This window comes from Streptomyces sp. CCM_MD2014 (assembly GCF_000772045.1).
In the GTDB taxonomy this organism is placed as follows: domain Bacteria; phylum Actinomycetota; class Actinomycetes; order Streptomycetales; family Streptomycetaceae; genus Streptomyces; species Streptomyces salinarius.
Window position 1 is genome coordinate 7,694,185 of record NZ_CP009754.1, and the last position, 55,478, is coordinate 7,749,662.

General features: G+C 73.4%; 56 protein-coding genes (2 of these 56 only partly in view). 31 read left to right on the top strand and 25 right to left on the bottom strand.

Annotated elements, in window-relative coordinates:
- From NI25_RS34345 to NI25_RS34370, 6 genes are all read left to right on the top strand, one after another.
- Positions 1–50, top strand: partial view of a FadR/GntR family transcriptional regulator gene (locus NI25_RS34345; RefSeq protein WP_061446197.1) — the 3' portion only. It extends 703 nt beyond the left edge of the window; the window shows 50 of its 753 coding nt (coding positions 704–753); its start codon lies beyond the left edge, outside the window; the stop codon is at positions 48–50.
- Positions 51–302: 252 nt separating this feature from the next.
- Positions 303–1,325: an acetylxylan esterase gene (locus NI25_RS34350; RefSeq protein ID WP_061446198.1), complete on the top strand. Its 1,023-nt coding sequence runs from the start codon at positions 303–305 to the stop codon at positions 1,323–1,325.
- Positions 1,326–1,351: 26 nt separating this feature from the next.
- A complete protein-coding gene (locus NI25_RS34355) occupies positions 1,352–2,836 on the top strand; it encodes an exo-alpha-sialidase (protein ID WP_061446199.1) in 1,485 nt (494 codons plus the stop codon).
- A gap of 89 nt (positions 2,837–2,925) precedes the next feature.
- Positions 2,926–3,885, top strand: coding sequence for a dihydrodipicolinate synthase family protein (locus NI25_RS34360; RefSeq protein WP_061446200.1), 960 nt, complete (start codon positions 2,926–2,928; stop codon positions 3,883–3,885).
- Positions 3,882–4,826, top strand: a complete 945-nt coding sequence (locus NI25_RS34365; protein ID WP_061446201.1) for an ROK family protein — start codon at positions 3,882–3,884, stop codon at positions 4,824–4,826. The genes NI25_RS34360 and NI25_RS34365 overlap by 4 nt, the downstream gene beginning before the upstream one ends.
- Positions 4,823–5,515 (top strand): N-acetylmannosamine-6-phosphate 2-epimerase, encoded by a 693-nt coding sequence (locus NI25_RS34370; protein ID WP_061446202.1) that lies wholly within the window; start codon positions 4,823–4,825, stop codon positions 5,513–5,515. The genes NI25_RS34365 and NI25_RS34370 overlap by 4 nt, the downstream gene beginning before the upstream one ends.
- Positions 5,516–5,579: 64 nt before the next feature.
- Here NI25_RS34370 and NI25_RS34375 read toward each other — a convergent pair whose 3' ends face one another.
- Positions 5,580–7,034 carry a glyceraldehyde-3-phosphate dehydrogenase gene (locus NI25_RS34375; protein ID WP_061446203.1) on the bottom strand — a complete coding sequence of 485 codons (1,455 nt, stop codon included), beginning with the start codon at positions 7,032–7,034 and terminating at the stop codon, positions 5,580–5,582.
- A gap of 223 nt (positions 7,035–7,257) precedes the next feature.
- On the opposite strand from NI25_RS34375, the gene NI25_RS34380 reads away from it, so the two are divergent.
- On the top strand, positions 7,258–7,668 hold the full coding sequence (locus tag NI25_RS34380) for an SseB family protein (RefSeq protein WP_061446204.1): 411 nt from the start codon (positions 7,258–7,260) through the stop codon (positions 7,666–7,668).
- A gap of 29 nt (positions 7,669–7,697) precedes the next feature.
- Here the strand turns inward: NI25_RS34380 and NI25_RS34385 are convergent, their stop codons facing one another.
- Positions 7,698–8,108 carry a MarR family winged helix-turn-helix transcriptional regulator gene (locus NI25_RS34385; RefSeq protein ID WP_061446205.1) on the bottom strand — a complete coding sequence of 137 codons (411 nt, stop codon included), beginning with the start codon at positions 8,106–8,108 and terminating at the stop codon, positions 7,698–7,700.
- A 130-nt stretch (positions 8,109–8,238) separates the two neighbouring features.
- Between NI25_RS34385 and NI25_RS34390 the strand changes: the two genes are divergently transcribed.
- The 5 genes from NI25_RS34390 to NI25_RS34410 all read left to right on the top strand — a co-directional run bounded on the left by NI25_RS34390 (position 8,239) and on the right by NI25_RS34410 (position 10,767).
- Positions 8,239–8,550: an ArsR family transcriptional regulator gene (locus tag NI25_RS34390; protein WP_061446206.1), complete on the top strand. Its 312-nt coding sequence runs from the start codon at positions 8,239–8,241 to the stop codon at positions 8,548–8,550.
- A 164-nt stretch (positions 8,551–8,714) separates the two neighbouring features.
- On the top strand, positions 8,715–9,179 hold the full coding sequence (gene crcB / locus NI25_RS34395; RefSeq protein ID WP_061446207.1) for a fluoride efflux transporter CrcB: 465 nt from the start codon (positions 8,715–8,717) through the stop codon (positions 9,177–9,179).
- Positions 9,176–9,520: a DUF190 domain-containing protein gene (locus tag NI25_RS34400; protein WP_061446208.1), complete on the top strand. Its 345-nt coding sequence runs from the start codon at positions 9,176–9,178 to the stop codon at positions 9,518–9,520. Before crcB (NI25_RS34395) ends, NI25_RS34400 begins: the two co-directional genes overlap by 4 nt.
- Positions 9,517–9,891: a fluoride efflux transporter CrcB gene (gene crcB / locus NI25_RS34405; RefSeq protein WP_061446209.1), complete on the top strand. Its 375-nt coding sequence runs from the start codon at positions 9,517–9,519 to the stop codon at positions 9,889–9,891. The genes NI25_RS34400 and crcB (NI25_RS34405) overlap by 4 nt, the downstream gene beginning before the upstream one ends.
- Before the next feature lie 39 nt (positions 9,892–9,930).
- Positions 9,931–10,767 carry an undecaprenyl-diphosphate phosphatase gene (locus NI25_RS34410; protein ID WP_061446210.1) on the top strand — a complete coding sequence of 279 codons (837 nt, stop codon included), beginning with the start codon at positions 9,931–9,933 and terminating at the stop codon, positions 10,765–10,767.
- A gap of 7 nt (positions 10,768–10,774) precedes the next feature.
- Here the strand turns inward: NI25_RS34410 and NI25_RS34415 are convergent, their stop codons facing one another.
- On the bottom strand, positions 10,775–11,833 hold the full coding sequence (locus tag NI25_RS34415; protein WP_061446211.1) for a fatty acid desaturase family protein: 1,059 nt from the start codon (positions 11,831–11,833) through the stop codon (positions 10,775–10,777).
- 135 nt (positions 11,834–11,968) lie between these two features.
- Between NI25_RS34415 and NI25_RS34420 the strand changes: the two genes are divergently transcribed.
- The gene (locus NI25_RS34420) at positions 11,969–12,901 is read left to right on the top strand and encodes a glutaminase (RefSeq protein ID WP_061446212.1); all 933 of its coding nucleotides are present in this window, start codon (positions 11,969–11,971) and stop codon (positions 12,899–12,901) included.
- Between the two features lie 10 nt (positions 12,902–12,911).
- On the opposite strand, the gene NI25_RS34425 is transcribed toward NI25_RS34420, so the two are convergent.
- From NI25_RS34425 to NI25_RS34435, 3 genes are all read right to left on the bottom strand, one after another.
- Complete coding sequence (locus NI25_RS34425) at positions 12,912–14,084, bottom strand: D-alanyl-D-alanine carboxypeptidase family protein (protein WP_061446213.1); 1,173 nt, start codon at positions 14,082–14,084, stop codon at positions 12,912–12,914.
- A 116-nt stretch (positions 14,085–14,200) separates the two neighbouring features.
- Entirely contained in the window at positions 14,201–15,340 is a 1,140-nt protein-coding gene (rho, locus tag NI25_RS34430) for a transcription termination factor Rho (RefSeq protein WP_061446214.1), read from the bottom strand.
- A 294-nt stretch (positions 15,341–15,634) separates the two neighbouring features.
- Positions 15,635–16,045, bottom strand: a complete 411-nt coding sequence (locus tag NI25_RS34435; protein WP_061446215.1) for a nuclear transport factor 2 family protein — start codon at positions 16,043–16,045, stop codon at positions 15,635–15,637.
- A gap of 80 nt (positions 16,046–16,125) precedes the next feature.
- Between NI25_RS34435 and NI25_RS34440 the strand changes: the two genes are divergently transcribed.
- Positions 16,126–16,713 carry a PadR family transcriptional regulator gene (locus tag NI25_RS34440; RefSeq protein WP_061446216.1) on the top strand — a complete coding sequence of 196 codons (588 nt, stop codon included), beginning with the start codon at positions 16,126–16,128 and terminating at the stop codon, positions 16,711–16,713.
- A 4-nt stretch (positions 16,714–16,717) separates the two neighbouring features.
- Positions 16,718–17,443 (top strand): class I SAM-dependent methyltransferase, encoded by a 726-nt coding sequence (locus NI25_RS34445; RefSeq protein ID WP_061446217.1) that lies wholly within the window; start codon positions 16,718–16,720, stop codon positions 17,441–17,443.
- A 9-nt stretch (positions 17,444–17,452) separates the two neighbouring features.
- Here NI25_RS34445 and NI25_RS34450 read toward each other — a convergent pair whose 3' ends face one another.
- The 6 genes from NI25_RS34450 to NI25_RS34475 all read right to left on the bottom strand — a co-directional run bounded on the left by NI25_RS34450 (position 17,453) and on the right by NI25_RS34475 (position 22,130).
- Positions 17,453–18,199, bottom strand: a complete 747-nt coding sequence (locus tag NI25_RS34450; RefSeq protein ID WP_061446218.1) for a GntR family transcriptional regulator — start codon at positions 18,197–18,199, stop codon at positions 17,453–17,455.
- A gap of 144 nt (positions 18,200–18,343) precedes the next feature.
- Positions 18,344–19,312, bottom strand: coding sequence for an acetylxylan esterase (locus NI25_RS34455; RefSeq protein ID WP_061446219.1), 969 nt, complete (start codon positions 19,310–19,312; stop codon positions 18,344–18,346).
- A 117-nt stretch (positions 19,313–19,429) separates the two neighbouring features.
- A complete protein-coding gene (locus tag NI25_RS34460) occupies positions 19,430–20,014 on the bottom strand; it encodes a hypothetical protein (RefSeq protein ID WP_061446220.1) in 585 nt (194 codons plus the stop codon).
- A 154-nt stretch (positions 20,015–20,168) separates the two neighbouring features.
- A complete protein-coding gene (locus NI25_RS34465) occupies positions 20,169–20,945 on the bottom strand; it encodes a ferredoxin reductase (protein WP_199561069.1) in 777 nt (258 codons plus the stop codon).
- A complete protein-coding gene (locus tag NI25_RS34470) occupies positions 20,938–21,543 on the bottom strand; it encodes a sulfite oxidase-like oxidoreductase (protein WP_061446222.1) in 606 nt (201 codons plus the stop codon). Before NI25_RS34470 ends, NI25_RS34465 begins: the two co-directional genes overlap by 8 nt.
- A gap of 65 nt (positions 21,544–21,608) precedes the next feature.
- Entirely contained in the window at positions 21,609–22,130 is a 522-nt protein-coding gene (locus NI25_RS34475) for a MarR family winged helix-turn-helix transcriptional regulator (protein WP_061446223.1), read from the bottom strand.
- A 251-nt stretch (positions 22,131–22,381) separates the two neighbouring features.
- Between NI25_RS34475 and NI25_RS34480 the strand changes: the two genes are divergently transcribed.
- Positions 22,382–23,215 carry a putative protein N(5)-glutamine methyltransferase gene (locus NI25_RS34480; RefSeq protein ID WP_061446224.1) on the top strand — a complete coding sequence of 278 codons (834 nt, stop codon included), beginning with the start codon at positions 22,382–22,384 and terminating at the stop codon, positions 23,213–23,215.
- Between the two features lie 113 nt (positions 23,216–23,328).
- On the opposite strand, the gene NI25_RS34485 is transcribed toward NI25_RS34480, so the two are convergent.
- Positions 23,329–25,410, bottom strand: coding sequence for a SpoIIE family protein phosphatase (locus NI25_RS34485; protein ID WP_061446225.1), 2,082 nt, complete (start codon positions 25,408–25,410; stop codon positions 23,329–23,331).
- A 251-nt stretch (positions 25,411–25,661) separates the two neighbouring features.
- Here NI25_RS34485 and NI25_RS34490 point away from each other — a divergent pair, with 251 nt between their 5' ends.
- From NI25_RS34490 to NI25_RS34505, 4 genes are all read left to right on the top strand, one after another.
- Positions 25,662–26,543 (top strand): hypothetical protein, encoded by an 882-nt coding sequence (locus NI25_RS34490; RefSeq protein WP_061446226.1) that lies wholly within the window; start codon positions 25,662–25,664, stop codon positions 26,541–26,543.
- Between the two features lie 76 nt (positions 26,544–26,619).
- Positions 26,620–26,991, top strand: coding sequence for a hypothetical protein (locus tag NI25_RS34495; RefSeq protein WP_061446227.1), 372 nt, complete (start codon positions 26,620–26,622; stop codon positions 26,989–26,991).
- Positions 26,992–27,103: 112 nt separating this feature from the next.
- Positions 27,104–29,119, top strand: coding sequence for an NADPH-dependent 2,4-dienoyl-CoA reductase (locus tag NI25_RS34500; protein WP_061446228.1), 2,016 nt, complete (start codon positions 27,104–27,106; stop codon positions 29,117–29,119).
- 31 nt (positions 29,120–29,150) lie between these two features.
- Positions 29,151–29,702, top strand: coding sequence for a PadR family transcriptional regulator (locus NI25_RS34505; RefSeq protein WP_061446229.1), 552 nt, complete (start codon positions 29,151–29,153; stop codon positions 29,700–29,702).
- 29 nt (positions 29,703–29,731) lie between these two features.
- Here NI25_RS34505 and NI25_RS34510 read toward each other — a convergent pair whose 3' ends face one another.
- Positions 29,732–30,289 carry a hypothetical protein gene (locus NI25_RS34510; RefSeq protein ID WP_061446230.1) on the bottom strand — a complete coding sequence of 186 codons (558 nt, stop codon included), beginning with the start codon at positions 30,287–30,289 and terminating at the stop codon, positions 29,732–29,734.
- A 171-nt stretch (positions 30,290–30,460) separates the two neighbouring features.
- Positions 30,461–31,450 (bottom strand): fibronectin type III domain-containing protein, encoded by a 990-nt coding sequence (locus NI25_RS34515; RefSeq protein ID WP_061446231.1) that lies wholly within the window; start codon positions 31,448–31,450, stop codon positions 30,461–30,463.
- Between the two features lie 382 nt (positions 31,451–31,832).
- Between NI25_RS34515 and NI25_RS34520 the strand changes: the two genes are divergently transcribed.
- The gene (locus NI25_RS34520) at positions 31,833–32,681 is read left to right on the top strand and encodes a glycoside hydrolase family 75 protein (protein WP_061446232.1); all 849 of its coding nucleotides are present in this window, start codon (positions 31,833–31,835) and stop codon (positions 32,679–32,681) included.
- Positions 32,682–32,729: 48 nt separating this feature from the next.
- On the opposite strand, the gene NI25_RS34525 is transcribed toward NI25_RS34520, so the two are convergent.
- The 3 genes from NI25_RS34525 to dhaK are packed head-to-tail and all read right to left on the bottom strand — an operon-like array spanning position 32,730 to position 34,777.
- A complete protein-coding gene (locus tag NI25_RS34525; protein WP_061446233.1) occupies positions 32,730–33,143 on the bottom strand; it encodes a PTS-dependent dihydroxyacetone kinase phosphotransferase subunit DhaM in 414 nt (137 codons plus the stop codon).
- Complete coding sequence (dhaL, locus tag NI25_RS34530) at positions 33,136–33,735, bottom strand: dihydroxyacetone kinase subunit DhaL (RefSeq protein ID WP_061446234.1); 600 nt, start codon at positions 33,733–33,735, stop codon at positions 33,136–33,138. The genes NI25_RS34525 and dhaL overlap by 8 nt, the downstream gene beginning before the upstream one ends.
- A gap of 49 nt (positions 33,736–33,784) precedes the next feature.
- Entirely contained in the window at positions 33,785–34,777 is a 993-nt protein-coding gene (dhaK, locus tag NI25_RS34535; RefSeq protein WP_061446235.1) for a dihydroxyacetone kinase subunit DhaK, read from the bottom strand.
- Positions 34,778–35,960: 1,183 nt separating this feature from the next.
- Here dhaK and NI25_RS34540 point away from each other — a divergent pair.
- From NI25_RS34540 to NI25_RS34550, 3 genes are all read left to right on the top strand, one after another.
- Positions 35,961–37,046 (top strand): NAD(+)/NADH kinase, encoded by a 1,086-nt coding sequence (locus tag NI25_RS34540; protein WP_061446236.1) that lies wholly within the window; start codon positions 35,961–35,963, stop codon positions 37,044–37,046.
- 84 nt (positions 37,047–37,130) lie between these two features.
- Positions 37,131–37,832 carry a YoaK family protein gene (locus NI25_RS34545; RefSeq protein ID WP_078884800.1) on the top strand — a complete coding sequence of 234 codons (702 nt, stop codon included), beginning with the start codon at positions 37,131–37,133 and terminating at the stop codon, positions 37,830–37,832.
- Positions 37,833–38,348: 516 nt separating this feature from the next.
- Positions 38,349–40,727: an Orn/Lys/Arg decarboxylase N-terminal domain-containing protein gene (locus tag NI25_RS34550; RefSeq protein ID WP_061446237.1), complete on the top strand. Its 2,379-nt coding sequence runs from the start codon at positions 38,349–38,351 to the stop codon at positions 40,725–40,727.
- Between the two features lie 196 nt (positions 40,728–40,923).
- Here the strand turns inward: NI25_RS34550 and NI25_RS34555 are convergent, their stop codons facing one another.
- A complete protein-coding gene (locus NI25_RS34555; protein WP_061446238.1) occupies positions 40,924–41,949 on the bottom strand; it encodes a LacI family DNA-binding transcriptional regulator in 1,026 nt (341 codons plus the stop codon).
- 121 nt (positions 41,950–42,070) lie between these two features.
- On the opposite strand from NI25_RS34555, the gene NI25_RS34560 reads away from it, so the two are divergent.
- Entirely contained in the window at positions 42,071–42,922 is an 852-nt protein-coding gene (locus NI25_RS34560; RefSeq protein WP_061446239.1) for a phytanoyl-CoA dioxygenase family protein, read from the top strand.
- Positions 42,915–44,336 carry a sugar porter family MFS transporter gene (locus NI25_RS34565; RefSeq protein WP_061446240.1) on the top strand — a complete coding sequence of 474 codons (1,422 nt, stop codon included), beginning with the start codon at positions 42,915–42,917 and terminating at the stop codon, positions 44,334–44,336. The genes NI25_RS34560 and NI25_RS34565 overlap by 8 nt, the downstream gene beginning before the upstream one ends.
- A gap of 374 nt (positions 44,337–44,710) precedes the next feature.
- Here NI25_RS34565 and NI25_RS34570 read toward each other — a convergent pair whose 3' ends face one another.
- Positions 44,711–45,844, bottom strand: coding sequence for an FAD-dependent oxidoreductase (locus NI25_RS34570; protein WP_061446241.1), 1,134 nt, complete (start codon positions 45,842–45,844; stop codon positions 44,711–44,713).
- A 204-nt stretch (positions 45,845–46,048) separates the two neighbouring features.
- Between NI25_RS34570 and NI25_RS34575 the strand changes: the two genes are divergently transcribed.
- Entirely contained in the window at positions 46,049–46,681 is a 633-nt protein-coding gene (locus NI25_RS34575; RefSeq protein ID WP_061446242.1) for a TetR/AcrR family transcriptional regulator, read from the top strand.
- A gap of 111 nt (positions 46,682–46,792) precedes the next feature.
- Positions 46,793–47,326, top strand: coding sequence for a 2'-5' RNA ligase family protein (locus NI25_RS34580; protein WP_061446243.1), 534 nt, complete (start codon positions 46,793–46,795; stop codon positions 47,324–47,326).
- A 55-nt stretch (positions 47,327–47,381) separates the two neighbouring features.
- On the opposite strand, the gene NI25_RS34585 is transcribed toward NI25_RS34580, so the two are convergent.
- From NI25_RS34585 to NI25_RS34605, 5 genes are all read right to left on the bottom strand, one after another.
- On the bottom strand, positions 47,382–48,182 hold the full coding sequence (locus NI25_RS34585; RefSeq protein ID WP_061446244.1) for an SDR family NAD(P)-dependent oxidoreductase: 801 nt from the start codon (positions 48,180–48,182) through the stop codon (positions 47,382–47,384).
- 347 nt (positions 48,183–48,529) lie between these two features.
- On the bottom strand, positions 48,530–49,156 hold the full coding sequence (locus NI25_RS34590; protein ID WP_061446245.1) for a histidine phosphatase family protein: 627 nt from the start codon (positions 49,154–49,156) through the stop codon (positions 48,530–48,532).
- A gap of 101 nt (positions 49,157–49,257) precedes the next feature.
- Positions 49,258–51,417: a SpoIIE family protein phosphatase gene (locus NI25_RS34595; protein ID WP_061446246.1), complete on the bottom strand. Its 2,160-nt coding sequence runs from the start codon at positions 51,415–51,417 to the stop codon at positions 49,258–49,260.
- Between the two features lie 198 nt (positions 51,418–51,615).
- Positions 51,616–52,794, bottom strand: coding sequence for a polyketide synthase (locus tag NI25_RS34600; protein WP_107071952.1), 1,179 nt, complete (start codon positions 52,792–52,794; stop codon positions 51,616–51,618).
- Positions 52,795–53,168: 374 nt separating this feature from the next.
- A complete protein-coding gene (locus NI25_RS34605; RefSeq protein WP_061446247.1) occupies positions 53,169–53,618 on the bottom strand; it encodes a DoxX family protein in 450 nt (149 codons plus the stop codon).
- A 310-nt stretch (positions 53,619–53,928) separates the two neighbouring features.
- Here NI25_RS34605 and NI25_RS34610 point away from each other — a divergent pair, with 310 nt between their 5' ends.
- The 3 genes from NI25_RS34610 to NI25_RS34620 form a co-directional block, all read left to right on the top strand.
- The gene (locus NI25_RS34610; RefSeq protein ID WP_061446248.1) at positions 53,929–54,651 is read left to right on the top strand and encodes a lytic polysaccharide monooxygenase; all 723 of its coding nucleotides are present in this window, start codon (positions 53,929–53,931) and stop codon (positions 54,649–54,651) included.
- A 150-nt stretch (positions 54,652–54,801) separates the two neighbouring features.
- On the top strand, positions 54,802–55,233 hold the full coding sequence (locus NI25_RS34615) for an NfeD family protein (protein WP_061446249.1): 432 nt from the start codon (positions 54,802–54,804) through the stop codon (positions 55,231–55,233).
- 2 nt (positions 55,234–55,235) lie between these two features.
- Positions 55,236–55,478 carry the beginning of an SPFH domain-containing protein gene (locus tag NI25_RS34620; protein ID WP_030398960.1) on the top strand. Its footprint extends 783 nt past the window's final position, so 243 of the gene's 1,026 nt are visible here — the first part of the coding sequence; it begins with the start codon at positions 55,236–55,238; the stop codon falls past the right edge of the window.

Here is a 55,478-nt window from a genome sequence, read left to right on the forward strand (position 1 = left end):
ACTACGCGCCGGTGCGCCGGCGGATCGAAGAGGCCCGCGCCCGGCGCTGACCGGCTCGTGCGGACGACAGGGCGCCCCCCGCCGGGGGCGCCTTCTTCATGCCCGGCGCCGGCCGGGTCCGCCGCACGGCCGGGGAGCGGGGGCACTTGACGGTCGTCGCGGGGATCTCTAGTGTCCTCGATCAGCAGACATCAGACGTCTGCTGATCGGGAGCGATCGCTCCGCACCCGGATCCGGCACCGCCGGCCCGCCCGTTCCTTTGCGCTGCGCCGCGCGCACGCCTCACCCACCGGGGCCCCTCCATGCCACTGACGGACCTCACCCTCGCCCAGTGCCTGGCACTGCGGCCCGACCTCGAAGAACCCGCCGACCTCGACGCCTTCTGGGAGCAGACCCTCCGCGAAGCCCGTCAGGCCGGCGACGTGCCCGGCTTCACGCCGGTGGACACCGGCCTGACGGAGGTGTCCACCTACGACGTCACGGTGCCCGGCTTCGCCGGCGAGCCCGTCCGCGGCTGGCTGCACCTGCCCGCCCGGGCGAGCGGGCCGCTCGGCTGCGTGGTGGAGTTCCTCGGCTACGGCCGCGGCCGCGGTCTGCCGCACGAGCAGGTGCTCTGGGCCAACGCCGGCCACGCGCACCTCGTCATGGACACCCGCGGCCAGGGCTGGTCCACCGCGGGCGGCGACACCCCCGACACCGCCGCCCTGAACGGCACCGTTCCCGGCTTCCTCACCCGCGGCGTCGAGAGCCCCCACGACCACTACTACCGCAGGGTGTTCACGGACGCCGTGCGCTTCGTCGACGCCGCCCGCGCGCACCCGGCCGTGGACCCGGACCGGGTCGTCGTGACCGGCGTCAGCCAGGGCGGCGGCATCGCCCTCGCGGTGGCCGGGCTGGTCCCGGGCCTGGCCGGGGTGATGCCCGACGTCCCCTTCCTCTGCGACATCCGGCGCGGTGCCACGATCGCGGCCCGGCCGCCCTACACCGAGATAGCCGAGTACCTGCGCCTGCACCGCGAGCGCACCGCGACCGTCTTCGCCACCCTGTCCTACGTCGACGCCGCCCTGCTGGCCGCGCGCGCCACCGCCCCCTCGCTCTTCTCCATCGCGATGATGGACGAGATCTGCCCGCCCTCGACGAGCTTCGCGGCCTTCCACCGCTACGGCGGCCCCAAGGACCTGCGCGTCTACGAGTTCAACGGCCACGAAGGCGGCGGTGGCCACCACCGCCGCGTCCAACTCGACTGGGTGCGCGAACTGCTCACCGCACCCCGCCCCCAGACCCCCACCACCGTCTCCGTCCTGCACGACCCCCAACTCGCCTGACCCCTCACCCGAGAAGAGGCCTGTTCATGCAGCGAAGAGTCACTCTGGCCGTCGGCACCGCCGCCCTGGCCGTCCTGGGCGCCACCGTCCCCGCCGCCCACGGCGCCGACTCCCCCCGCAAGGCCGCCGCGGCCGCCGGAACCCTCACCTCGCAGGACCTCGCCACCGCCGGCACCGGCTCCCCCTACTACCGCATCCCCGCCCTGACCCGGACCACCAAGGGCACCCTCATCGCCGCCTACGACGCGCGCCCCACCCTCGGCGACCTGCCGAGCAACATCGGCGTCGTCCTCAGGCGCAGCACCGACGGCGGCACCACCTGGCAGGCCCAGCAGGTCGTCCGCAAGGACGCCGCCCCCAAGGGCTACGGCGACCCCAGCCTCCTCGTCGACCGCGAGACCGGCCGCATCTTCCTCTTCTACGCGGCCTCCGTGAACCAGGGCTTCTTCGGCTCGGCCACCGGAAACGACGAGAGCGACCCCAACGTCCTCCAGGCCGACTACAGCTACTCCGACGACGACGGGCTCACCTGGAAGCACGAGCGGATCACCGCCGACATCAAGGACCCCTCCTGGGCCGGCATGTTCGCCTCCTCCGGCGAGGGCATCCAGCTGCGCCACGGCAGGTACAAGGGCCGGCTCGTCCAGCAGTACGCCATCCGCAAGGACGGCGCCAACTACGCGGTGAGCGCCTACAGCGACGACCACGGCGCCACCTGGAGGATGGGCACCCCCGTCGGCCCCGGCGGAGACGAGAACAAGACCGTCGAGCTGTCCGACGGCCGCATCATGCTCAACAACCGCTCCAAGCCGTACCGCACGGTCGCCTACTCCACCGACGGCGGCGTCACCTACACCCCCTTCCAGCAGGACACCGAGCTGCCGGACCCGGCCAACAACGGCTCCGTCACCCGCTTCGCGCCGGACGTGGACGCCTCGCACCCCCGCGCCTCGTGGCTCGTGTTCAGCAACACCGCGACGACCGACAGCCGCAGCAACCTCACCGTCCGCCTGTCCTGCGACAACGGACAGACCTGGCCGGTGCGCAAGACCGTCGAGTCCGGCGCCGCCGCCTACTCGACCCTCACCCCGCTCGGCGACGGCACGGGACCCAACCCGGGCATGGGCCTGCTGTGGGAGCGGGGCAACGTCGACCACATCACCTACTCCTCCTTCGACCTCCAGTGGCTCGGCGGGGTCTGCGCGCCGGTCACCGTCACCCCGCCCGCCTCCCTGCCCGCGGGACGGACCACCAGCGTCACCGTCCGCGTCGTCAGCCAGAACGACGTCCGGCTCCCCGCCGGCCGGGTCTGGCTCGACCTGCCGGACGGCTGGAGCGCCCCGGCGGTCGACGTGCCCGCGCTCGACCCCGGCCAGGGCGCCGACATGAAGATCCCCGTCACGGTCCCCGCGAACGCCACCGCGGGCGACGTGCGGACGACCGCGACCTACGAGGTCCGCGGTCGCCAGCACTCCTACGGCGACACGACGTTCACCGTCACCCAGCCGTAGCCGGCCACGGGCCGCCCGGCGCCGGCATCCCGGCGCCCGGCGGCCCGTTCCACCCCGTACCACCACTCGCACAGCCCAGGAGAAACACCATGTCCTCGTCCCAGCCCCTGAGCGGCGTCGTGCCGCCCGTCTGCACTCCGCTGGACGCGTCGGGCGAAGTCGACACCGCCTCGCTCGCCCGGCTCATCGAGCACCTCGTCGGCGGGGGAGTGCACGGGCTGTTCGCCCTGGGCTCCAGCAGCGAGGTCGCCTTCCTCACCGACCGGCAGCGGGCCGCCGCCCTCGACACGGTCGTCGAGACGGTCGCCGGCCGCGTCCCGGTCCTCGCCGGAGTCATCGACATGACCACCCCCCGGGTGCTCGTCCACGCCGAGGCCGCCCGCATGGCCGGCGCCGACGCCCTGGTGGCCACCGCCCCCTTCTACGCCCGCACCCACCCGCGCGAGATCGCCGCCCACTTCCGCGCCATCCGCTCCGCCGTCGACCTGCCCCTGTACGCCTACGACCTCCCCGTCTCCGTGCACAGCAAGCTCTCCGCCGCCCTGGTGCGCGAACTCGCCGAGGACGGCACGCTGGCCGGCCTCAAGGACAGCAGCGGCGACGAGGGCGGTCTGCGCCGCCTCATGGTCGAACTCGGCGGACGCCACGGCCGCGCCGACGGCCCCGCCCCCTCCTTCAGCATCCTCACCGGTTCCGAACTGACCGTGGACGCCGCCCTGCTGGCCGGCGCCGACGGAGTGGTCCCGGGCCTCGGCAACGTGGACCCGGCCGGCTACGTCCGTCTCTACGACGCCGTGCGCGGCGGGGACCTGGACCGTGCCGTCAAGGAACAGGAGCGGCTCGTCGAGCTGTTCGGGCTGGTCGATGCGGGCCCGGAGGGAGAGATGGGCCGCAACTCCTCGGCCATCGGCGCCTTCAAGCACGCCCTGCGCCTGCTCGGCGTGTTCGCACACGGCACCACCGCCGCGCCGCAGATCCAGCTGGGCGAGGACGCCGTCGCCCACGTCGAGCGGCACCTGCGCGGCGCCGGGCTGCTGCCGGTCCGATGACCGGGCGACACCTCGGCGCACCGGTCATCGGCCTCGACCTGGGCGGCACCAAGATCGCCGCCGCCCTGGTCGGCCCCGGCGGCACCGTCCTGGCCCGGCACACCCTGCCCACCCCGGCGGCGCAGGGCGCCGAGGCGGTGCTGGACGCCCTGGCCGTCGCCGCCCGCGCGGTACGGGCCGACGGCGCCACCGCGATCGGCGTCGCGGCGGCCGGCGTGATCGACCCCGTCACCGGGACCGTCACCAGCGCCACCGACACGATCCGCGGCTGGGCCGGCACCGCCTTGGCCGCCGGCCTCGCCGCCCGTACCAGCCTCCCGGTGGCCTGCGACAACGACGTACGCGCCGCCGCCACGACGGAACTGGACGACCCCGACGACACCACCCTCCTCTACGCCGCTGTAGGCACCGGTGTAGGCGGCGCCGTCGCGGCGGCCGGTCGCATGCTGCACGGCGCCGCCGGAATCGCCGGACACCTCGGGCACCTGCCCAGCCCGGAGGCCGACGGACTGCCCTGCACCTGCGGAGCCACCGGCCACCTGGAGGCCATCGCGGCGGGCCCCGCCATCACCGCCCACTGCGCACGGCTCGGCGGGCCGCCGGCCGACCGCCTCCAGACCGTCGCCGCACGCGCTGCCGAGGGCGACCCGCACGCGACCGCGGCCATCACGCTCGGCGCCCGTGCGACGGGCCGCGCCCTGGGCGGCCTCGCCAACGCGCTCGGCCCGCACCGCGTCGTCGTGGCCGGCGGCGTACCCCGCATCGGCCCCCTCTACTGGGACGCCCTGTGCGCGGCCTTCACCGCCGAACTCATGCCCCCGCTGCGCGACCTGCGCCCGTGCCCGCCGCGGGGCGGCGCCGACGCCGCGGTCCTCGGGGCGGCCGCGCTGCCCCGCACCCTGCCCCTGCACCACCCCCACACCACCGGAGCACCGTCATGACCCCGCCCGCCCCCGGGTCCCCGTCCCTTGCCGACCGGCTCGAGGGCCGCCTGATCGTCTCCTGCCAGGCGCCTCCCGGCGACCCGATGCGCCACACCGACACCCTGGTCCGCATGACCCTGGCCGCGCGGTCCGGGGGCGCGGCGGCCGTACGGGTCAACGACCCGGAGGTCGTCGCCGCCACCGTCGCGGCCGTGGACCTGCCGGTGATCGGGCTGTGGAAGGACGGAGACAGCGGCGTCTTCATCACCCCGACCGTGCGCCACGCCCTCGCCCTGGTGGAGGCCGGCGCCGCGGTCGTCGCCGCCGACGCCACCGCGCGACCGCGGCCCGACGGCAGCACCTTCGCCGAGCTGGTCGAGGCCGTCCACGCGGCGGGCGCGCAGGTCATGGCCGACGTGTCGACGCTCGGCGAGGGCCGCACGGCCGCCGGCCAGGGAGCGGACTTCGTCGGCACCACGCTCTCCGGCTACGTGCCCGGCTCCCCGGTGCAGGACGCACCCGACCTCGCGCTCGTGACCGACCTCGCCGGCGCGCTCGACACCCCGGTGATCGCCGAAGGGCGTATCGCGACCCCCGAGCAGGCCGCACGGGCCCTGGCCGCCGGGGCCCACAGCGTCGTCGTGGGCACCGCCATCACGGCGCCGACCGCGCTGACCCGGCTCTTCGCGGACGGCCTCACGTCCTGACCGGGCAGACGTGAGGGGCGGCGGGAGACGACCTCCCACCGCCCCTTTCCCGTGTGCGCCGCGATCAGGCCGCCGGAGCCGGGTACGTCGGGTACTCCACCCCGGAGACGTGCTGGACGACGCGGACGACCTGGCAGGAGTAGCCGAACTCGTTGTCGTACCAGAGGTAGAGGATCGCGTTGTCGCCCTCGACCTTCAGCGCGCCGGCGTCCACGATCGAGGCGTGGCGCGAGCCGATGAAGTCGCTGGAGACGGCGTCCGGGGCGCTGATGAAGTCGATCTGGCGCTTGAGCGGCGAGGTCAGCGACACCTCGCGCAGGTGGTCCAGGACCTCCTCGCGGCTCGCCTCGCGGGCCAGCTGGAGGTTGAGGATCGCGATGGACACGTCCGGCACCGGAACGCGGATCGAGCTGCCCGTGATCCGCGCCTTGAGGTCGGGCAGCGCCTTGGCGACGGCGGAGGCGGCACCGGTCTCCGTGATGACCATGTTCAGCGGCGCGCTGCGGCCGCGGCGCTCGGACTTGTGGTAGTTGTCCAGCAGGTTCTGGTCGTTGGTGAAGGAGTGCACCGTCTCCACGTGACCGCGCAGTACGCCGTATTCGTCCTCCATCGCCTTGAGCGGCGGGACGATCGCGTTGGTGGTGCAGGAGGCGCAGGACAGGATCCGCTCGTCCGGCTTGACGGTGTCGTGGTTGACACCGTGGACGATGTTCGGGACGTCGCCCTTGCCCGGCGCGGTCAGGACGACCTTGTCGATGCCCGGACGCAGGTGCTTCGACAGGCCCTCGCGGTCGCGCCACTTGCCCGTGTTGTCGATGAGGATGGCGTCCTTGATGCCGTACGCCGTGTAGTCGACCTGCGTCGGGTCGTCCGCGTAGATCACCTTGATGGCGTTGCCGTTGGCGAGGATGGTGCTGTTGTCCTCGTCGACGGTGATCGTGCCCTGGAACTGCCCGTGCACGGAGTCGCGGCGCAGCAGCGAGGCACGCTTGACGATGTCTTCGGCGGCCCGCTCCCCACCGCCGCGGACGACGATGGCGCGCAGCCGGAGCCCGTTGCCGGAGCCCGCCTTCTCGATGAGCAGCCGGGCGACGAGCCGGCCGATGCGGCCGAAGCCGTACAGCACGACGTCGCGGCCCTCACGACGGTCGATCTTGTTGGCGCCGGTGGCTCCGGCGACGGCCTCGGCGGTGAACTCCTCGACCGACAGACCGCGGTCGTCGCCCCGGTAGGTCGCGGCGAGCATGCCGATGTCGATCTGCGAGGGCCCGAGGTCGAGTGTGGTGAGCGCCTGCAGGAAGGGCATCGTCTCGGTGACCGACAGCTCCGCGCCGGCGATCTGGCGGGCGAAGCGGTGCGTCTTGAGGATGCTGACCACAGACTTGTTCACCAGGGAACGGCTGTGCAGCAGGATCGTGACGTCCTGCTCCCGGTGCAGCTTCCCGATCATCGGGATCATCGATTCCGCGATCTCTTCGCGGTGCTTCCAGTTGGTGAACGAGTCGTCGTTGACAGTCACGTCTCTATCTTTCGAGCTAGGCGGCGCTCATATGCTAACCCGACCGCGTTTCCGATCGATCAAGTGGGCCCCTCGCCGATCAGATGAGTACGGGATCCGGGCGGGTCCGGGTGGGGAAGTCGCACATGATTGCGCCGCTGACGACCGGGGTACGCGAGCCCTGACCGCGTCCGTGCCGATCGTCCGCGCGGGCCGTACCACCGCCGCTACCAGGGAATCTGCCATGGAGACACCCGCGAACGACCACCCCGTCACGCCCGCTCAGCGAGCGCTGGACACGCTGGCCGAGTCCCCCGAGACCGCCGACAACACGGCGGCGCTCGACACGCTCGCGAGCAGCGACGTCCTCGTGCCGGTGCCCGACGACGCGAACGACCAGGAGGCGGCCGACCCAGGGATGCTGGCGCTGCCGGTGCTGGAACAGCAGGGCGGCCGCCAGGTGGTGCCCGTGTTCACCTCGGAGCTGGAGATGGCCGACCTGCTGCCGTACGTCTCCCGCTACCGCATGGTGCCGCTCGGCGCGCTCGCCGCGCAGTGGCCGGCCGACGACCTGTCCCTGTCCATCGACGCCGGCTCGGAGCACCGCCTCACCCTCACCTCGGACGGCGTGCGCACACTGCTGGCCCGTCCCTGAGGGCTTCGCCCCATGGGCCTCCGTCCCGTTCAGGAGGGGCGGGGGCCCTCGTCGTCGCCGAGCGCGCGGGCCAGCGCGGCCCGCTGGAGCGGCAGTATCGCGGCGTGCAGGTCGCGGCCCCTCGGGGTGAGCGCGACATACACACCCCGCCGGTCCTCCGCGCAGATCGAGCGCGTCACCAGTCCGTCCCGCTCCAGGCGGGCGATGAGCCGGGACAGCGCGCTCTGGCTCAGGTGGACCCGGCCCGCCAGATTCTGCACCCGGCAGCGGTCACCGTCCCCGGGCGCCTCGGTCACGAGGAGGTCGAGCACCTCGAAGTCGCTCGCGCCCAGACCGTGCGGATGCAGTGCCCGGTCGATCTCGCACATCGTGCGCGCGTGCACCGCGAGGATGTCCCGCCATCGTTCCTCGAGCCGCGCGCCGGCGGTCCTGGCTGCCATGACTGAACGGTAGCACCGCAACCGATATTGGTTGAATGTGCAAATGGCCCGGTTGTCGGACAACGGGGCTCCGGCTGCGGGAAGGTGGAGGGACACGGTACGAGCCGGGCCGGCGCGGAGGGAGCACGAGATGCCGAGGAGCCCCGTGCACGGCACGCGCCTCGACATCCTGGAGTGGCTGAAGGACCCGGCCGCGCACTTTCCCCGGCAGCGTCGCGTCGATCCCGTCGAGCACGGCGTCCACGCCGGCCTCGTCGCCGCGAAGCTCGGGGTGTCCCGCCGCGCGGCCCGGACGCACCTCGGCCTCCTCACCCGCCTCGGCCTCCTGCGCGCCACGCGGATCCGCCGCCGCACGTACTACCGGCGCGACGAGGTGCGGATCGCCGAGGTGGCGCGGATGTTCGGGGAGGGCTGGCAGGCGCGGGCGCCCTTCCCGGAGTGACCCGTGCGCCGCCCCGGCGTTACGCTGAGCATCAGCCGCGGCCCGCTGGGACGCGGCGCGGCGGTGGGGCCCGCCGTACCCGAACCGCGGCTCAGGCGCCGCCAACGGTCCCTACTTGCGTACCGGGGGCTTCCCCCTGCCCGGCGAGTAGGAGACGTACGACCATGACAGTCCCGAAGACCGGAGGCGTCGGCCGGACCCGGCCCGGCGCCCCGGAACGGCCGCGGTGGCGCGCCCAGGCGCCGGTCGTCGCGGCCGTGGCCCTCGGCGGCGGCACCGGCGCCGCCGCCCGCTACGCGGCGTCCCTGTGGTGGCCGACGCCGACCGGCGGCTTCCCCTGGACGACCCTCGGGGTCAACGTCGTCGGCTGTGCCGTGATCGGCGTGTTCATGGTGGTCGTCACCGAGGTCCGGTCCGCCCACCGCCTGGTGCGGCCCTTCTTCGGCACCGGCGTGCTCGGCGGCTTCACCACCTTCTCCACCTACGCCGTCGACAGCCGGACCCTGTTCGCCGACGGCCGGGTCCCCGCCGGCCTGGCCCACCTCGCCGCGACCCCGCTCGCGGCACTCACCGCGGTGTGGCTCGCCGCATGGGCGACCCGCCGGGTCCTGAAGTGGAGGCAGACATGACGAGGCTGACCCACGGCGCCCTGCGCCTGACCGTCTTCGTCGGCGAGAACGACACCTGGCACCACCGCCCCCTGTACGCGGAGATCGTCCACCGCGCCCACGCGGCGGGCCTCGCGGGCGCCAGCGTCTTCCGGGGCGTCGAGGGCTTCGGCGCCTCCTCGGTCGTCCACACCACCAGGCTGCTCTCCCTGAGTGAGGACCTGCCGGTGGCCGTCGTGGTCGTCGACACCGAGGAGCGCGTCCGGGCCTTCCTGCCGCGGCTCGACGAACTCGTCACCGAGGGCCTGGTCACCCTCGACCCGTGCGAGGTCGTCAGGTACGAGGGCAGGAGGCCGTCGTGAACTGGCTGCTGGTCGTCGCCGGAGGCATGGTCGGCGCCCCGCTGCGCTACCTCACCGACCGCGCCGTGCAGTCCCGGCACGACTCCGTCTTCCCCTGGGGCACCTTCACGGTGAACGTGACCGGCAGCATGGTCCTCGGCCTGCTGACCGGCGCGGCCCTGGCCGGAGCGGTCGGCTCCGAGGTGCGGCTGCTGCTGGGCACCGGCCTGTGCGGCGCGCTGACGACGTACTCGACCTTCTCCTACGAGACCCTCCGCCTGACCGAGACCGGCGCGCGTCTGGAGGCCGCCGCCAACGTGGTGGGGAGCGTGGTGGCCGGCCTCGCGGCGGCGTTCGCGGGGGTGACTCTGGCCGACGCGCTCTGGAGCTGACGCCGGGCACACAGCCGGGTGTAGTAGGAACTGGATGCCATGAGCGCCATCAGCATCGGTCAGGCCGTCATCCTCGGAGCCGTCGAGGGGGTGACCGAGTTCCTGCCCGTCTCCTCCACCGGACACCTCAAGATCGTCGAGGGGCTGATGGGCATCCCGGTCGACGACGACGCCGTCATCGGCTTCTCCGCGGTCATCCAGGTCGGCGCGATCGCCGCCGTGCTCGTCTACTTCTCCAAGGACATCGCGCGCATCGTCTCCGCCTGGGCGCGCGGACTGCGCGACCGGGAGGAGCGCTACCACCACGACTACAAGTTCGCCTGGTGGGTCATCTTCGCCACCATCCCCATCGTCCTCGTCGGCCTGGCCGCCAAACCCCTGATCAAGGGCCCCCTCGCCTCGCTGTGGGTGGTCGCCGGCTCCCTGATCGTCGGCAGCGGCGTGATGTGGTGGGCCGACCGCACCGGCCGGCACAAGCGGGGCGAGGACGACACGTCCTTCAAGGACGCGATGCTGGTCGGCGGCTCCCAGATCCTCGCCCTGCTCTTCCCGGGCTTCTCCCGTTCCGGCGCCACCATGTCCACGGCCCTGATGCTCGACCTCGACCGGGTCGCCGCCACCCGGCTGTCCTTCTTCCTCGGCATCCCCGCCCTGACCGGGGCCGGACTGTACGAGCTGAAGGACGCCCTGGGCACGGGGGCGGGTGCCGCGCCCCTGGCCGTCGGCACCCTCGTCTCCTTCGTGGTGGCCTACGCCTCCATCGCCTGGCTGCTGAAGTTCGTGGCCAAGCACTCCTTCAACGCCTTCGTCGTCTACCGCATCGCGGTCGGCGTCCTCCTGTTCGGACTGCTGGGCACGGGCGTGCTGCACAGCTGACCGCCGCTCAGCGTGCGGCGCGCAGCGGCTCCCCGACGCTCCTCATGTGCCGCAGGGCTTCGCGGTGCGAGGCCAGCAGCCCCGTCTGGTGGTACGGCACGCCCAGCTCGGCGCAGTACGCCTCGGTGACGGCCTGCGCCCGGGCGAGCGCGGGAGTCGGCATGCTGGGGAAGAGGTGGTGCTCGATCTGGTAGTTGAGGCCGCCCATGAAGGCGTCGACGAGCACACCGCCCCGCACGTTGCGGGAGGTCAGGACCTGACGGCGCAGGAAGTCCAGCCGTGTGCCCTCCTCGATCATCGGCATGCCCTTGTGGTTCGGCGCGAAGACCGAGCCCAGATAGATCCCGAACAGACCCTGGTGCACCGCGAGGAAGGCGAGCGCCTTGCCCGGGGAGAGCACCGTGAACAGTCCGCCGAAGTACACGGCGAAGTGGGCGACGAGCAGCGTGCCCTCCAGGACCGGCCGTTTCACGGCCCGGCCGCCCAGCGCCTTGAAGCTGTTGAAGCTCAGGTTGAGGCCTTCCAGCGTCAGCAGCGGGAAGAAGAGGGCCGCCTGGTGCTTGCCGATGAAACGGGGCAGACCCGTCGCCCTGCTCGCCTGCCCTCGCGACCACACCAGGATGTCGGGCGAGACGTCCGGGTCCTTCTCCTCGTGGTTCGGATTGGCGTGGTGGCGGGTGTGCTTGTTCATCCACCAGCCGTAGCTCATGCCGAGCAGCAGGTTGGCCGCGAGCAGGCCGCCCGCCTCGCTGGGGCGCCGGCGCGAGAAGACCTGCCGGTGGGCGAGGTCGTGGGCCGCCAGTCCCAGCTGGCCGAAGACGACGGCGAGCCCGACCGCGACGAACAGCTGGCTCCAGTTGTCCCCCAGGGCGACGAACGCGGCGACGCCGCCCGCCAGGGCGAGGGCGACGGCGCCGAAACGCACCGTGTAGTACAGCGGGCGGCGCCGGAGCAGCCCCGCGTCGGCTATGCGCCTGGAGAGTTCGGAAAAGTCGCTTCCCTTGCCGCGACTCTTCTCCTGTGCGCCCGTGGGCGGGCTCTCGACGAGCACCGTTGAATTGACCATGCACTCGAGTATGTGAACGGCTCGCCGGGCGCAGAATGGCGTCCGCCCCCGAAACGGGGGTGAGGCCAGCACCACCCCCGTGCGGGGGTCCGCCCACCGTGGTCCTCGCGCCGCCGGGACCGGCCCGGAGGGAGAATGGCGATCATGAGCACACCGACGACCTTCCGTCCGGTCCTGGAGCGCATCGCCGAGGAGATCGAGCGCACCCCGGGCAGCGGCCGGCCCGCCGACTACATCCCCGCGCTCGCCGCCCGCGACCCGCGCCGCTTCGGCATGGCCGTCGCCGAGCCGGACGGCACGGTGTACGGGGTGGGGGACTGGCGGGAGCCGTTCTCCGCACAGTCCATCACCAAGGTCTTCACCCTCGCCCTCGACCTGGCCAGGGAGGGCGACGCCCTCTGGGAGCACGTGGGCCGCGAGCCCTCCGGCAACCCGTTCAACTCCCTGGTGCAGCTGGAGTACGAGAACGGCATCCCGCGCAACCCGTTCATCAACGCGGGCGCCCTCGTCGTCACCGACCGGCTGCACACCCGTACCGGCGACGCGGCCGGCGAACTGCTCGCGTTCCTGCGCGCCGAGAGCGGCAACCCGGACCTCGCCCACGACGAGGAGGTCGCCGCCTCCGAGGCCGCGCACGGCGACCGGAACGCGGCGCTGGCGCACTTCATGGCGTCGTACGGCAACATCGACAACCCCGTGCCGGTCCTCCTCGAGCAGTACTTCCGCCAGTGCTCCGTCACCGCGTCCTGCGCCGACCTGGCCCTGGCGACGGGTTTCCTGGCCCGGCACGGCATCCGCGCCGACGGCACCCGGCTGCTGAGCCGCAGCAGGGCCAAACAGATCAACGCGGTGATGCTGACCTGCGGGACCTACGACGCCGCCGGCGACTTCGCGCACCGGGTGGGGCTGCCGGGCAAGAGCGGGGTGGGCGGCGGCATCATCGCGGTGGTACCGGGCCGCTGCACGCTGTGCGTGTGGAGCCCCGGTCTGGACGAGCGGGGCAACTCGGTGGCCGGGGTGGCCGCCCTGGACCGCTTCACCACCCTGACCGGACTGTCGGTGTTCTGAACCGCCCCGGTCAACTCCCGTCGTCCCGCACGAGCTTGAGCCGCAGGGCGAGTGCCGTGACGCCCGCGCCGAGCGCCGCGACACCCAGGATCGCGCCGGTCTCCGGCCAGCCGGGCTCGTCCTCGGCCGGCTTCGCCGCGGGCGCCGCCGCGGGCGCCGCCTGCGGCCCCTGGCGGGGCCGGGCCCCCTCGGGGACCAGCGAGCCCACCGGGTCGACCTGTCCGTCCGCCTCGAAGCCCCAGTCGAGCAGGGCACGGGCCTCCTCGTAGACGGCGTGGCCGCTGCCCTCCTGAGGGTTCATCACCGTGACGAGCAGGGTCCGTCCGTCGCGGCGGGCGGCGGCGATGAGCGTGTTGCCGGCGTTGCTGGTGTAGCCGTTCTTGACGCCGATCAGCCCCGGGTACGGCGCCACACCGCCGGCCCCGGTGAGCAGCCGGTTGGTGTTCATGATCCCGTACGACCTCCCGTCGCGGCCGGGGAACATCGCGTCGACCTTGGCGCAGTACCGCGCGAAGTCGGGCCGCCGCAGCCCCGCCCGGCCGAAGACGGCCAGGTCGTACGCCGACGAGACCTGGCCGGGCGCGTCGTACCCGTCGGGAGAACGGACGTGGGTGTCGCGGGCGCCCAGTGCGCGGGCCTTCGCCTGCATCCGGGCGGCCGTTGCACTCCAGCCGCCGGTGAGTGCGGCGAGGACGTGCACGGCGTCGTTCCCGGAGTTGAGGAAGACGCCGTTCCACAGGTCGGAGACGCGGTAGGTCTCGCCCTCGACGACACCGACGAGGCTGCTGCCCGGGCCGATGCCGGACAGGTCCTCGGGACTGACCTCGTGGTGGAGGCCGCCCGGCAGGACCGGCAGCACCGTGAGGGCGAACAGCGTCTTGAGGGTGCTGGCCGGGGGCAGTTTCCGGTGCGCGTCGTTCGCCGCCAGCACGTCGCCCGTGCCGGCGTCGGCCACGACCCAGGACAGAGCGGAGACATCGGGAACCCGGGGAGCTCCGGGGTGCGGCCGGACCTGGGTGCCGGAGCGGTACAGCGACGACGTCCGGTCCGCCGCACCGCCGGGCGGCCCGGGGTCCGGCCGTCCCGCAGTGGCGGCCGCGGCGGCCGGCATGAGGGTCAGCAGCCCTGCCAGGCAGAGCATGCAGGCGGACCGAGCCGTCCGGGATGAGAATCCGATAGTCATACCGCAAACGTAGGAACGGCCCCCCGACCCGCCACGCTGACCGGGCCGGGTCGCGCCCGCGAGCACTCGGATGCCGTAACGGAGGACGGTGTCGGTGCGTGACGCCGGCGGGCGGGTCAGTCCGCGGGCAGCGTCGGCTGTACCTGTCGCAGGAAGGTCGCGTTGTCCGGCGTGCGGCGCAGCCGCTCCAGCAGGGTCTCCAGGCCCGACTGCCCGTCCCGCGTCCCCAGGGCCCGCCGCAGCCCGCGCACGGCGGTCGTCTCGGCGGCGGACAGCAGGAGTTCCTCGCGCCGGGTGCCCGAGCCGGTCAGGTCAACGGCAGGGAAGACGCGGCGGGAGGCGGGGTCCCGGCTCAGCCGCAGTTCCATGTTGCCGGTGCTCTTGAGTTCCTCGAAGTAGAAGTCGTCGGCGCGCGAGCCGGTCTCGACCAGTGCGGTGGCGAGGATGGTGAGGGAGCCGCCCTCCTCGGCCTTGCGGGCGGCGCCGAAGAACCGCTTGGGGCCCAGCAGTGCCGCCGCGTCGACACCGCCGCTGAGGGTGCGGCCGCCGGACGAGGCGGCGTTGTTGTGCGCCCTGCACAGCCGGGTGAGGGAGTCGAGGAGGATGACGACGTCCTCACCGGCCTCGACGAGCCGCTTGGCCCGCTCGATCACCAACTCGGCGAGTGCGATGTGCTGCTTGGCGCCCTGGTCGAAGGTCGAGGCGTACACGTCCCCCCGCACCGAGCGCCGCATGTCGGTGACCTCCTCGGGACGTTCGTCGAGCAGCACCACCATCAGCCGTGCCTCGGGGTGGTTGCCGGCCACGGCGGCGGCGATCTGCTGCAGGAGGACGGTCTTGCCGGTCTTCGGCGGAGCCACGATCAGGCCGCGCTGCCCCTTGCCGACCGGGGTCATGAGGTCGGTGACGCGTCCGGCGAGGCCGGCCGCCGGGTGTTCGAGCCGCAGCCGCTCGTGCGGGTGCAGCGGGGTCAGGTCGGCGAAGTGCCGCCGGCCGCCGATCCGGTCCGGCGTACGGCCGTTGACGCGGACGACCTCGGTCAGGGTGCGCCGGTCGCCGCGCACGCCCTCCACGAGGTCGCCCCTGCGCAGCCCGTGCCGGCGGATCAGCGCGGGGGAGAGGGCGAGGTCGGAGGGGTCGGGCCGCAGGCCTTCGCCCCGCAGGCGGCCCTTGCCGCCCGCCTCGATGTCGAGGACACCGCTCGCGACGTCGGCCGGGGACTGCTGTACAGGGGGGTGTTCGAGTGTGGTGGTCATGGTGGTCGGTCCTTTCGAGGACACGGGCATGGAGCATGCGGAAGGAAGGAGGGGGCCGCGAGGGGTCGGAAACGACACGCCTCCGGGCGGCGGAACAGCACCTCGGACTCGGCGGGGATGAAAGCCCTGCTCACGAGGTTGTGCTGAGAAGCGGACGCGCCGGTCGCACCAGGGCGGGCGGGCCCGCGAACCGAAGGGAAACTCGCACCGGCGCCCCGAACGAGGGGGCGTACACAAGTGCTGAAGTCACCCTACCACGACATCCCGTCTTCCTTCCGCGCATGCCGTACCGGCTCAGCCGGCCGAACGTTCCCGGGTCTCCTCCGCCTCCCGTGCGATCCGCTCGAACTGGGCGGCCATGGCCGCCTGGAGGGCCTGCGCCCCCGACAGCGGGCGCACCATCACCGTCAGTTCGGCGATCCGGCCGGACGCGTCGAGGCGCAGGAAGTCGCAGCCGCTGATCTCCCGGTCCCCCACTCGCGCCGTGAAGAGCAGGGCGTGGTCGGGGCCGTCCGCCTCGCCGATGACGCGTTCGTAGCGGAAGTCCTCGAAGACGCGCTCCACCGCGCGCAGGATCGCCGCTGTGATCGCCCTGCCCCGATAGGGCTTGAAGACGACGGGGCTGGAGAAGACCACGTCGTCGGCCAGCAGTGCTTCGACGGCGTCCAGGTCGTGCGCCTCGACCGCCTCGCGGAAAGCTCGCATCGCCACTCCCTCATATTGAACTATTTGAATAGGTGCGGAGTAGAGTAGTCGTCTTGATCCGTGCTTGCTAGCGTGTCGACATGTCTCTCAAGTACGCCGTCCTGGCCGCCCTCCTGGAGGGTGAGGCCTCGGGCTACGAGCTGTCCAAGATCTTCGACGTGTCGCTCGCCAACTTCTGGCCCGCCACGCCGCAGCAGCTCTACCGGGAGCTGGAGCGCCTCGCGGGCGACGGACTCATCGAGGCCCGGACCGTGCCGCAGGAACGCAGGCCCACCAAGCGGCTGTTCTCGCTCACCGCGGCCGGCCGGGAGCAGCTGGGCGCGTTCGCCGCCGAGCCGACCCGGCGGCCCACCGCCATCCGCGACGAGTTCCTGATCAAGATGCAGGCCATGGACGGCGTCGACCCCCTGGCCGTCCGCGCCCTGGTCGAGGAGCGCAGGGCCTGGGCGCTGGGCAAGCTCGCCCGCTACGAGCGGGTGCGGGAACGCCTCCTGGACGGCCGCACCGAGGAGGAGCACCTCCGGGACGCCGACCGCGTCGGCCCCTACCTCACCCTGGCCGCCGGAATCGCGTTCGAGCGGGAGAACGCCCGCTGGTGCGAGCGCGTGCTCACCGTGCTGAGCGAGCGGCGTGCCCCGGCCGGACCCGCCGGACAGGCCCTAGGCTGACCCGGTGTTCAGTCCCGGAGGTCCCACCCTGCGCGAACTCGCCGTCCAGGCGCTGTCGTCGGTCGAGCGGGGCTACGACCTGCTCGCCCCGAAGTTCGACCACACGCCGTACCGGACACCGGACCGGGTGCTGGACGCCGTGGCCCGCGCGCTTGAGCCGATGGGACCCTTCCCTGCCGGACTCGACCTGTGCTGCGGCACCGGCGCGGGAGTGGGCGTCCTGGCCCGGGTGTGCCGGGAGAGCGTGACCGGGGTCGACTTCAGCGCCGGCATGCTGGATGTCGCGCGCCGCCGCGTCCCGCCGCCGGGCCCGGCGGTCTCCTGGGTGCGCGCGGACGCCCGAGCCCTGCCGTTCGGCCCCGCCTTCGACCTCGTGGTGAGCTTCGGGGCGTTCGGTCACTTCCTGCCCCGCGAGCTGCCGGGCCTGTTCGGTCAGGTGCGCTCCGTGCTCCGGCCGAACGGCTGCTTCGCCTTCCCCGTCGCCGCCCCGCCCCGGCCCGGTTCCCGGGGGTACTGGACGCTGCTCGGCTTCGACGCGGCGATGCGGGTGCGCAACGCGCTGTGGCGGCCGCCGTTCGTCATGTACTACCGGACCTTCCGGCTCGGGGACGTGGGCCGCGAGCTGTCCCGCGCGGGTTTCCGGGCGGACCTGCACGCCCTGCCGGAGTTCGGACGCCGCCCCGACGGCAGCCCCCGGGTCCGGCTGGTCGTGGCCCGGCGCCGCGCGTAGCCGGCCGGGTCAGCCGGCCGCCGGCAGGGTGAACTCGTAGACCAGGGCGTCCTGTCGGGTGTCCACCAGGAGGTCGGTGATCTCGAGCGGTCGCGCGTACTGGTCGTGCACCCGCCGCACGACCCGGACCGACGCGGTGTCGGGCTGGAGGGTGATGGTGTCCCGGTGATGCAGCGTCAGGCCGGCCCGGCGCATCCAGTCGTAGGTCCGCCGCAGCTCGGCGCAGGCGACACCGTCGGCGCGGTCGCGGTAGCGGGCCAGCTCCTCGACCTCGGCGAGCGCCACCGCGGAAAACGATGTCACAGCCGTCCGCCTGCCGCTTCCTCCGGCCGCCGCCGACGTGTAGCGGTGCACCAGGGTCGGCCGGCCCGGCACCAGCCCCAGCGCCGCGGCGTGTTCCGGCGGCGGTGCCCCCCAGATGACGGTGGCCCGGTCGCCGGTGCGGGGCTCCGCCGACCGGGCGCCCACCGGGAAGACCAGCGGTGCCGGGCTTCCGGACGGCGGTCCCGGCAGGGCGACGTGACTGCCCCGCCGGTCGGTGCTGAGCAGACCGTCCCGGCGCAGCACGTCCAGTGCCTGGCGCACGGTCTCCCGGCTGACCCCGAAGTGCTCCGCCAGCCGGCGCTCGCCGGGCAGCCGTTCGCCCGGCGGGACGGTTCCGTCCCGCAGCCCGGTGAGCAACTGGTCCGCCACCCGCCGGTACAGGGGTGGCCGGGTGCCGGTGGTGGACTGGTCGTGGGGGGTGGTGCGGGCCATGCCGCGCCTCCTGTTGATGACGTACGGTAGCCGCGTGGGCTCGGTGCGCCACCAGAATTACCATTGGTCTAAACCAGCGGGGAAGCCCGGGCCGCCGGATCGGCCGAAACACCCCTCACGGACGCCGGTGACCACCGGCGGACCTCAGGCGTACGAGCTCAGCCAGCGCAGCTTGGCGGCCTCCTGGAACGGCCCGCCGCCCTCGTGGTCGTTGAAGTCGTACACCTCGATCCTCTTGTCCTCGTGCGTCCAGGCGTTGAACGCGGCGAAAACGGTCGACGGCGGGCAGGTCTGGTCCTCCAGGGCCGCCGAGAACAGGGCCGGCGTCCGGCCCCGCGCCGCGAAGTGCACGCCGTCGAAGTACGACAGCGTGCGCAGCGCGTCCTCGGTCCGGCCGCGGTGCGTCTTCAGATAAAGGCCGATCTCTCGGTAGGGGTGCCGGTCGGTGAGCGTGGTCGCGCGCGGGAAGTCGCACAGGAACGGCACGTCGGGCGCGACGGCGACCAGATCCGGCACCAGACCGCCCACCGCTATCGTGATGCCGCCGCCCTGGCTTCCGCCCAGCGCCACCGTGCGGGACGAGTCGGTCAACGGGTGGGAGCGGGCGGCCTCGACCGCGCGCACGGCGTCGGTGAAGACCCGGCGGTAGTAGTAGTTCTCCGGAGCGTCCAGGCCCCGGGTCATGAAGCCCGGGTAGGCGGGAGTGCCGCCGACGGGGTCCGGGGTCCCGCCACCGCCGCCCCAGGCGCTGCCCTGGCCGCGGGTGTCCATCACGAAGTGGGCCCGGCCGGTGGACGCCCACAGCAGGTGCTCGTGCGGCAGCCCGCGCCCGCCTCCGTACCCCACGAACTCCACGACCAGCGGCAGCGGCTCGGCCGCCGCGGCGGGCAGGGTCAGCCACCCCTTCACCGGGTGACCGCCGAACCCGGCGAACGTCACGTCGTACACGCGCACCGTGGACAGTCCCGTCTCGACCGGTTCGAAGCGCGCGTCCAGCTCGTACTCACGGGCCTGGGCGAGTGTCTTGCTCCAGAACGCGTCGAAGTCCGCCGGCTCGGCCGACGCACTGCGGTACGCCTGGAGTTCGTCGAGCGGAAGGTCGAACAGGGCCATCGAGAACCGCCTTTGCGGGGATGTGTCAGACCGTACGGGTGATCACACCGTACGTGAGCGGCCGGAAGAACCGCCAGGTCCGGCCGCTGTCCGGGGCCGCGCGGGCGGGCCCGGCCGTCAGGCCCGGCGGTGGGTCCACTGCGGCTCGGTGAGCGCCCAGTCCCGGTCCCACTCCGCCATGCGGCGCCGCATGGTCACCGCGCGCACGGCGCGGTGCGCGAGCAGCACCGTGAGCGCCGTCCCGAGGGCCGTGAACGAGCCGACGGTGGCGCTGTGCTGCCAGATCTCGGCACCGTCCGAAGGCGGCGGCACGCTCTGACCGTGCGCGTCCAGCCACACGTCGACGGTGTCACCGTGCCGGGCGTCGGCCGGCACCGGAGCCGTGGTGCTCTTCTCCGTGCCGTCCGGTGTCTTCCAGTGGACGGTCGCGCGGTAGGAGTGCTGTCCGCCCAGCTGCCCCGTCGCAAGGGAGTCGGGGGTGCGGTCGGCCACCGTGGCGCGGACCTGGTGCCGTTCGGCCCGCTGTTCGGCCACGATCGCCTGGGCCTGGCCGTAGCCCCACCAGGCGGTGGCCGCGCCGAGCAGCGGTGCGCCCACGACCAGCAGGAGGGCGACGACCACCGTGGTCCAGGCCTCGACGACGTCCGAACGGCGCCGCAGCGGATTGCGCCGCCAGCGCCAGCCGCGTACCCGTGTTCGCATGTCGACCTCCCCGCGATCGCCGCGGCCGGAGGAGCGGACGGACGGCCGGGGGAGTACGGGAGGGCCGCCGCGCCTTCGTGCCGCGCCACGTGTGCGAGTGCCCGCACTGGTCTGGTACCCAGTTGGGCGGGCCTCGCCCACGATCCGGGCGGGATCAGCCGAAGCGTTCGATCCGGATCCGGTCCACCGGCTGCCCGGCCGCCACCAGCAGCCGCGACGCGTGCTCCGCGAAGGCGTTCGATCCGCACACGTAGGCCTCCCAGCCGCCGGCGGGCGGCTCGGCCAGGAGCGGCGCCAGGTGCGCGGCGGCCAGCCGGCCCACGGGCGTCCCGGCCGGCGCGGTACGGGTGAACACGGGCGTCGTCTCCGCGCCGTACTCACGGGCGTAGATCAGCTCCTCGGGGCCGCGCGCCGACACGAGCAGGCGCAGCGGCACCGTCAGGCCCCGCGCCCGGTGGTGCCGCACCATCGACATCAGCGGGACGACCCCGGAGCCGGCGCCGAGGAGCAGGGCGGGCCGGTCGCCCGGCCAGGCGAAGAAGCCGCTGAGCGGACCGCGGACCTCGATCTCGTCGCCGGGCCGCGCCACCGTGTGGAACCAGCCGGACACCTCCCCGTCGGGCACGCGGTCGAGGGTCAGCTCGATGTGCCCGGAGTCGTCCGGCGCGGAGGCCAGCGAGTAGTGGCGCTGCGCCCGGTAGCCGTCCTCGGCGGTGAGCCGCAGCATCAGGTGCTGGCCGGGCAGGTGGCCCGCCCAGCCGGGCACGGCCAGCCGGAACGTCGACGCGCGGGGCGTCTCACGTCGGATCTCCGTGAGCACGGCCGTCCGCCACGCCCCGGCCACCTCGCCGTTCACCTCGATCCGCCCGGGCACGGCGAACCTCGTCGGGGGAGTGAAGGTCCCCGCCGTGTGCGTCGCTGTCTCAGTCACCGGAGTACCGCTGCTCCTCCCAGGGGTTGCCGCGCGCGTGGTAGCCGTTCTGCTCCCAGAAACCCGGCTCGTCGTGGTCGAGGAGCTCGAGACCCGCGATCCACTTGACGCTCTTCCAGAAGTACAGGTGCGGGACCACCAGCCGGGCCGGACCGCCGTGCTCGGGGGCGAGCGGCCGCCCGTCGTACTCCCACACGATCCAGGCCCGCCCGCCGGTGAGGTCGGCGAGCGGCAGGTTCGCCGTGTAGCCGGTGTGCGCGTGGGCGACGGCGTGCGTGGCGGACGGCAGCGGACCGGCCGCGTCCAGGAAGGCGTCCAGGGACACGCCCCCGAACCGCACCCCGAACTTCGACCAGCCGGTGACGCAGTGGATGTCGCCCGCGTACTGAGACGCCGGCAGCCGGCGCGCGGCGGCCAGGTCCCAGGTGCGGGGCTCGGCCACCAGACCGCCCACCCGGAAGGTCCAGTCGGCGGGCGCGATCTCGGGCGTGACCTCGGCGGACAGCACGGGCCAGTCGTCGCCCGCGTCGTACTGGCCGGGCGGCAGGCCCGGCCGGGCGGCGCGCGGACGCCCGGTGAAGCCTCGGGTGGTGTTCATGCGGTGGGTGCCTTTCGGGCCGTCGGGGCGCTCCGCCCGCGGCCGGCGTGATCAGTGCGTACCCGTCAACGGTACGTGTCCCGGAGCGCCGAACGTTCACGCTCCTCGTCCGGTGCGCCACCCGGCCACGCGTTGTACCGCTCCAGATACGCGGCGAAGCGGAGCAGGTCCTCCTCGGGCCAGCCGGCGAGCCGCTCCCGGAAGGCGGCCCGGCGGCTCTCGGTGACCTGGCCCAGGATGTGCCGCCCCGACTCGGTCAGGTGCAGGACCTGCACGCGGTGGTCCTCGGGGTCGACCCGCCGCTCGATCAGCCCCGCGCGCTGCAGGGCGGACACCTGGCGGCTGACGGTGGACTTGTCCAGCGCGTAGTGGGCGGCCAGGTCGGTGGCCCGGCGGCCGTCCCGCTCCTCCAGATGCCCGAGCAGCGTGTACGACACCAGCGACAGCTGCGGGTGCATGCGCCCCGCCGAGGCCCTGGCCCGGCGGGCGAAGGCCGTCATCTCACGGTGAATGGTCTCCACGGCCGCGTCCGCGGGAGTTCCGTCGAGGACGGCGGTCGTCTCGTCGGGTGTCTCGGCAGCCGTCACGGATCCTCCTCGCGTCGCTGGTTGCAGACTACAACTCAGCCGGCGGGTCGCGTGAACCACTCACGACGCCACCGGCGCCTGATCAGTTGCGGTAATGTGACCGCGGCCGCGGACCGCCCCGGCCGCGGACGACTGGGAGGTGAGACCGATTACCGCTGTGTCGGCCCGGGTGCTCTCACCTCACGGCAGTACGGTCACCGGAAGCGAGTGACCGGGAGAGCGCCCTTCGGTTCCCGAAAGGCTCTCGCTCCATGTCCTCATCCTCCTTCCCCGCCTCTTCCTCTCCCGCCGTCTTCACGGCGTTCCCGCAGGCTCTTCCGTCGCGTGACGCCGTCGTGGCCGCGCTGCGCGCCGCCGGCTGCGTCTTCGCCGAGGACGAGGCCGCGCTCATCCTGGACACTGCCCGCACCGCCGCGGAACTCACCGCGCTGGTCGAGCGCCGTGTCAGCGGCCTGCCCCTGGAACTCGTCGTGGGCTGGGCCGAGTTCCGCGGTCTGCGCATCGCCGTCGCCCCCGGTGTCTTCGTACCCCGCCGACGCACCGAGTTCCTGGTGTCCCAGGCCCTGGCCCACGCGCCGCACGCGGACGTCGTCGTCGACCTGTGCTGCGGGTCGGGCGCCGTCGGCGCGGCCCTGGCCGCCGCGCTCGGCCGGCCCGAGGTGCACGCCGCCGACGTCGACCCGGCCGCCGTGGACTGCGCCCGCGGCAATCTCGCCGACGCGGGCGGCCGGGTGTACGCCGGTGACCTCTTCGACGCGCTGCCCGATGCGCTGCGCGGCCGGGTGGACATCCTCGCGGCCAACGTGCCGTACGTCCCCACCGGCGAGGTCGCTCTGCTGCCCGCGGAGGCCCGTGACCACGAACCGCTGGTCGCCCTCGACGGCGGCGGTGACGGCCTCGACGTGCTGCGCCGGGTCGCGGCGGCGGCGCCGCACTGGCTGGCCCCGGGCGGCTGCCTGCTGGTCGAGACGAGCGAACGCCAGGCGGCCGACGCCGTCGACGCCTTCGTCCGGGCCGGGCTGACCACCCGCCTCGCGGTCTGCGAGGACCTGTACGCCCACGTGGTGGTCGGCGTCAGAGACTGATCGCCCGCTCCCCGTGCCGCCAGGGCCTGTCGTCACGGACCCGTCGTCCGCCCGGCGGGCGGGCCCGGCGGCGTCGGGTGCCTGCTCTGGGGGAGGCCGGCCGTCGCCGGGGCCTACGGCACCGGCGGCGTGGCCCGGGCGATCAGCAGGGCCACGTCGTCGGAGTTCTCCGGCTGGTGCAAGGTGGGCAGCAGCAGGTCGCAGACCTCCTCCAGCGGACGGTCCGGGCCCTCCAGCAGGGCAAGGAGCGCGTCCAGCCGTTCGTCCAGAGGATGCCGGCGGGTCTCGACCAGGCCGTCGGTGTAGAACACCAGCCGGTCGCCCGGCTCCAGGCCGACGGTGGTGGTGGAGAAGGCGACGCCGCCCACCCCGAGCGGCACCCCGGTGGGCAGGTCGAGCAGCTCCGGCGGCCGGCCGGCCCGCAGGCGGACCGGGGGGAGGTGTCCGGCGTTGGCGATCCGGCACTGCCGCCGGTGCGGATCGTGCACGGCGTACAGACAGGTGGCGATGGCCTGGTCCAGGCCCGCCGTGGTCCGCTCCAGGTGCCCGAGCAGCTGCGCCGGGTCCAGTTCGAGGGCGGCCAGGGTGTTCGTCGCGGTCCGCAGCCGTCCCATGGAGGCCGCCGCCGCGATACCGCTGCCCATCACGTCGCCCACCACCAGCGCGGTCTTGCTGTCCGCCAGCTCGATCACGTCGAACCAGTCGCCGCCGACCTCGCTGGTGCCCCCGGCCGGCTGGTATCGGGAGGCGACCTCGAGCCCGCCCGTCACCGGCGGGTGGCTCGGCAGCAGGCTGCGCTGGAGGGTGAGCGCGGTGTCGCGGGCGTTCTGGTACCAGCGGGCGTTGTCGATCTGCAGCGCCGCCCGCGCGGCCAGCTCCCGGGCGAGCAGCAGGTCGTCCTCGCCGAACGGCAGGGGATTGGCGGTCCGTTTCAGGTCCAGGGCGCCCAGCACCTCCCCCCGCGCGATCAGCGGCACGGCCAGGTACGAGTGCACGCCCGCCCGGCCCAGCAGCTCCGCCGCCCGAGGGGAGCGGGCGATGCGCCCCAGGTCCTCGCGCGTCACCCGCGCCACCATCACCGGCCGGCCGGTGCGCACGCACTCGGTGACCAGGCGGTCCGGTCCGTACCGGGCGACCTCGCCGGGCCGGTCGGCCGCCCGCAGCGCGTCGTGGCCGTCGTCGGCCCGCACCGCCAGCGCCCTGATCACCGCGGACTCGGCCGGCCCCAGCGTGCTGCGCCGGCCCTCCACCACGGCGTCCAGCAGGTCCACGGCCGCGATGTCGGCGAGGCCGGGCACGGCCACGTCGGCCAGCTCGTACGCGGTGCGGTCAAGGCGCAGGGTGGTGCCGATCCGGGCGGAGGCGTCCGCCACCGCGGCCAGCCGGCGCCGCGCCCCCTCGGCCTCGGCGGCCGTCCGGTACTGCTCGGTGACGTCGACGATCGAGACCGCCACGCCCAGCACGGCACCCAGGGCGTCCTCCAGCCGGTACAGCGACACCGGCCAGGCGTGCTCCTCGTCCGGGTCGGCGGGGGTCCGCCCGGTCGCGGGCTGGTCGACGACCGGCCGCCCGGTCTCCAGCACCTCGCGTGCCGCCGCCTCCAGCGGACCGGCGTCCACCTGCGGCAGCAGCTCGCGGATCGTCCGGCCGAGGTGCTCCTCGGCGGGGATGCCGTTGAGCTCCTCCAGGGCCGGGTTGACCGACACGTACCGCAGCTCCGTGTCCAGGACGGCCAGACCGATCGGGGACTGCATGATGACCCGCGTGGACAGGGCCACGTCCCGCTCCAGCCGGCGCACCATCGACTGGTCGGCCGCGAGTCCGAGGGCGTAGACGTCACCGCGGTCGTCCAGCAACCGCATGTTGCGGAACTCGACCAGCCGGGTGCTGCCGTCCTTGTGCCGGACGGGGAAGGCGCCGGCCCAGCTCCGGCCGGTCTTCATGACGTCGTCGAACAGCTTGACGACCAGGTCGAGATGGCGCTCGTGGACCATGATGCGGGCCGCGTACCGGCCCAGGGCCTCCGGCGCCGAGTACCCGAACAGCTCCTCGGCCTGCGGGCTCCACAGGACGATCCGGCCCTCGGAGTCCAGCACGATCGAGGCCACGTTCAGCAGGTCGAGCAGTCCACTGGGCCGCACGGGGCCGCGAGGCGACGGCTCGCCCCCGAACCCGGCAGACCCCGCTGCACTCATCCACGCCCCGCCTTCACCGTCCGACGCGGCACGCCCTTCGATGCCGACTCCCTTGTTGTACCGCGTTCCACCGCGCCCGGAGCCGGTTCCGCGGGGCGCCGCCGCCTCCTCCCAGCATCTCCCCGCGGGACGCGGAGCGCCGCACGAAGGCGTCCGGAGTTGGTCTGTACATGACTGTACGGGCGGTCCAGACTGTGCCCCGAGTGCCGCCCCCGCCCGTGCCGCCCGGCCGACCCCACCGAGGAGCCTCCATGACCCTGAGCGCCCGGCAACGTTGTCACTCCGTCCTGACGGGACTCGCCGTCCTGGCCCTCTCACTCGTCCTCGCCGGTCCGTCACAGGCGGCCGCTCCCGCCGCCGGCACCTGGACCGAGGTGGGCTCCGACCGCGCCGACCCGCTGACCGAGAGCCAGGGCCTCGCCTCGGTCGAGGTTCCGGCGGGCAGCCCCAACCGCTACACCGGCATCGGCACGATCCCGCTCAGCCTCAGCGTCCGGGGCTGGAACCACGTCGGCGACCCCGACGCCTCCTACGACGGCCACTACGTCGAGCCGTACCAGCGCGACGACGGGAACACGAAGATGTTCCGCGTGCAGGCGCCGGACGGCGGCTGGTCGGAGTACGTGCACACGCTGAGCGCCGGGGAGGCGCTGAACAACTCGTGGTCCGCAATCTCGCCCGACGGCCAGTGGATGCTGGCGGGGGAGTGGGGCACCATGAACCGGCTCCTCGTCTTCCCGACCCCCGGCGTCAACCCCGCCACCTCGCCCTCGGCGAACCTCCCGCAGGCGGCCACCGTGCACCTCGACCACGCCGTGCGCGACGTCCAGGGCTGCGACTTCCTGGACGCCACCACGCTGCTGTGCTCCTCCGACGACCCTGAGGGCGCGCTCTTCGGCATCACCAAGCCGTTGCTGCGGATCGACCTGTCGGCACCGCCGACCGGCTCCTCCGACGTCACCGGACACGTCACCGCCCTGCGCCAGCTGCCCCTGCGCAGCGCCTGCTCGGGCTCCTTCGAGGCGGAGGGCGTCGACTACGACCGGCGTACCGGCACCCTGCGCGTTATCGTCGTGTCGCCCGGCTTCTGCGTGCTGACGGACAGCAAGACGTACCGCTTCACCAGCGGCTGACCCGGCCCCTCGCGCCGGGCGGCGGGTGGTGCTTTTCTGGTGGTATCGGCCGTGCCCACCAGAGGGAGCGATCACGATGAACGGTGAGCGACTGCATCCGGAGTCCGTCTCGGTGGAGCTGAGCGGATGCAGCAAGGAGGACGCCCGGACCGTGTTCGACACCTTGTGCGCGTGCTTCTCCTCCGACCGGCACGCGGGCGACGCGACCCGGGAGTACCACGAGGTGCGCCCGACCGTCTGGCTCGGCACCTTCGACGTGGCCGACGCCCGGGGCGGCGCGTGCGACCCCGCCCGGCTCGGGGCGTCCGTGGAGGCCGACGTGCAGGGCGGCTACTGGGCGATCGAACGGTTCCGCACCACCCTGGACTCCCTGTTCACCGTGCACGACCTGAGCACGGCCTCCGGGGACCAGGAACGGGAGCTGCACGTACGGCTCGAAAGCCACTGACCCGGTCCCGCCGTGTGCGGTGAGGTGTGCGCCACCCCGGTTGTGCAACTAGTTGCAAAAACGGGCGGCGGTCCTCTACAACAGAGGCACCACACCGCGCACGGAGGGCCCGATGAGCCGTTACCCGCACCTGCTGAGCCCGCTCGACCTGGGCTTCACCACGCTGCCCAACCGGGTCCTGATGGGCTCGATGCACGTCGGCCTGGAAGAGGCCGAGCGCGGGTTCGAGCGCATGGCCGCCTTCTACGCCGCCCGGGCCCGCGGCGGAGTCGGTCTGATCGTCACCGGCGGCATAGCCCCCAACGACGAGGGCCGCCCGTACGAGGGCGGCGCCAGGCTCACCACCGAGGCGGAGGCCGAGCAGCACCGGGTCGTCACCGACGCCGTGCACCGCGAGGGCGGCCGCATCGCCCTGCAGATCCTGCACTTCGGCCGCTACGCCTACCATGCCGACCTGGTCGCCCCGAGCGCGCTCCAGGCCCCGATCAGCCCGCACGTGCCGCGCGAGCTGACCGACACCGAGGTCGAGCGCACCGTCGACGACTACGTCCGCACCGCCCGCCTCGCCCGCCGGGCCGGATACGACGGCGTCGAGATCATGGGCTCCGAGGGCTACCTGATCAACGAGTTCATCGCCGCCCGGACCAATCACCGCACCGACCGCTGGGGCGGCTCGTACGAGAACCGCATGCGCTTCCCCGTCGAGATCGTCCGCCGGGTGCGCGAGGCGGTCGGCGAGGACTTCATCCTCGTCTACCGGCTGTCCATGCTGGACCTGGTGCCCGGCGGCTCCACCCTGGACGAGGTGACCACCCTCGCCAAGGCCGTCGAGGCCGCCGGAGCCACGATCATCAACACCGGCATCGGCTGGCACGAGGCCCGCATCCCCACCATCGCCACCTCCGTGCCGCGCGGCGCCTACACCTGGGTCACCAAGCGCCTCATGGGCGAGGTCTCCGTCCCGCTGGTCACCACCAACCGCATCAACACCCCCGAGGTCGCCGAACGGCTGCTCGCCGAGGGCACCGCCGACATGGTCTCGATGGCCCGTCCCATGCTCGCCGACCCCGACTTCGTCGCCAAGGCCGCCGCCGGCCGTCCCGAGGCCATCAACACCTGCATCGGCTGCAACCAGGCCTGCCTGGACCACACCTTCAGCGGGAGGATCACCTCCTGCCTGGTCAACCCGCGCGCCTGCCACGAGACCGAACTCGTCCTCACCCCGACCCGGCTGCGCAAGCGCGTCGCCGTCGTCGGCGCCGGACCGGCAGGCCTCGCCTGCGCCGTGAGCGCCGCCGAACGCGGCCACGAGGTCACCCTGTTCGACGCCGCGGGCGAGATCGGCGGACAGCTCAACGTCGCCCGCAAGGTCCCCGGCAAGCAGGAGTTCGACGAGACGCTGCGCTACTTCCGCACCCAGCTCGCGGCCCACGGCGTGGACGTACGCCTGAACACCCGCGTCGGCGTCGAGGACCTCACCGGCCACGACGAGGTCGTCGTCGCCACCGGCGTCACCCCCCGCACGCCCGACATCCCCGGCGTCGACCACCCGTCCGTCGTCGGCTACCTCGACGTCCTGCGCGACGGCGCCCCCGTCGGCGAGCGCGTCGCCATCCTCGGCGCGGGCGGCATCGGCTTCGACGTCGCCGAGTACCTCACCGACGGCGGCGACAAGGCGCACGAGGACCCCGAGACGTACTTCCGCCTCTGGGGCGTCGACACCGGCTACCGCGCCCCCGGCGGCCTCGCCGCGCCCGAGCGCCCGGCCCCGCCGCGCACCGTCCACCTGCTCCAGCGCAAGACCACCAAGGTCGGCGCCGGACTCGGCAAGACCACCGGCTGGATCCACCGCACCGAGCTGAAGCACCGCGGCGTCACCATGGTCCCGGGCGTCCGCTACGACCGGATCGACGACGCCGGACTGCACATCACCGTCGACGGCGAGTCCACGGTCCTGGAGGTCGACACGGTCGTCCTGTGCACCGGCCAGGAGCCCAGCCGGAGCCTGTACGACGACCTGATCGCCGCCGGTGTCGGCGCCCACCTCATCGGCGGCGCCGACGTGGCCGCCGAACTGGACGCCAAGCGCGCCGTCAAGCAGGGCACCGAGCTGGCGGCGGCGCTGTAGGGGGCGGGCGGGCCGTCCCTAGGATGAGCCCATGTCACTCCCGCACGCGATCCTCACCGCCCTGGTCGAAAAGCCGTCGTCCGGGCTGGAGCTGACCCGCCGGTTCGACAAGTCGATCGGCTACTTCTGGTCGGCCACGCACCAGCAGATCTATCGCGAGCTGGGAAAGCTGGAGGCCGAGGGCCTGATCCGGGCCCTGCCCGGCCGGCAGCCGGCCCGCGGGCAGAAGAAGTCCTACGAGGTCCTGCCCGCGGGCCGCGCCGAACTGGCCCGCTGGACCGCCGCCCCGCACGACCTCAAACCCCTGCGGGACACGATGCTGCTGCGGCTGCGCGCCGCCGCCGTGGTCGGCACCGCCGGTCTCGAGGCGGACCTGCGCCGGCATCTGGAGCTGCACGAGAGGCAGTTGGCCGAGTACGAGGAGATCGAGGAGCGCGACTTCCCGCCCGGCCGGGACAGCACCGAGGACCGGCTGCGCCACCTGGTGCTGCGGGCCGGCATCGACCTGGAGACGTTCTGGACCCGGTGGCTCCGGCACGCGCTGGCGGAGTTCGCCGAGCTGCCGGATGACGAACCGGCCTGACCGGGCCGGCCGCGGTGGGGCGTGTTCCCTCAGAACCGGTACGGCTTCGCGCGCCGGCGCAGGAACCAGGCCGCGGCGATGACCCCGGTCCCCACCAGCGCGCCGCCCGCCACCAGGGTGGCCGTGCCGTAGTCCCGGACGGCCCCGCCGAGACCGCCCATGACACCGCCCGGCGACGCGGACGGGGAGGGCGCGGCGGAGCGGCTGGGGGAGGGCGAGGGGGAGGGCGCCGAGGAGACGATGACCGTCTGGGTGCCGGCGGTGCTGTTGTTCGAGCACATGACGATCACCGTGTACGTGCCCGGCGTGATGCCCGACCAGGCCGCGGACTGCCCCGAGGCGCTGCCGGACAGCGCCACCTGACGCCCCTGGGCGAAGTCCCGCTGACTGCTGGTGAGCAGCGACGCGGTGCCCCAACTGCCGTTGAGCTGGGCACAGGCCGTGGTCGTGACCGACACCGTGGTCCCGGTGGTGCTCACGGAGATCCCCGGACCCGCCAGAGCCGGTCCCGGGGCCAGGGCGACGGGCAGCGCGGCGACGGCTGCCACGGTCGCACCGGAGCGGAGAAGTGGCGATGAGATGCGCATGTGGACTGCCCTCCGGCGGCACGGTCGGCGGTACATCCCTTGCGCCGCCGGGATCGGGAACGCCCGTGCCCCCTCTGGCAGCCAACAGGGCACGGACCGCGCCCGCATGCGGAGCGCGACCGCCCAGGTGACGCGTTCACCGCCCCGCCCGGACGCCGAGCCGGACGGGCGTCACCGACCCGCGCCCGTGGTCACCTTCCGCTCCTCCGAGAACCCGCCCCAGGTGCCGTCGGCCAGCCTCGCCCGGATCCGGACCCGGTGCGTGACGCCGGCCTCGCGCCCGGCGTAGAAGCTGTACTCGGCGCGGTCGCGCGGCGCGTCGGCGCCGTAGACCAGCGAGGTCGCCGCACGGCCGTCCAGGTGGATCTGGTACTCGGTCACCGGCGACTCGGTGCGCGGCGGGACCCAGGAGAGGTCGAGGTAGTAGGCCCCGTCGGCCCGGTGGGAGGCGGCGCGCAGCTCCGTGGGCGCGGTGGCGCGCCCGTCGTCGGCGCCGGGGGTGGTGAGCCGGACGGCGGCGCTCGCGGGGGAGACGTTGTCGGCGGCGTCCCGCGCCCGGACGGTGAACGCGTAAGCGGTGCCCGGCCGCAGCCCCGTGACCACGGCCGCCGTCTGATCACCCCCGACGCTGTGCACCTTGGCGCCGCCCTGGTAGACGTCGTACGACACGACGTCGCGGTCGTCCTTCGCGGCCGACCAGCCGAGCTGGACCGCCCGGCTGCCCACCGCGCGGCCGTGCACGTCCCCGGGGCGGGTCGGAGCCGACTCGTCGGCCACCGCGGCCGGAGTGGTCGCCCGCACCTCCCGGCTGCGGGGCCCGAGCCGTCCGTCGGCGTCGCGCGCCCGCACGGTGAAGGCGTACGCCGTCGAGGGGCTCAGCCGGGTGACGTCCACCATCCGCTCGGCCGCCGGAACCTTCTTCTCCAGCGTTCCGTCCCGGTACACCTCGTAGGTCTCGACGTCCTCGACCGCGTTCCACATCACGTGCACGGTCGTCGCGCTGCCGGCCTGCGCGGTGACGCCCGTGGGCACCGCGGGCAGCCCACCGCCGTTTCCGTCTCCGTCACCGCCCCCGCCCCAGCCGCAGGAGGCGAGCAGGACGAGCGCCCCGCAGAGCAGGGCGCACCGGCGAGCGGGAGCGGCAACGGGAACGTCACGCACGGCTCGGCCTCCCACTCCGCCTGCAATGGTCCGGACCAATATGACGCCTGTGATGCGGTCACATCAAGAGGGTCGCGGGTCACGGTCACCCGGACGGGTTACGTATGCTGAGTTACCTCACGGCCGAACTCCCCGTGTTCAGTGGGAGGTTCGGGCCGGTGGCGCGTGGACCGCTGTCGTCGCTGACCCCGCGCCGGCGGGGGCGGCCGGACGGGCCGGAGCCGGAACGGGCCCGGCCCGCCCGCCCCCGGTCGAGCCTCCCCTCCGCACGCGGCCCGGCCGGCGCGCGTGCACCGTCTGGCCCTGCGAATGGTGGTCGCGCGAGCGTTTCGGGGACAGATGGGGCCGAGTGCCGCCCATGCCCCCGAGGAGAGGCCACATCGTGCGTGTCCAGTCGCTGACACTGGTCGCGGCCAGCGCCGCCCTGCTCGCCCCGTCGACGTTCCCCGACGCTCCGCCCGCGCCACTGCCCGACCCGGCGCGGATCCTGCTGCCCGGTGCCCCCGACCGGGCCGTGCCGCTGCGGGCCGACCGGTCCGGGGTCCGGGTCGGCCCCCTTCCCCATGGCCCGGCCGCGCCGACCTCGCCGGCCCGGCCGGACTCCGGGACCGGTGCCCGCGCCGGTGGGGAGCGGACCGAGGGCGACCGTCCCGTCCGCGCCGCCGAGCTGCTGGCCAGGGTCCGGGACTGCGAGCCCGTCTCGCGCGGGCGTTACCGCAGCGACGCCGGAGCACCGGCGGACATCCCGGTCTGCGGCACCCGGGACGCCGTGTACTGGAAGGCCGACCTCGACGTCGACTGCGACGGCCGGCCCGGCGACCGGTGCAACGGCCGGACCGACCCGCACTTCACCCCCGCCACCGCCTACACGGAGTCGGACGGCCGTCCGCTGGACGCCGAGCGCCTGCCCTACGTCGTCGTGCCCGGCCCCAGTGACACCTGGGACCCCGGGGAGGACGACGTCCGCGGCGGTTCGCTCGCGGCCCTGGTCCACGGGGACCGGGTGCGGTACGCCGTCGTCGGCGACGTGGGCCCCACCGATCTCATCGGCGAGGCCTCCTACGCCGCCGCACGCTCCCTCGGCATCCCGGCGGACCCGGCGGGCGGCGGGGTCGCCTCCGACGTGACGTACATCGTCTTCAAGGACACCGAGGTGCGGCCCATCGAGGACACGGCCGCGGCCGAGAAGGCGGGGGAGCGGCTGGCGCGCAGGTTCGTGGACGGGGGCTGAGCGGCGGAGACGGCCCGGAGACGGCCGGGGGCCGCTCAGACCGTCCGCTCAGGTCTTCCGGTACGAGTACGCCTCCGCGGCCGCCGCCTCCACGGCCGCGAGGCCGGCGCCCGTCGAGGCCGTGACGACCGCCGCCACCGCGCCCTCGACGAAGGGGGCGTCCACCAGACGGGTGTTGTCCGGGAGTTCGTCGCCCTCGGCGAGCAGCGCCTTGACGGTGAGGACCGCACTGCCGAGGTCGGTGAGGACGGCGACCCCCGCCCCCCGGTCCACCGACGCGGCGGCGGACGCGACCAGCTCCGAACTGGTGCCGAACTCGCCGGAGGCGGTACCGCCCGCGGGGGCGACGGCCACGGCCCCGGCGCCGCCCGACAGGGCCTTCGCCAGCTCCGCCACGGAGGCGGCCACCTCGGCGCTGTGGGAGACCAGCACGATCCCCACCAGCTGCTGCTCGTCACTCACCGGCCGTCTCCTTCAGCGCCTCGAAGAGCAGCGCGGAGGAGGTCGCCCCCGGGTCCTGGTGACCGACGCTGCGCTCGCCCAGATAGCTCGCCCTGCCCTTGCGGGCCTGCAACGGCGTGGTCGCCTCGGCTCCTTCCGCGGCCGCGGCGCCGGCCGCGGCGAACGAGTCGCCCAGGGCGTCCACGGCGGGCACCAGGGCGTCGACCATGGTCTTGTCGCCCGGCGCGGCACCGCCCAGCGTCCGGACGGCGTCCACCCCCGCCCGCAGCGCCTCGGCCAGCTGCTCCGCGCTCACCTCCGCGGCGTCCCCGAGCGCCTTGCCCGTACGGCGCAGCAGCGTCCCGTACAACGGTCCCGAGGCGCCGCCGACCGTGGAGATGAGCTGCCGTCCGGCGAGGACGAGGACCGCGCCGGGAGTGTCGGGTGCGTCCTTCTCCAGCGCGGTGGCCACGGCCGTGAATCCGCGCTGCAGATTGCTGCCGTGGTCGGCGTCGCCGATGGGTGAGTCGAGAGCGGTGAGCCGTTCCGCGTCACGGTCGACCAGCGCGGTGGTCGCCGTCATCCAACGGCGGAAGAAGTCGGCGTCGAGCACGGGATCTCCTTGCCTGGTAGGTACGTCGCGATTCTCTCCCCGTTCGCCGTCACATGCCCCACCGCAGCCCCGGTGTGCTGACCGGCGCGTCCCACAGCCCGAGCAGTTCCTCGTCGATCTCGCACAGGGTGACCGAGGCGCCGGCCATGTCGAGCGAGGTGACGTAGTTGCCGACCAGGGTGCGGGCGACGGCCACGCCCCGCGAGCCGAGCACCCGCTGCACCTCGGCGTTGAAGCCGTACAGTTCCAGCAGCGGGGTCGCCCCCATGCCGTTGACAAGGACTAGGACGGGGTTGCGCGGAGCGAGATCGGTCAGCACCGCGTCCACGGCGGCCTCGGCGATCTCGCCCGAGGTCATCATGGGCCTCCGCTCCCGACCGGGCTCCCCGTGGATGCCGATGCCCAGCTCCAGCTCGCCGGCGGGAAGGTCGAAGGTGGGGCTGCCCTTGGCCGGCGTCGTCACGGGGCTGAGCGCCACGCCGAAACTGCGCGAGCCGTCGTTGACCCGGCGGGCGATCGCCTCCACCTGCTCCAGCGGCCGCCCCTCCCGTGCCGCCGCCCCGGCGATCTTCTCCACGAACAGGGTCGCCCCCGTGCCGCGCCGGCCGGCGGTGTAGAGACTGTCCGTCACCGCCACGTCGTCGTTGACCAGCACCTTCGCGACCTGGATGCCCTCGTCCTCGGCCAGTTCGGCGGCCATGTCGAAGTTCAGCACGTCACCGGTGTAGTTCTTGACGACGAAGAGCACCCCGGCTCCGCTGTCCACGGCCGCCGCGGCCCGCACCATCTGGTCCGGCACCGGCGAGGTGAACACCTCACCCGGACACGCCGCCGACAGCATCCCGGGACCCACGAACCCGCCGTGCAGCGGCTCGTGCCCGGAACCACCCCCCGACACCAGCGCGACCTGCCCGGCCACGGGGGCGTCGCGCCGCACGATCACCCTGTTCTCCACATCCACGGTCAACTCGGGATGGGCGGCGGCCATACCGCGCAGCGCGTCCGCGACGACGGTCTCGGGGACGTTGATGAGCATCTTCACGGGTACCTCCTGGGAAACCTGGCAGGCCAGTCAGTGACCTGCCTCTTTGCTGGTCAGAGCGGGTGTGAGCGGTTCTCGGTCCTGGCGCTCCGTGACGGCTGGGAGCGGGTTGTGGCGGTACTGCTGCTGACTCGATGCCGGCTTCGGTGACGGCTCGTCAGGTCTGTCGGACGGTCGGGTGCGGCTTGGTCGTGATCCCTGCTGTCGGCAGTATCGGCCTTGCGGCAGCGAAGGTCACGCGCGAGAACGCCATGGGCGCGCCCAGGTCCCGGAGCGGGCTGCGCCGGATGCCGGCGTCTTGCGGGCCTTGGCCGGCAGGTCGCTGGTTGAGCAGGTCACCCCTGGTGGACCGTCCACGCATGCTCGACGTGAGTGTGCGCCGTGGTCGGGGAACCGTTCAGGCAGTACTTCAACTGGAAGAAGATCCGCACCCGGGCCCGTGCGCGGCCCCGGCGCCGATGCCATCGTCCCCACCGCTCCCGCTCCACCGCCGCACAACGCCCCCGCCTTCGCACCTTGCCCTTGGCGACCCCACCCGGCGCTGTTGCCACGCCTGCGGACCGTGCGTCACTTCGCGCGGTTCCCGATCAGGCGCCTCGGACGATGAGACAAGTGGCATGGACGCTGGCGCATGGCCCTGCGCATGCCGTCTCCGTAACCTCGGCGGGGAGCCGACCGTCGCACCTTCCGCTCCGCGGTCCTGCCTGCTTGGTGCACACCAAGTGTGCCTGCCCGTAGGCACATTGGTGCGGCGGATGGAGGTGGACCCGTGCGGCGGGCACGCAGCGGGCCGTGCCAGTAGCCGACCGATTGCGGTTCGAAGGAGAGCCTGTACCCCTCAGCATCAAGGGCTGTTCCTCGCCGGTGCGGGGCGTCGTCGGGCACGCACTGCGGCTCAGGTGGCGCGTCTCGACGACAGGGCGGTCCCCATCCCCCCACGAGCAGTCCGACGACCGGATGACCGGAAGGGCACTTCTTGGCCCTCGGGGGGCTCGTACGAACCTTGTCACCTGCCTCGACTCGGCATGTCGCGGCCCGCTCGCCATGACGGTCGGCGAAGATTCCGACGTCTGTAGCCGAAGAAAGAACTGGTGACGGGAACAAGCGGTCCGTGTTCGGTGCGACAACCTCGACGCGAACCGACGAACTTACCGCTCCCTTCTGAACGCGCAGGGAGGCAGATGTGGCGATTGCACGAGTCGGACTCGTGGTGCACGGCGGGCGCGAGGGTGCGAGGGAGGCGGCCCAGAAGGTCCGGGAGTGGTGCGGGGAGAACGCGGTCGGGTGCACGGACATCGATGTGTGGAGCAGCGAGGGTCGGCACAGCGCCCGAGAAGAGGTGGAGGCGGCGGGCGACCCAGACCTCATCGTCACGCTCGGCGGTGACGGCACCTTCCTGCGTGGCGCTCGGCTGGCGGCGGAAAACGACGCTCTGATCCTGGGCGTGGATTTGGGGCGGGTCGGCTTCCTGACCGAGGTTCCCCAGTCGGTTGTGCGATCCGCTCTCGACGCGGTCCGGGCCGATCACCTCGAGCCGGAGAGCCGCATGCTGCTCACTCTGCGGGCCTCCCGGACGCTGGAGATCCCACCGGAGATGGAGACGCTGCTGCGTTATGGACGCGGTCCGCTGCTGCCACCTCCGCGAGTACGTACCGACTGCGAGAGCGGCGACGAATGGGGCGTCGCCTTGAACGTGATGGCGCTCAATGATGTGGTACTGGAGAAGTTGTCGAGAGACCGGCAGATCTCTGTAGGCGTCTACGTCGCCGGCCGGCTGCTGGCCTTGTACTCCGCCGACGCGCTGTTGGTGGCCACTCCGACAGGATCCACCGCCTACAGTTTCGCCGCGGGCGGCCCCGTGGTCTCTCCCAGGGCCGAGGCGCTGGTCTTCACGGCCGTGGCCCCGCACATGACCTTCGACCGCTCCGTGGTCACCGCACCGGACGAACCCGTGGCGCTGCGCATTCTCGAGCGGTCGGGCCAGGCGGCCGTGAGCATCGACGGTCAGTTGAGGGGCGTACTCGATCCGGGTGACTGGATCGGTGTCTATGCCGCCCCTCGCCGGTTGCGCGCCGTTCGGCTGGGACCCATGGACTTCTATGGTCGGTTGCGCGAACGCATGCGTCTGACTGACGCACCGGCTGCGGCCGCCGATGGTGTTCCCGCGCCGCTGTGGCCGGTGTTCACGCCGCCGCCAGGAGACCTCGCGCACTTGGCGATGCCCGTGAACGTCGGTGACGGGTCCGGTGCACGACGGCCGATGCCTTAGTGGTCGGGTCGAGGGGCTGCCTCAACGCTGCCGGAAGGGACGGCCGTTCATGGCACGCCACCCGGGGGAGAGGCGAGGAGTGGCATGGTGAGGTGTCGCCGGGGAAACCCCGCTCATGGCCGAGAGCCCGGGTACGGCTGGGCCGCCGGCCTGCTGACCCTCTCTGCCGGCGCGGTCAACGCCTGGGGCTTTCTCGCACTGGGCGGAGCCTTCACGAGCGTCATGACCGCCAACTCGGCGATGATCGGCATCGGCCTGGGAAGTGAGGACCTTGCGCTCGGTCGGCTGGCCGGCCTCGCGGTGCTCTGTTACGTGCTGGGTGCTGCGGGCGGCAGTTGGGCGGTGGTCGGTGCTCGTCGGGCTTCGCGATCTGCGGGCATCGGCTTTCTCCTCCTCGAAGTCGTACTGCTGTGGGCTGTCGCTGTCTGGTGGCTTTCGGTGGACGGCCACCCGAGTGGCTGGGCGCGTACCGCGATGCTGGGCACCGTGTCGGCCGCTATGGGGTGTCAGAACGCGGGAGTGCGTGCGGTCCTGGGCACTCATGTGACGACCGCGTACCTGACTGGCCTGTTGACCCAGGCCGTTGTCGACGCCGTGACACTGAGGCGATTCCAGCGGCGTGCGCTGACCACGATGGGGCTGTTGATTCTCGGCGCAGCCACATTCGCGATCCTCGAGCGGCTGATGCACGGCTTCGCTCCGCTGCTTGGGCCGGTGTTCGTCACGGCTGCGTCGCTGATTCTGCATCTGGCGCCGCGAAACAGGAGGGGCGCGGCGAGCTACTGACCCCGGTTTGTCAGGGCGATCGTCCTCGACGTGCCTCGTGGGCATGGCCTGTCGGCTGTATCCCCTGGTGCATGAGGTTCCCGGATGGGGGTGGGCTGAGCGCTGCGGGGCGCCAGCGTCGGGGGACGGTACGCAGGCAGGCGGCCGGGCGGTTCGGGCAGGAGGTCGAGCCGCCGGAGGCCGCACGGCGTGCCGCTCCGAGCCCGCAGCCGGGGGAGCCGTCCGCGTCCTCGCCGTCGATCCGCCCGTCCACGTGCCGCCGGGCGCGCCGTACCCGCCCGGCACCGCCAGTGCGGTCAGCGACGTCCTCCTCGACGCCGTGAGCCTCTGGGCCGGGCCGGCGCGGAGTCCCGCCCCGCTCCGGGACGGTGGTCCGGGCACGGTGGGTGCCGCGTCAAGCGGCGGGCCGCTCATCCCCACGATGGGGTGGTTTGCCCGGCCGCGGACGCCGCCCCGCGCCCCGGGTGCCGACACTGGCACCCGGGGGTGGCGCGGGCCACCGGGGGAGGGGGAGACATGGCCGAGGGCCTGGTACTGCTGGCGGTCGAGGAGCGTCCGGAGGACGGCAGCGCCGCGGCCGGCCAGCTGGCGCGCATCGCCGAGGCGATCCGGGAGAGCGGCCTGCGCGTGCGGTGGGTCGTGAGCGCCACGGACGCCGAGGCGGTGCTGCGGACGGAAGCCGGGGTGGCCGCCGCCGTGGTCGCGTGGGACCTCCCTGCCGCGACCGGGGACGGGCCGGGCGGCGCGGCGGTGCTGCGCGGGATCGGGCGCCGCTTCCACAACCTCCCGGTGTTCCTGGTCATGGCCGGTGAGGGACTGCGCGAGCTGCCGCTGTGGGTGTCGCAGTCCGTGGTGGGCTACGTATGGCCGCTGGAGGACACCCCGGCCTTCATCGCGGGCCGGATCGCCACCGCCGCGCGCACCTACCGCGACAACCTGCTGCCGCCGTTCTTCAAGGCGCTGCGGCGCTTCGACGACGCGCACGAGTACTCGTGGCACACCCCGGCGCACTCCGGCGGTGTCGCCTTCCTCAAGTCCCCCGTGGGCCGGGCCTTCCACGACTACTTCGGGGAGCGGCTGCTGCGCAGCGACCTGTCGATCTCCGTGGAGGAGCTGGGCTCGCTCTTCGAGCACACCGGCCCGATCGGCGAGGCCGAGCGCAACGCCGCGCGGGTCTTCGGGTCCGACCGCACGTACTTCGTCCTGCACGGGGACTCCACGTGCAACAGGCTGGTCGGCCACTTCAGCGTCACCGGCGACGAGATCGCCCTGGTCGACCGCAACTGCCACAAGTCGGTCCTGCACGGCCTCGTCGTCTCCGGCGCCCGGCCGGTGTACCTCGTCCCCACCCGCAACGGCTACGGCCTCGCCGGGCCGCTGCCGCCGGCCGAGATCGCGCCGGAGTCGGTGGCCGCGCGCGGCGCCGCGAGTGTCCTCGCCCGGGACGCGGTCTCCACCCGCCCCCAGTACGCGGTGTTCACCAACTCCACGTACGACGGGCTCTGTTACGACGCCGTGGCGGCGGCCCGGGCCTTCGCCGCGAGCACCCCGCGGCTGCACTTCGACGAGGCGTGGTTCGCGTACGCCCGCTTCCACCCGCTCTACGCGGGGCGGTACGGCATGTCGGTGGACGAGGAGACCTTCCCGGGTCCCGACCGGCCGACCGTCTTCGCGACCCAGTCCACGCACAAGCTGCTGGCGGCCCTGTCGCAGGGAGCGATGGTGCACGTGAGGCCCGCGCCCCGGGCCCCGGTCGAGCACGACCGGTTCAACGAGGCGCTCATGATGCACGGGACCACCTCGCCGCTGTACCCCATGATCGCCTCCCTCGACGTGGCCACGGCCATGATGGACGGTCCGCAGGGGCGGTGGCTGATCGACGAAGCGGTGTCGGAGGCGATCCGGTTCCGCCAGGAGATGGTGCGCATCGGGCGCCGGATCGAGGCCGCCGGGGACCGGCCGCCCTGGTTCTTCGGAGTCTGGCAGCCCGACGCGGTGACCGACCCCGCCGGCGGGGAGCGGCTGCCCTTCGACGAGGCGCCGCCCGAGCTGCTGCGCACCGAGCCCTCCTGCTGGCACCTCGCACCCGGCGCCGACTGGCACGGCTTCCCGGGCCTCACCGAGGGCTACTGCATGCTCGACCCGATCAAGGTCACCCTCACCTGCCCGGGCCTCGACGCGACCGGCACGATGGGCGAACAGGGCATCCCCGCGCGCGCTCTGACCGCCTATCTGACCACGCGCGGCATCGTCGTGGAGAAGACCGACAGCTACACGGCGCTGGTGCTCTTCTCCATGGGCATCACCAAGGGCAAGTGGGGCACGCTGCTGGACGCCCTGATGGACTTCAAGGACCTCTACGACGGCGACGCCCCGCTGGAGCGCGTGCTGCCCGGTCTGGTGGCGGCCCATCCGGGACGCTACGCCGGCCGGGGCCTGCGGCACCTGTGCCAGGAGATGCACGACCACCTGCGCGAGGCGCGCCTGGTCGAGCTGCTGGACGCCGCCTTCCAGCAGCTCCCGGAGCCCGTCGTACCGCCCCAGCTGTGCTACCGGCGCCTCGTGCGCGGCGGCACGGAGCGCATTCCTCTGGCGGACGCCCCGGGCCGTGTCGCCGCGGCGATGGTCACGGTGACGCCGCCCGGCATCCCCGTCCTGATGCCGGGCGAAAGCGTGGGACGGCAGGACGGTCCCCTCCTGCGGTACCTCGGCGCCCTGGAGGCGTTCGACCGTCACTTCCCGGGATTCGGCAGCGAGACGCACGGAGTGACCCGCGCCCCCGATACGGGTCACTACCTCATCGAGTGCCTGACCCCGGACGTCCAGGCAGGGCTCACCCGCACCACGGCGCCGTCCCAGCGGCGCGGGGAGGAGAGCGCCGAAGCGAGCCGGTGAGCCCGACGGGCCGCGGCCGCTGCCCTGCCGAGCGGCGCACGCGCGCCGACGGTCGGGGAACGGACGTGAGCGCACGCGGCCGAACGCGGCCGAAACGCGGCACAGGCCGGGGGAGGGGCCGGCCGGGGGAGAGCCCCGCGGAGCCCTGCGGCCAGGACGGCGCCGTGGGTCCCGGCCGCCGACGGCGAACGGCGGATCAGTCGGCCGGAGCCCCGGGGACGGTGCTGCGTCGTACGACCAGCCGGTGCGGGATGGTGAGGTCCAGGGCGGGCACCTCGTTCTCCGGGCTGTAGATGCGGTCGGCCAGGCACTGCAGGGCGCGCTCGGCGATCTGACCCTTGTCGGGCGAGACGGTGGTCAGCGTCGGATGGCTGAAGCGGCCGTCCTCGATGTCGTCGAAGCCGACGATCGCCAGGTCCTCGGGCACCCGCAGCCCCCGTGTGTGCGCCAGATGCAGCGCACCCAGCGCCAGTTCGTCCGTGAAGGCGAAGACGGCGTCCGGTGAGGCGCCGCCGTCGAGCAGCTCGGCCATGGCCCGGGCGCCGTCCTGCCGGTGCAGGGCGGTGACCGGTCGTTCCCACTCCGGCCTCGGCGCCAGATGCGCCCGGTGCAGTGCCCTGCGGTACCCCTCGGCCCGCTGCTCGGCCGTGCCGTTGTGCAGGTGCGGCTGCAGCCCGATGGCCGCTATGCGGCGGCGGCCGAGTGCCAGCAGGTGGGTCGTGGCGTCGTCCGCGGCCGCCACGTTGTCCACGGCCACCCGGTCCGCCAGTCCCTCCGGGCTGCGCTCGCCGAGCAGCACCACGGGCAGCGGGCGCGCCGTGCTCGCCACCTCCTGAGCCTCCAGCGCCCACGGGCTGATGATCAGGCCGTCCATGGCCCGGCCGCTGTCGCCCGTCAGCAGCCGCCGCTCCGCCTCCGCGTCTCCGTGGGTCTGGTCGATCACCACCGTCCACGACCGCCGGCGGGCCGCGTCCACCAGGAGCCCGGCGAGCTCCCCGAAGTAGGGCGAATGCAGTTCCGGGATGGCCAGGCCGATCACACCCGTTCGGCCCGCCCGCAGGTTGCGGGCGGCGAGGTTGGGGCGGTACCCCAGCTCGTCGATCGCCTCCTGGACCTTCTGCCGGGTCTGTGCGGACACCCGGGCGGACCCGTTGACCACGTTCGACACGGTACGCGCGGAGACCCCGGCGCGGGCGGCTACGTCTTTCAGGCTGCTGCTCACCCGCACATCGTGGCACGAGCACCGCGAGGCCGACGAAGATCCCCGCCGACAGCTATTGCCACGTTGAATTCAACGATGCAACATGAGGCGGACGGAACCACCGCATGTGCGAGGAGGCACCATGAGTCCGCACGTTTACCCCGGCGTCTCGACGGCCGACCTGGACCTGGACGTGTCGGCCGATGTCGACGCCCTGTACACGGACGGCATCACCGCCCGCAAGGGAGCCTTCACCCCCCAGTGGGCCGACCGGCTCCGGGAGGACATAGACGCGGCCTTCCAGGAGGCCCTGGCGCGGCCCGGCGGTGCCGTCGGACGGGGGCCCCACCGCTACTACGTGGAGATCCACCCCGAGCAGCTGCGGAACTTCGTCGAGCTGGTCGACCACCCCTGGGTGCGGTCCGTCTGCACCGCCGTGCTCGGTCCGGAGTACCGCATCGTGGAGCTCGGCTTCGACGTGCCGCTGGAGGGCGCCGTCAACCAGCCCTGGCACCGCGACTTCCCGATGCCCGAGGAGACGCGGACGGAGCGGCGGCTGACCTCCCTGGCCTTCAACGTGACGGCCGTCGACACGGAGGAGGACATGGGCCCCTTCGAGATCGCGCCCGGCACGCAGTGGGACGACAGCCCCGAGTTCGGCCACGGCATGTTCCCGCCCCGCCCGCACTACCCGCGTTACGAGGAGCGGGCCGTGCGCAAGTACCCGCAGCGGGGCGACATCTCCGCGCGCACCGCGCTGACCATCCACCGCGGCACCAAGAACGACTCCGCGAAGTCCCGTCCGGTGCTGGTCCTGGGCGTCGACGGGCCGGAGGCCGACAACAGCGAGCGGCACGACACGGCCGTGACCCGCGCGTACTGGGAGGCCCTGCCGGAGCGGGTCCGGCGCCACCTCGACTGCCCCGTCGTCGACGAGCTGGAGCCGATCACCCAGAAGCACACCATCGAGGGTCTGGTCATGGGCGATGCCTGAGCTGACCGCCGGGGCCGGGACCACCGGGGTGGCGGCCGGGGACCGGGACAGGACGCCGGCCCTGGTGTACGCGGTCGCCGGCGTGTCCGCTCTCGGCGGCCTGCTCTTCGGCTACGACACCGGCATCATCTCCGGCGCGCTGCTGCACCTGCGGGACGACATGGATCTGTCCTCCCGTGAGCAGGAGATCGTCGTCAGCGTGATCCTGCTCGGCGCGATGGCCGGGGCGCTGCTCGCGGGCCGTCTGGCCGTGCGGCACGGGCGCCGCAGGGTCGTGGTCGCGGTCGCCGTGGTCTTCGCCCTCGGGGCGGCGGCAGCCGCGGCGGCCCCCGGGGTGGGCAGTCTGATCGCCGCGCGCTTCGTGCTCGGGCTGGCCGTCGGCGGTGCCTCCAACATGGTGCCGGTCTACATCGCGGAGGCCGCTCCCGCCAGGATCCGCGGCCGGCTCATGGTGCTCTTCCAGCTGATGGTCGCCTGCGGCCAGCTCATCGCCTACCTGTGCGGATGGGCGCTGTCGGGCAGCGGCGGCTGGCGCACGATGTTCGCCCTGGCGGTCCTGCCGGCCGTGGTCCTCGGCGTGGGCATGCTCTGCCTTCCCGAGAGTCCCCGCTGGCTGGTCGAGCACGACCGGCGCGACGAGGCCGCGAGGGTGCTCGCCAGGCTCCGGCCGGCCGGCGCCGACGTGCGCCGGGAGATCGAGGAGATCGCCCAGGTGGCCGCGGCGACGCCCGTGGGCGGCTGGCGCGAGCTGCGGCAGCGCTGGATGCGTCCGGCCCTGCTGATCGCGGTCGGCATCGCGGCCTTCTCCCAGCTCACCGGGATCAACGCGGTCGTCTACTACGCGCCGACGATCCTCGTCGACGCCGGGTTCGGCGACTCGGCCGCCCTGCTCACCGGCGTCGGCATCGGCGTGATGCTGGTCGTCGCGGGCGTGGTCGGCGCGATCGCCGTCGACCGGGTGGGCCGCCGGCGGACGATGCTGTGGTTCCTGCCGGGTTCGGGCATCGCCATGACGGTCATGGCCCTGGCCTTCCTCGGCCCGGAGGGATCGGCGGCACAGCGCTGGACCGTGATCGTCGCGCTGTTCGCGTACATCCTGTTCAACGGGATCGGGATCCAGGCGGTGGTCTGGCTCATCGGCCCGGAGATCGTGCCGCTGAGCGTGCGCGGCCCGGCGACCAGTCTGGCCACGGTCACGCTCTGGGGAGTCGACCTGCTGATCGCGGTGACCGCCCTGACCGCCATCCAGGCGATCGGCCGCTCCGGCACGTTCCTCGTCTACGCGCTGATGAACGTCGTGTGCATCCTCTTCGTGGCCGCGAAGGTGCCGGAGACCCGGGGGCGCTCGCTGGAGAGCATCGAGCGCGCCCTGCAGCGCGGGGGCTCCTTCCGGAAGGAGCTGGAGAGGTCCTGACCCGACGAAGGAGGTGCCACCGGGCGGGGCGGCAGCACCGCCGACCCGCCCGGTGGCGGCGCGGGCAGGCCCGCACGGCAGTGGCCCGTGCGGGCCTGCCGGCGCCTGTGGCCCTCCCACGCCTGTGGCCCTCCCACGCTGTGCGCGGGCGGGCGACCCGCCCTCACCCCGGGGGTCCAGGGCGCCGGTCCGGCGCAGCAGGGTCACGGCGTCGGCGACCGCCGGTCCGACGCACCACTCTCGTCGCCGTCTGGTCCGAGGGGCGCCGCGCCCGCGCGCTCGCCCGGTGCGTCCGCACCGCGGCCGAGGTCGCCGAGGCGCGTACTGCCGCGCGGGGACGCCTGACACGGACGGCTCCGGCCAGGCGCCGGGCCTCAACGGCCGTCGGCGGCGGCGAAGTCCGGCAGCTCGGTGGAGAGGAGGTGCTCGGCGGCGCCGTCGAGCAGCCGGGCCGTCCGCGTGGAGCGGGGAAGCATGGTCTCCTCATAGGCGCGCACGGCTCGGCCGACCGTGTCGTGGTGGGCGAGGGCGAGGGCCAGCTCGCAGGCGTCCAGCAGGGCGAGGTTGACGCCGACGCCGAGCGGGGGCATGAGGTGCGCCGCGTCGCCGAGCAGGGTGGCCGTCGGACTGTGCTCCCAGGTGTGGGGGACGGGCAGAGCGTGGATCGGGCGGTCGACGTAGGGGCCGTCGTTGTCGGTGACGAGCCGGAGCAGCCGGGGCGACCAGTGGCGGTACCGGTCCACGAGATGGGCGCGGATGCCGCGGGTGTCCCGGGGGTCGAGGCCGGCGGCGGCGATCCAGTCCGCGGGGACGCGCTGGATGACGTAGACGCGGACGTGGTCGCCGCCGTTGCGCTGCGCGAACAGCCCCCGTTCGCCGTCGGCTGCCGCAGCCCCGCCCGGGCCGACGAGTTCGGCCACTTCGGGGTGCCGGGCCGGGACGTCGTGGAACCACGCCTCGAGGAAACTCACACCGCTGTACCGGGGCGTCGCCCCGGAGAGGGCGCGCCGGACCGCGGACCAGGCGCCGTCGGCCCCGACGACGAGGTCGCAGTCGACGACGGCGCCGTTCGCGAAGCGCAACCGCCGAGGGCCGTCGGCGGGGCCGTCGACGGCGCGCAGGGCGTGGCCCCAGCGCACGGTGCCCGGGTGGAGCGAGCCGAGCAGCAGGTCGCGCAACCGGCCGCGGTCGATCTCCGGCTTGAACCGCTCGTCCCGCTCGGGAACGTGGTGGAACAGGACCGCGCCCGAGGGGTCCAGCTGCCGCATCTCCTGACCCTCGGGGCGGGAGAGCCGGAAGAAGTCGTCCAGGAGGCCGGCTTCGCGCAGGGCGATCTGGCCGTTGTCCGCGTGCAGGTCGAGGGAGCCGCCCTGGTCGCGGGTGTCGGGACCGGCGTCACGGTCGTAGACCGAGACGGTGATGCCGTGCCGCTGGAGGATGCGCGCGCAGGTCAGCCCTCCGGGGCCGGCGCCGACGACGGCGATGCGGGGTGAGGCGGTGGTGGTCACGGGTGCTCCGTTCGATCCGGGTGGGAAGTGGCGCGCGCGGCGGCCCGCCCGGGAGGGACACGGGGTGCCGACGCGCAGGGCCGTCGATGGGCGGGGGAGTCCGGAAGGCGACTGCTCCCGGCCGCGCCCAACAAAAGCACACCGGATCAATAAGTGCAACGGTGCAACTTTTGAACTCGATTAACCGTCGGGTACAGTGTCGGCATGTCCAGTACGACGACCGGCGCCGCGGCGGAGCCCTCCGCCGCACCGATGGGGCGCCGTGAACGCAAGAAGGCCGCGACGCGGCAGGCCATCGCGGACGCGGCGCTGCGCCTGTTCCTGGAGCGGGGATACGACGCGGTCGGCATCCGGGAGATCGCCGACGCCGCCGACGTCTCCACCACCACGCTGTTCAAGCACTTCCCGGTCAAGGAAGCCCTCGTATTCGACGAGGACGCCGACCAGGAGGCCCGTCTGCTCGCCGCCGTCCGCGACCGGGCCGAGGGCCGGTCCGTCCCGGGCGCGCTGCGTGACCACGCCCTGACCACCCGGCTGGTCGCCGCCGACGGCGACGCCCGCTTCGCCGCCTTCAACGAACTGGTGGCCCGCACGCCCGCACTGCGCGACTACGCCCAGACCATGTGGCTGCGCCACACCGCCGCGCTCGCCCGGGTCATCGCCGAGGAGAGCGGCCTCGCGGCGGACGACCCGGCCTGCACGGCCCTGGCCCACTTCGCCCTCGAAGCCCCCCGGGCAGCCCTCCACCACGAGCACCCCCGGCAGGCGGTCGACCGGGCCTTCGACATCCTGGAGAACGGCTGGCACACGCTCGCGCCAGCGCCACCGGCGGGGTGAGCGCCGTGCGGGGCGGCGTCACGCCGCCCCGCACGGCCCTCCCGTGCCGGTGCCCTCCCCGCGTCGACGCCCGCCGCCGGGACCGCTCCGTGCCGCCGGTAGGCTGCGGCGGTGCGCACGGTCGAACTCCTCCTGGACGAACCGACGGAGTCCTCGGTCCGGGACGCCTGGCGGCGGCTGGCGGACTCCGGACTGCCCAGCCAGGCGCGGCACCGCTCGCCGGCCAACAGCCCGCACCTCACCCTGGCCACCTGCCCGGAGCTGACGGCCCCGATCCGCTGGGCACTGGCGGAAGCGGCCGCCGACCTGCCGCTGCCGGCCCGGTTCACCGGAGTGGTCCGCTTCGAGCGGCCGACCTCCGTGCTGGCCTGGTCCCTGGACCCCGGCCCCGCGCTGGCCGGCCTGCACCGCCGGGTATGGGAGGCGGTTGCCTCGGACAGTCCGTCCGAGGCGCTCAGCCCGTTCCACCGCCCCGGGCGCTGGCGGCCGCACATCACCCTCGGCCGCACCCGACGGGCCGGCGCCTTCTCCGGCCGGCACGTCGCCGACCTGCTGCCGCCACCGCCCCTGTCGGCCAGGTTCGTGACCCTGCGCAGCTACGACACCGAGACCGAGGCCGTGGAGGAGTGGGCGCCGGGCCCCTGAACCCCCCGAGGTGCCCGGAGCCGCCCGGTGGAGGCGGGGCGCGGCCAGGGTGCCTTCACCGGCCGGGGCGGGACGCCGTACGCAGCGCCAGTTCCGCCCGTTCGAGCGAGGTCACCGGTGCGTACCGGGGCAGCCCCGGCACGCAGACCACCTCCCCGGCATCGAGGGCGGCCAGCGACGCGTCGACCACCTCGCCCACCGGGGTTCCGCCCTCCTCGTGCACCGTCGGTTCCCGCCCCGGGACCGGGTCCTCGCCGCGTGAGCGGTGGAACTCGGTGGCGGTCAGCCCCGGACACAGCACCTGGACGCGCAGGGGGGAGCCGGACAGTTCGGCCGCGAGGGTGCGGGTGAAGGTGACGACGTACCCCTTGCTGCCCGCGTACACCGCGCGCTCGGGCAGCGGACCGGGCGGGAGGGATCCGGCGAACGCGAGTTGCGAGGCCACGTTGACCAGGGTGCCCCGGCCGCGGGCCAGCATCCCCGGCACGGCGGCGCGCGCCAGCGCCGTCACGGCGAGCACGTTGACGTCGAGGACCTTCCGCAGCAGCGACGGCTCGAGGGCGGCGAACGGGCCGTAGCCGTTGATCCCGGCGTTGTTGAGCACGAAACCGATGTCCTCCCCGGCCGCCCGCCCGGCGACCCGGGCGAGGTCGTCCGGCGCCGACAGATCGGCCACCACGGTCTCCACCGTCGTGCCCGTCTCCGCGCGAAGACCGCGGGCCAGGTCGTCGAGGCGCTGCGCCCGCCTGGCGACGAGGACGGTGTCCCATCCCTCGGCCGCCAGCCGCCGCGCGTACGCGGCGCCGATCCCCGAGGAGGCACCCGTCACCAGCGCCGTGCCCTTCGCTGTGCTCACGACCGCGTCACCTCTCCGTGCGGCACGCCCGTGCCGGCGCGGCCCCGGACGGTGCGGGCGTGCCGGCCCGATGCCGCGCTCTTCGGACGGCGGCACCACGGGGGCGGGGCGAACAGCCCCCTGCACATGTAACGCGCGTGGCCGGTGTGCCGCAAATCAACTCGTACGCGAAATCAACTCGTACGCGCTCCGTCCCGCGCGGCGGCCCTCCCTCCGGTCCGGCGGCCGGCCGGGCCACGGAGGAGCGGCCGGGGTCACGGCAGCAGGCGACGGCGGGTCGCGGCGGCGACCGCCGCCGCCCGGGTGCGCACGCGCCGCGCAGTCACCGCCCCGGCCCGGCCGCCGCGTCAGACGTGCAGCTCGGGCGGGAATCCCGTCCACCGCAGCTCGGCGGGCAGGTGCCGCATGTCGTTGGAGACGAGGACGGAGGCAGCCCGGCCGGGGGCGTAGCGGATGACGGTGAGCGCCGCGTTGCCGTGGTTGAGGCCCAGCCACCGCCACTTCGGCGCGTCCAGGGCGTCCCGGACCAGCCAGGCGATGAGGAAGTTGTGGGTGACGACCAGCTCGTGCCGGTCCTCCGTGCCCTCCGTCACCGGACCGGTGAACCGGCGCAGCGCCCGGCGGGCGAGTTCCGTGCCGTGCCGCCGCTCCTCGTCGGTGACACCGGCGAGGAAGCGGAGGAAGTGGTCCGCCGAGTCGGGCGGAAGTTCGGCCCGTTCCGGCACGTGCGGGACGTAGTCGTCGGCGGTGTCCGCGACGCGTGGCGTGACGCCGGTCAGTTCGTCGGCGATCAGGCGCGCGGTCTGCCGCGCCCGCGGCAGGGGACCGTGGTGGAAGGAGGTGAGCGGGACGTTACTCAGCCGCCTGCCGAGCAGGGTTGCCTGCCGCCGGCCGGCGTCCGTCAGTGCGGTCTCGTCCGGTGACGCCTCGCCGTGCCGGGCGAGGTAGAGGTAGCGGGTGGCGGTGCCGGTCATCGCGGACTCCTCGGGGCGCGCACTGGTGATCCTGCGCTTCGACGGACGCAGGCTCCCCGCGCCCGGTTCCCCGCGCTGCGCGGCAGGGCTCCCCGGGCGCGTCACCGTACGACCTCCGCCCAGACCACCTTGCCGGTCTCCGTCCAGCGCACCCCCCACCGGGAGGTGAGCCGGTGCACCACGTGCAGGCCGCGGCCACCGTCGTCGAGGAGCCCGGCCCGGCCCAGCCGCGGCCTGCCGTTGCCGGTGTCGCCGACCTCGCACAGCAGACCGGGGCCGGCCCTGATCAGCCGTACGGTGATGGGTCCGCGCGCGTGGCGGACCGCGTTGGTGACCAGCTCGCTGACCAGGAGCAGCACGCTGTCCCGGGTGCCGTCCCGGGTGCGCCACTGCCGAAGCAGCGCCAAGACCAGCGCGCGGGCCCGCGCGGCCGCGTCCTCGCGGGCCGGCAGCCGCCAGGTCGCCGTGTCGCCCTTGCGGTAGCCGATCAGGCGCGCGAGCAGCAGGCTCACGTCGTCGCGCCGGCGTTCCGGCATCACCTCGGAGACCACCCGCCGTGCGGCCTGCGGCAGCGCGTCCCAGGGGTGCACCGCGGCCACGGCCTGCGTCAGCCTGCCGATGCCCTCGTCGATCGGCACGGCCGGATCCTCCACGAGGCCGTCGGTGTACAGGGCCAGCAGGGAGCCCGGGGGAGCCGCGAACGTGTGCACGCCGAACGGCTCCCGCAGGGCGAACTCGGCACCCAGGCCGGGGTGCGGGTGGACCGCGAGAGGGCCGGCGTCTCCGTCCGGCGCCACCAGGATCGGCGGGAGGTGGCCCGCGTTGGACAACGCCAGCCGGTGGCTGACCGGGTCGTAGACCGCGATGCAGCAGGTCGACCCGAGGGCGCTGTAGCCGGCCGTCAGCCCGGACTCCGTGTCGTCCAGCAGCGTCACGGTCTCGTCCAGGTGCTCCAGCACCTCGTCGGGCGCGAGCCCCGCCGACAGCAGCGCGCGGGCCTCCATGCTCAACTGGCCCATGGTCGCCGCGGCTCCCAGACCGTGGCCGACGACGTCACCGACCACCAGCGCGGTACGTCCGTCGGGCAGCGGGAAGCTGTTCACCCAGTCACCGCCGACGCCCGCGCTGTCGGGCGTGGTGGGCTGGTAGACGCTGGCGGTCTGGACCGTGCCGCCGCCGGACCGCGGCAGCAGCCGCCGTTGCAGAGCCAGGACCTGCGTGTGTTCGCGCTGGTGCTGGCGGGCCAGGTCCACGTGGTGGGAGGTCCTGGCCACCAGTTCCTGCAGGTCGAACAGCTCGCTGTCGGCGAAGGGGCGGTCCGCCCGCCGCCAGACCTCCGCCACGCCCAGGACCACGGGCGGATCGCCCTCCAGGACCAGCGGTACGCACGCCACCCCCGCCGAACGCTCCCCGGGCACCAGGGCGCGTACCAGCCGCGGGCTTCCGAGCACGCGCTCGATCGCCTCACGGTCGGGGATGACGATGGACTGCGGGGCGTCGGCACGCCGTATCGCCTGCGCCAGCAGACGGCTGGCGTCGCCGGGGAGATCTTCGCCCAGGGTGACGTAGCCCTCGGGCCACGCCCGGTCCGGCACCAGGGCCGCCCGCCGCAGCCGGATGCGGTCCTGCGCCCGCTCGGTGACCCCCTCGCCCGTCCACACGGCGAAGTCGAGATCGACGGCCGCCACGTCTCCCCAGGCCAGCAGGGACTCCGCGAGCGACTGCGCGGTCTCGCCGATGTCCAGCGAGGTGCCGATCGCGGTCTCGGCGGCGTACAGGTGCAGCCTCCTGGCCATGGCGATCACGGAGACGGTCAGGCCCTCCCGGGGAGCCGCCGCGGGCAGGATGCTCATCGAGACCACCAGCTCCGACCCGTCCGCCCGCCGCAGGCGCTGCACCCGGGCGACGTGTGCCTCACCGGTCTCCAGGACCTGCCGCAACCGCCGGGTGACCGTCGGTACGTCCCCCTGCGGCAGCAGATCGACGAACGGACTCCCGATCGCGGCGTCCAGTCCCGCGAAGACGGGGGCGTCGAGATTGCGGTGGGTGACTCTCAGCTCCCGGTCGAGATTGACCGCGCCCAGGATCTGCTCCTGGGGGCCCGCTGCCGGAAGGTCGTGCTCCGCCGGGTGTCCGGCGGGGTCGGCCTGCGCCGCGGCAGGGTCGGGACCCGACGCCTGGCCACGCGGGATGTAGCGCCCCAGGGCGCTGCTGACCAGGTCGAACGGAGACGAGGACGAAGAGGGGGGTGTGGAGTCCATGCGGCTCCCTCAGCTCGCTCGCCAACCCCGGCACAGTGCCGGGGCCGTACCCGAACCCGTGCGGAAGGGCCCCGAGTACCCCGACCGCACACCCCATTCAATAACACCGGCGGACGCTTCGCCCACACCAAGGGCACCCGGCGAACACCGACAGTGACGGAGCAACCGTCGGCCGGCGCTCCCGTTGCGGCCTCCGCCCTACAGCCACTCCCCTTCCAGAGCGGTGGCCGTCAGGCCGGGCGCCGCCGCGTACAGCACGGCACGGCTGCCCGCCTCCTGCCCGGCGTCGTGCGCCCGGCGCAGGATGTCGAAGACGGCGGCGCCCCCGCGGTTGCCGGTGGTGTAGCTGTCCCGGCTGTACCGCAGGAGTCCCGACGGCCACTCGGCGGGCATCGTCTGCTCCATGTACTCCAGCACCCGGGTACCGCCCGGGTGCGCGAGCAGCACGTCGGGGTGCCAGGCGGCGGGGTCGTCCTCGTAGCGGACGCGGAGCCACTGCCACATCGCGGTGACCGTGTCCTGCACCGCCCGCGGCCCGCGCCGGTCCATCACGAAGTGGGTGCCGTCCGCCCGCGTCTCCAGGCGGTGCAGGTCCTGCGTGCCCGGCAGGGTGTGGTGCCAGGAGGCGTCCAGCCGGAGCACCGACTCGGGCCTCGGGCGGCCCGTGACCACCGCGGCGACCGCGGTGTCCGCGAACAGCAGCCGGACGATCAGGGACTCCAGGGTGTCGTCCGCGGGCTGGTAGGTCGTACTCAGCGCCTCGGAGATCACGACCAGGACCACCCGGTCGGGGTCCGCCGCCACCAGGTCCGCCGCCAGTGCCAGGGAACGGGTCCCGGCCACGCAGGCCCACTGCGTGGCGGGCAGCAGCATGGTGTCGCCGCGCAGCGGGAGCCGGTTGGCCAGGGCGACGTCCAGTCCGGGCAGTGCCGGGGTGGTGGAATTGCTGGTGATCAGGCAGTCGACGTCCGCGACGTCCAGGCCGGCGATCTGCAGGGCCCCGCGCGCCGCCCGCTCGCCGTAGGACTGCACGGCATCCCAGGCCGGGGCGGTGCGCTCCTGCACGGTCTGCGGTGCGGGCACCGCGTCGAGAGCGGCGATCACACGGTCGGCGTCCTGCTCGGTGAATCCCTCGCGGACCAGCGCCTCCCGGGCGGGACCGGCGGACCCCGGACCGCCCCCGCTGCCGGGCGCGACGGCGGCCTCCAGGGGAAGCATCCAGCCGCGGGTCTCGATGCCCGTACTGGCCGCGATGCCGTCGACCCGCGGCGCCCAGGCCGCGTCCGGGTGCCGACCGTGCACTTCCGCCACGATCTCTTCGGTCTTCACGGAGTGCTCGCCGTGTATCACGGCGGGAGCGCACAGGTATGCGGCCACGATCGGCACCTTTCTACGGAGGCTGCGAGGGAAGGGGCGGCGCACGCCTGGGCACGTTGGCGACCAAGTCGACGCCGCAGCACACCACTTCCGGCGGCTACGAGCGGCCGCTGCTCCTTCGAGCATGCGGGCGAAAGGGGCATTTGCGCAGTGACTCACGCAACTTGGGTGGCTTCGGGATACGTGAGACGGCGCACACACCGAGGTCCGGCTCAGTGTGTGCGCCGTCGGGGCCGGCCGGGGCCGGCTTGCTGCGCGCCGAGCCGGTGAGGTGCCGTGACGGGGTCAGGACGAGGGCGACCCTGCGGTGGCGGGGAACTGCTCGCGGCCGCGCGTGGACGATGGTGCTCTCGGGGTGGCCGTCGGATGACGGCTCAGGCGGACGTCGGCGTGTCCGCGGGCAGCGACCCCGACCGGTCCTCGTCCCTCCGGCGGGGGCGGAGGCGGGAGGCCAGGCTCCAGCGGCCCGGTCCGACGGCTGCGACCAGGAGGAAGGACCAGCAGAACATGGCCGCGGACTCCCCGCCGTTCTCGATGGGGAAGAGCCCGTCGGGCTGGTGCTCGACGAAGTAGGCATACGCCATGGACCCGGAGCACAGGACGGCCGCGGTGCGGGTCGCGAGACCGCACAGGACCAGTGTGCCGCCGACGAGTTGCACCACGGCGGCCCACCAGCCGGGCCATGCCGCGAAGCCGGGGGCGGGTCCGTGCGGTCCGCCCAGGACGTCGAACAGGGTGGCGACTCCGTGGCAGGCGAACAGCAGGCCTACGACGATGCGGAAGAGCGCGATCACGTGCTCCCTGCGTTTCTCCAACGCTTCCAACGGTGGTGCTCCTTTCTCGCGCAACGACCGCAGGCGAAGCGGGCGGCCGGTGGGGATGGCGCGCAGCACGGGGCAGGGCCCGACGGCGTCCCGAGGGAGGGGGGAGACGCGCGGCCCATTCGACTTTTAACCATCACGGCGAGTCTTGTCTAGACCAATAGCGCGACGACTTGCGCTCGAGGACCTCTCGCCAAGTCCGCACCGGCGGAAGTCGGTTGATGTTGTGCGGGCCCTTGACCGGACGGGCTTCGCCGCTATGGTCTAGACCTGAACTCGTCAGGTCTAGACCTGTATCCGAAAGGGGCACGAGATGCGCACCAAGAGACGGGTGGCCTTCGCGGTCGGGGCGCTGGTCGCTCCGCTGCTCGCGGTCAGCCTTCCGGCGAGCACCGCCAACGCCCACGGCTGGGTGACCTCGCCCGGCAGCCGGCAGGACCAGTGCGCCGCGGGGATCGTCGACTGCGGCCAGATCAAGTACGAGCCCCAGAGCGTCGAGGGCCCCAAGGGCCTGAAGAGCTGCAGCGGCGGGAACAGCCAGTTCGCCGAGCTCGACGACGACGGCAAGGGCTGGCGCGTCACCCCGGTCGGCACGACGCACACCTTCACGTGGCACCACACGGCGCGGCACGCCACCGCCAACTGGCAGTACTTCATCGGAAACCAGAAGATCGCCGAATTCGACGGTCACGGTGCGCAGCCCGCCCCTGACGTGAGTCACCAGGTGAACTTCGGCGGCTTCACCGGCCGTCAGAAGGTACTGGCCGTCTGGAACGTGGCGGACACCGGCAACGCGTTCTACTCCTGCATCGACGTCAACATCGGCGGCACCGGTGGCGGCGACGGGGGCGGCGACGGCGACCCGGATGCCTGCGACGCGCCGCTGTGGAGCGCCGGCAGCGTCTACGGCGGCGGGGACACCGTCTCCTACGGCGGCCACACCTGGCGCGCCAAGTGGTGGGTGACGGGCGAGGAGCCCGGCACCACCGGTGAGTGGGGTGTCTGGGAAGACCTCGGAGCCTGTGCGGCCGCCTGACCTCCCGGCCGTGTGACCGCGGTGGGCCGGCACCCGCCCCGAGCGAGGCGCGTGCCGGCCCCCGCCGGCGCACTGACGATCCACGGTGACGAACGGGTCCGCTTTTCCTGAAAGCCGGTAAAATAATTCAAAAGCGGAAAGGGGGCCGCAATGGATCCGTGGCTGATCTGGTTGATCGTTTCCGCCGTTCTGATCGTGGCGGAGATCTTCACCCTGACCGCCGCACTCGGAATGCTCGGAGCGGCCGCGCTGATCACCTCCGCGTCCGCGGCGGCCGGCCTTTCCACTCCCTTTCAGTTCCTGGTGTTCACGGTCGTCTCCGCGGTCACCCTTCTCTTTCTGCGCCCCGTCGCGGTGCGCCACCTCCACCAGCCCCAGACCGAGCGGTTCGGCGTGGACGCCCTGGTCGGCCAGGCCGCCTACGTCGTTTCCGACGTGACGGGGAGGGAGGGCAGGGTCCGTATAGGCGGCGAGGAATGGACGGCCCGTTCCTACGACGAGACGCTGGTGATTCCCCGGGGTGCGACCGTCGACGTTCTGGAGATCAGCGGCACCACCGCATTCGTCTATCCCCGGGAGTGACCATGGAAGCCTCGGCGTTCCTCATCGCCGGTGTGATCGTCGCGCTTCTCGCCGTTTTCACCGTGGTGCGGGCGGTGCGCATCGTGCCGCAGGCCCGAGCCCGCAACGTCGAACGGCTCGGCCGCTACCACCGCACCCTGAAACCCGGACTCAGCGTGGTCATCCCGTACATCGACCGCGTCTATCCGGTGATCGACCTGCGCGAACAGGTCGTCTCCTTCAAACCGCAACCCGTCATCACCGAG

Coding starts and splice junctions, on each gene's coding strand:
- NI25_RS34460 (WP_061446220.1), bottom strand. CDS start 20,014: ATGCGAACACGGGTACGCGGCTGGCGCTGGCGGCGCAATCCGCTGCGG.
- NI25_RS34350 (WP_061446198.1), top strand. CDS start 303: ATGCCACTGACGGACCTCACCCTCGCCCAGTGCCTGGCACTGCGGCCC.
- NI25_RS34450 (WP_061446218.1), bottom strand. CDS start 18,199: ATGGCCCGCACCACCCCCCACGACCAGTCCACCACCGGCACCCGGCCA.
- NI25_RS34470 (WP_061446222.1), bottom strand. CDS start 21,543: ATGAACACCACCCGAGGCTTCACCGGGCGTCCGCGCGCCGCCCGGCCG.
- NI25_RS34595 (WP_061446246.1), bottom strand. CDS start 51,417: ATGGACTCCACACCCCCCTCTTCGTCCTCGTCTCCGTTCGACCTGGTC.
- NI25_RS34380 (WP_061446204.1), top strand. CDS start 7,258: ATGGAGACACCCGCGAACGACCACCCCGTCACGCCCGCTCAGCGAGCG.
- NI25_RS34480 (WP_061446224.1), top strand. CDS start 22,382: ATGTCCTCATCCTCCTTCCCCGCCTCTTCCTCTCCCGCCGTCTTCACG.
- NI25_RS34495 (WP_061446227.1), top strand. CDS start 26,620: ATGAACGGTGAGCGACTGCATCCGGAGTCCGTCTCGGTGGAGCTGAGC.
- NI25_RS34500 (WP_061446228.1), top strand. CDS start 27,104: ATGAGCCGTTACCCGCACCTGCTGAGCCCGCTCGACCTGGGCTTCACC.
- NI25_RS34420 (WP_061446212.1), top strand. CDS start 11,969: ATGGCGATCATGAGCACACCGACGACCTTCCGTCCGGTCCTGGAGCGC.
- crcB (WP_061446207.1), top strand. CDS start 8,715: ATGACAGTCCCGAAGACCGGAGGCGTCGGCCGGACCCGGCCCGGCGCC.
- NI25_RS34455 (WP_061446219.1), bottom strand. CDS start 19,312: ATGGCCCTGTTCGACCTTCCGCTCGACGAACTCCAGGCGTACCGCAGT.
- NI25_RS34410 (WP_061446210.1), top strand. CDS start 9,931: ATGAGCGCCATCAGCATCGGTCAGGCCGTCATCCTCGGAGCCGTCGAG.
- NI25_RS34390 (WP_061446206.1), top strand. CDS start 8,239: ATGCCGAGGAGCCCCGTGCACGGCACGCGCCTCGACATCCTGGAGTGG.
- NI25_RS34435 (WP_061446215.1), bottom strand. CDS start 16,045: ATGCGAGCTTTCCGCGAGGCGGTCGAGGCGCACGACCTGGACGCCGTC.
- NI25_RS34610 (WP_061446248.1), top strand. CDS start 53,929: ATGCGCACCAAGAGACGGGTGGCCTTCGCGGTCGGGGCGCTGGTCGCT.
- NI25_RS34490 (WP_061446226.1), top strand. CDS start 25,662: ATGACCCTGAGCGCCCGGCAACGTTGTCACTCCGTCCTGACGGGACTC.
- NI25_RS34550 (WP_061446237.1), top strand. CDS start 38,349: ATGGCCGAGGGCCTGGTACTGCTGGCGGTCGAGGAGCGTCCGGAGGAC.
- NI25_RS34355 (WP_061446199.1), top strand. CDS start 1,352: ATGCAGCGAAGAGTCACTCTGGCCGTCGGCACCGCCGCCCTGGCCGTC.
- NI25_RS34505 (WP_061446229.1), top strand. CDS start 29,151: ATGTCACTCCCGCACGCGATCCTCACCGCCCTGGTCGAAAAGCCGTCG.
- NI25_RS34440 (WP_061446216.1), top strand. CDS start 16,126: ATGTCTCTCAAGTACGCCGTCCTGGCCGCCCTCCTGGAGGGTGAGGCC.
- NI25_RS34400 (WP_061446208.1), top strand. CDS start 9,176: ATGACGAGGCTGACCCACGGCGCCCTGCGCCTGACCGTCTTCGTCGGC.
- NI25_RS34365 (WP_061446201.1), top strand. CDS start 3,882: ATGACCGGGCGACACCTCGGCGCACCGGTCATCGGCCTCGACCTGGGC.
- NI25_RS34360 (WP_061446200.1), top strand. CDS start 2,926: ATGTCCTCGTCCCAGCCCCTGAGCGGCGTCGTGCCGCCCGTCTGCACT.
- rho (WP_061446214.1), bottom strand. CDS start 15,340: ATGACCACCACACTCGAACACCCCCCTGTACAGCAGTCCCCGGCCGAC.
- NI25_RS34565 (WP_061446240.1), top strand. CDS start 42,915: ATGCCTGAGCTGACCGCCGGGGCCGGGACCACCGGGGTGGCGGCCGGG.
- NI25_RS34415 (WP_061446211.1), bottom strand. CDS start 11,833: ATGGTCAATTCAACGGTGCTCGTCGAGAGCCCGCCCACGGGCGCACAG.
- NI25_RS34590 (WP_061446245.1), bottom strand. CDS start 49,156: ATGACCGGCACCGCCACCCGCTACCTCTACCTCGCCCGGCACGGCGAG.
- NI25_RS34425 (WP_061446213.1), bottom strand. CDS start 14,084: ATGACTATCGGATTCTCATCCCGGACGGCTCGGTCCGCCTGCATGCTC.
- NI25_RS34545 (WP_078884800.1), top strand. CDS start 37,131: ATGGTGAGGTGTCGCCGGGGAAACCCCGCTCATGGCCGAGAGCCCGGG.
- NI25_RS34575 (WP_061446242.1), top strand. CDS start 46,049: ATGTCCAGTACGACGACCGGCGCCGCGGCGGAGCCCTCCGCCGCACCG.
- NI25_RS34510 (WP_061446230.1), bottom strand. CDS start 30,289: ATGCGCATCTCATCGCCACTTCTCCGCTCCGGTGCGACCGTGGCAGCC.
- NI25_RS34560 (WP_061446239.1), top strand. CDS start 42,071: ATGAGTCCGCACGTTTACCCCGGCGTCTCGACGGCCGACCTGGACCTG.
- NI25_RS34485 (WP_061446225.1), bottom strand. CDS start 25,410: ATGAGTGCAGCGGGGTCTGCCGGGTTCGGGGGCGAGCCGTCGCCTCGC.
- NI25_RS34385 (WP_061446205.1), bottom strand. CDS start 8,108: ATGGCAGCCAGGACCGCCGGCGCGCGGCTCGAGGAACGATGGCGGGAC.
- NI25_RS34370 (WP_061446202.1), top strand. CDS start 4,823: ATGACCCCGCCCGCCCCCGGGTCCCCGTCCCTTGCCGACCGGCTCGAG.
- NI25_RS34615 (WP_061446249.1), top strand. CDS start 54,802: ATGGATCCGTGGCTGATCTGGTTGATCGTTTCCGCCGTTCTGATCGTG.